Source organism: Pseudozobellia sp. WGM2, assembly GCF_017810075.1.
GTDB lineage: Bacteria > Bacteroidota > Bacteroidia > Flavobacteriales > Flavobacteriaceae > JADNYK01.
Genome location: NZ_JADNYK010000006.1, coordinates 115344 through 173014 on the forward strand (window position 1 = coordinate 115344; position 57671 = coordinate 173014).

Sequence of the window (57671 nt, forward strand, 5' to 3'; positions counted from 1 at the left end):
CTTCGGCAATGGTGAACATTATGGCTACCCTACCCTGTATACCTGTTTCTTGAGCATCTTGGGGGTACCTGAAATTTTTACCAATGTATTTTTGTATACTTTTTGTAAAACAATCCTTTGGATAAGCGGCATCTTCACAACCAGGATAAATAGGAGCTTCATCAACTGTGGCAAAAGGCACTATATTCAAATTATCCATTACGTCATCCATAGACATGCGCTGCGGGTTATTAGTTGACATTTCCACATTTGCCCCTAAGGCGTTGGTTTGAGACAATTTAAACTCAATTGGTATCGAAAAGGGCACCTTTGTGACTTTACCTTCATGCCTACCTGGTTCCATTTGTGGCAAACGAGCAATGATTCTTTCGGTCTCCTCTTCCAAAAGTGGGTGTGGACCTCGTTTTCTTATATTAGTAATACTTCCGTCTTCATTTATCGTGAACATCACAGATACTCGTCCCTGAATGCCCTGCTTTTGTGCTTCTTCCGGATACCTGAAATTTTTGCTTATATGCCTTTGTATTTTTTCTTGAAAACAAGCCCTAGGGTCCGCCGCATTTTCACAACCGGGAAATATAGGCACTTCATCTACCGAGGCAAAGGGAACATCTTCACCATAGCCAACAGCTACCATACTGTTTGAGCTATGGTCAAAAATATTAAAGTCACCATCTAAAACTTTAGACTCCAATTGCATTTGTGCCCTTATAGGCACTCCGTTGGGGCCAGAGATAAACGAACTCTCGTTCGGTGGGTTGGTAAATCTAATCGTGGTATGATTATCTTTCAAGACCAACTTCCAATCCCCTCCCTGCTTGGAGTTCTCCATTAGTCGAATGTAAAAATCTTGTTCTTCTTCCGCCGTAAGACTTTCCACATCGTTTACCGATATGGTATTCGTAGAAATCTCTTCCTGTAAATCTCGTTCACAAGAGGTATAGAACAAAATACCCAACAACATTGGCACCAAAGCCAAATATTTTAATTTCCAGATTTTTTTCGATTTTGATTTTTGTAACATGACTATTCGTTTTTTGATTAATGATGATTTAAAAAATTGATTGATGAAAGAGATGTCTTGGGTCTGAAAGACCTGCGACAACAGCAGCTCGTAATGCTCCTTTTTATTTGTCTTCGCAACTTCTGCATCGGCAATAAACTCGTGCAGTTCTGATACCCTGTTTTGATACACATAGACCAGCGGATTGAACCAGCCCACGATACGCATCAATTCAAAAAATAGAAGGTCGTAGGTATGTCTCTGACGAATATGAACCAGTTCGTGCTTGATAATATTTTCGTGTTCCGTCTCCAACACCTTGTCACCCAGAAAAATGGACTTGAAAAAAGAGAACGCCATATGGCTATTAGCAATGACAATGCGAGTAAAATCTTTAAAATAATAAATATTGGCACCCTTTCTCAGTCGATACAGACGCCACATCTTATGTGCGAACAAAAACATGGCTACCATTACCCCACAGATAAACAAACCTTCGCCCCAAGAGATATCGAAAGGTGAACTTTCAGTGGCAGCCACAACAACAGCATCACTAGCACCCCATAGGTATTCGGGGTACACGTAATACCTATCGGGCACGGTAGTTTTTAGGGCTTCAATTTTTACCCAGGGTAAAACCATCGATAGAACATAGGTGCCAATTAGGTAAAATCTATTCCATTGAAAGAAAGTCTCCCGCTTTAAAAAGAAATCATAGATGATCAAGAACACCAATTGAAAGGCAATGCATTCTAAAATGTACTGTACCATGGCCATAAATTTTATTTGTCCGATTTTTGATTTTGTTCCTCAGTTTCGTCCGGTTTTTTAATATCCTTAAGTATCGATTCTAGCTCTTTCAGACTCATGTCGTTCTTTTTCATAAAGAAAGAGACCATACTTTTAAAAGAACCCTGAAAATATCCATCTACCAATTTGTTGATACTCTGATTGCTGTAGTCCGATTTTTTCACCAGAGGAAAGTACAGATATCCCTTTCCTTCCTTTTCATGGTCAACAAAGCCTTTGCTTTCCAATATCCTTACAATGGTCGACACCGTATTATAGGCCGGCTTAGGTTCTGGAAGCTCTTCAATAATCGCCGCTACATTACATTTCTCGAGTTTCCACAACATCTGCATCACCTCTTCTTCTGCCTTTGTTAACTGTTTCATTTTATCATATTTTAAATATCCGCACAAACAAATATAACTAAATTTTTAGTTTAAACTAAATTTTTAGTTGTTAAATTTAAACCACTGTTCATTAGTCAGTTAAAACAACTTGAGATTTAAAATCAATGTTTAAGCACTGAAATAGCATCTACAAATGAAGAATTATGTAATAATTGAAAACTGTAACTTTTTCAGTTTATCTTAGTCAAACAAGAAAATTGAAATGATGGATATCGCTTTGCTTATCGTGGGCTTTGTTTTTATGATTATAGGTATTCTCGGTAGTTTTTTGCCCGTTCTACCCGGTCCGCCCTTAAGCTGGGTAGGTCTATTTTTATTGCATCTGACAATGGCGGTACCTAAAGATTGGTGGTTTCTTGGCATAACAGCAGCAATTGCACTGATAGTATTTGCGCTGGACTATGTTATACCCGCAATGGGCACCAAAAAATTTGGTGGCACTAAAGCTGGTATGATAGGCACCACTGTTGGTTTGGTGGTGGCCTTGATTTTCCCTTTTTTGGGTCCGTTCGGCATCATTATCTGGCCTTTTGTGGGAGCATTGGTAGGTGAACTCTTGAATAAGGCCGACAAAAAAACGGCGACTAAGGCCGCCTTTGGTTCGTTTTTAGGTTTTCTTACCGGCACCTTTATAAAGTTTCTAGTTGCCATTGTTTATCTCGGCCTATTCATATCTATTGCCTGGGGGCATCGTCATGCTCTTTTTTCTTTTTTCAACTGAATACCCTTAATTATGAAAAGAACAATCCTTAAAATTCTAATCGGCTTTCTATACATTATCTCCGTTGATGCTCAGGGTCTCGACACCCTCAAACTGGATGGCTTTTTCAATGCATTAGAAGTCAACGATAGGTACATGGGTAGTTTTGCCATGTCACACGAGGGAGAAATAATCTACTCAAAAGCAATCGGCTATGAGAATAGCGCTACTCAAAAGAAATCAAGTGAAGAGACTAAATATAGAATTGGTTCCATAACCAAGATGTTCACTTCTGCCCTCATTTTTATGGCCGTAGAAGAAAACAAACTTAATCTTGACCAGACCCTTGACACCTACTTTCCTAAAATAAAAAACGCTGAAAAAATAACAGTTTCCCATCTACTGAACCATCGCAGTGGAATTTTAAACTTCACCAGTGTAGATGACTACCTTGAGTGGAATACAAAGAAAAAAACTCAGGAAGAATTACTGAATATCATCATCGAATCACCAAGCGTTTTCGAGCCGGACAGCAAGGCGGAGTACAGTAACTCTAATTATGTTTTGCTCACTTTTATTTTAGAAGACGTTTTCGGCAAACCCTATGCTGAACTTGTAAAAACCAGAATTGCCCAGCCCCTTGAACTAACCCACACCAAGGTAGGCTCAAAAATAGATAGTACCAACCACGAGGCACATTCCTATTCTTATTCCCACACCAACTCTTGGAAAAAGCAACCTGAAACCGACATGTCGATTCCATCAGGTGCGGGAGCCATTATTTCAACCCCAACCGACTTGACCAAATTTGTTGAGGGCCTGTTCGCAGAAAAGCTTATATCAGTCAAAAGTCTAGACCAAATGAAGACCATTAAAGACAATTATGGTATGGGCATTTTTCAAATGCCATTCTACGGCAAAAAAGGGTTCGGACATAATGGAGGAATTGACGGGTTTTCATCTGCCTTGGGTTTTATTCCAGAAGATAACTTGGCGTTTGCACTTACCACTAATGGAAGCCGCTATTCTAACAACGATATACTAATTGCGGCCTTGAGCGCTTTCTATGGAAAACCCTTTGAAATTCCCACTTTTTCAAGCATTGAAGTAACTTCCGAAGAACTAGATACTTATTTAGGCATTTATGCGAGCGAGCAAATTCCGCTTAAAATCACCATCACCAAAAAAGACAATGTTCTCATCGGGCAGGCTACTGGGCAACCCTCTTTTACTTTGGAAGCCACAGAAAAAGATGTATTCGAATTCGCACAGGCAGGAGTACGTTTAGAATTTAATGCCGAAGAAAACACTATGCTTCTTAAACAAGGGGGAGGTGAATATAAATACACCAAAGAATACTAGCTCAGCTATCTGAACTACCTAATCTGCCCAAACTACCTTATCTTCTATAGGTCTACGTGTAGCATCTTCCAATTCGCCATCATAATGACCCATATAGAAAAAACCAAGACATTTCTCACCATCTTCCATCTCAAAAAACTCATCCATAAATTTGATGAGTGGCGGAGAACTCCAATATGAACCTATACCCATCTCTGCACAGCACAACCACATGTTCTGCACGGCCATTGCGGTTGCGGCGACTTCTTCCCATTCCGGTAGACTTTCATTTGGATCACGTTGCATACAAATAGCGATAATCGCCCCGGCCATCTTAGGGTTTTCTATAAGTTTCTTAGCCTTCATCTGCTTTGGGCTGGCCACATTCTCCATATACTTTAAAGAAAGAAATAGACCAAGCTTCTCTTTCGATTCACCCATCATTACCTTAAACCGCCAAGGTTCGGTCTTCTTATGGTTCGGTGCCCAATTGGCCGCTTGAAGAATTTTTTCAATATCGGCCTTGGCTATAGGTTTGTCGTTATATTGTGCAGGAAAGACAGAACGTCTTTTTTTAATTATATCAAATACCACAGTTGCTAATTTTACCCAAAAATACCGTTTTTCATTTGTTCCTATTGGGGCATTATGAAAAAGATAACAAAGCGGCACCCCCTACTCCAACCAACTTTTGTAATACTTGCCATCATCGATGTCTAAGGCCGTTTGGGTAAGCTTAAGCGGTTTGAAGGTATCGATCATCACCGCAAGTTCTTCAGTACCGGTTTTACCAATACTCGCTTCGTAGGTACCTGGGTGCGGACCATGGGGTATACCTGCCGGATGCAGGGAAATATAACCTTTATCGATACCTTTTCGACTCATAAAGTCACCGTCTACATAGTACAACACTTCATCGGAATCTATATTGGAATGATTGTAGGGAGCTGGAATCGCTTTCGGGTGATAATCGTACAACCTTGGGCAAAAAGAACACACCACAAATGCGTTGGTTTCAAAGGTCTGGTGTACCGGTGGCGGCTGGTGCACTCGCCCAGTAATAGGCTCAAAATCGTGAATAGAAAACCCGTAGGGAAAGTTATACCCATCCCAACCGACCACATCAAAAGGGTGTGTAGCATAAACCATATGATGCAATTGCCCTTGCTTCTTTACTTTGATTAAAAATTCCCCTTTCTCATCGTGGGCTTTCAGGTTTTGGGGCAATTTGAAATCACGCTCACAAAGTGGAGAGTGTTCTAAATGCTGACCGAACCAATTTCGATATCGTTTCGGAGTATATATGGGGTGATAGCTTTCGGTAACGAGCAACCTATTATCTTCGGTATCGAAATGAATCTGGTAAATCATCCCTCGGGGAATTACCAAATAATCTCCATATTCAAAGGGAATCTCGCCCAATAGAGTTTTTAGAACACCACTACCCTTATGAATGAAAAGTAATTCATCGGCGTCGGCATTCTTATAGAAATATTCGATCATCGATTTTTTCGGAGCGGCCAAGCCCACATGAACATCTGCATTAAAAAGTATGGTTTTTCTACTCTCTAAATAGTCGTCTTCGGGCTTAACGTCCAAACCTTTCAGAAGCCTTGATGTAATATTATATTCTACCGCAGCCCTCGGCGCAACATCCAATGTTTTACCAATCTCTTTGACTTGCGTAGGCCTGTGCAAATGATACAATAACGAAGACATACCATCAAAACCAATAGTTCCGAACAATTGCTCGTAATGAAGTGAGCCATCTTCTTTTCTGAACTGGGTATGTCGCTTATGCGGAATCTTTCCCAACTTGTGATATAAAGGCATATGTGCAGTTTTAAGTCGTTTCTTTAAAATTACAATAATTTTTATATCCTCCTTCTCACTTAAGTTCAAGTAGCAAACCTATTTATTGAATCAATAAAATTGTGATTACAGAACGTCGATTACATGTTATGATGCTAGCTTGTATCAACTAAAAAAAATGTATGAGTAACGAAAAAGAATCAAAACCGAAGTACAATTCCGAAATAACCGAAGAAGATAAAAATGTTTTGGGTGATAGAGGTGTTCGAAAAGACAATGGTGATGACCGTATGTTGCAAAATAGAAAACAACGTCTTGATTTTTCAGGAAAAGATTTAGACGTGCCAGGCAGGGCCAGTAACAACATTAAAAACTTAAAAGATGAAGAGAACAAACTGTACAGCCAAGGCAGCGAAAGCAAGAGAGGCCTGGAAGAGCCTGAAAGAGCAAATGCACCTAGAAACGAAAACGATTAAAAATCAGGTGCCGAACCATCAAGGTCCGATGAAAATAGGATAAAAAAATTGCTATGAAAAAAATGGATTCTCAAGACAGTTCTCCCGTTCATAATCCACATTCGGTTGATGAAGCGAGAAATCAGACAACGATGACCCCTAAAAATAGATTTCCTTGGGCTACCATAATTATCGTACTCATTCTTATTCTAATCGTGGGTACCATAATCTTATTGGCACAAGCATAAAAACAAATTATCATATGGAAGATAAAAAAGACAATTACATAGAGAAAAACGATAAGCAGAGCTTAAAAGAGCAAGCCATTGATGAATCAGCTACTTACGGTGAAAAAATAAATCATCAAGTGAAAGATAAAAAAGAGCATCACCAGCCCCGCGATACGGCATAAGATATTTTTTTAAGTCTTAAACAAAAAAAGCCTTCCAATTTTGGAAAGCCTTTCATTGGCCTTAACCTAAATTCAGGTCTTGGGTCACAACACAACGAGACAAATATAGTAAAGGTTTTTAATTAATGCGGCTTAGAATACTGAAACTATGCCCTCGTCTTGTAGGGTCTGACTATAAGGCGGGCGGCCTTATCGTAATTAATGTAGTTATAGGCCCAGTTAAAGAATACAACTACTCTATTTCTAAAACCTACCAACGCCATTAGGTGAACGAACATCCAAACGAACCAAGCAAAAAAGCCAGAGAACTTGAGCTTTTTTAAATCGACTACCGCTCGATTTCTACCCACCGTAGCCATAGTGCCTTTATCATTATACGAGAAAGGCTTCATAGGTTCACCCTTAATCAGATGAACGAGATTATCAGCCAAGTGCTCACCTTGCTGTATCGCCGGTTGTGCAACCTGAGGGTGCCCAGCCTTGTACTCTTCGGTTTCCATATATGCAATGTCTCCTATGGCAAAAATAGTGTCGTATCCTTCAATTCTATTGAACCTGTCGACCTTGAATCTATTTAATTTTTCAACCAAAGATTCAGCCTTGAGTCCTTCAATTTTTGCACCGGTCACACCTGCCGCCCAAACCAGATTCTTACTGCGCATGGTCGAATCATCGCTAAGTGTCACGGTATCCCCGTCATAATTACTGACCAATGTATTCAAATGTATTTGAACACCTAATTCTTCTAAAAAAGCAGTAGCCTTTTCTGAAGCATGTTCGCTCATGGGAGGCAGTAATCTATCAGCGCCTTCGAATAGATGAATTTCCATCTCGTCAATATTCAAATGCCTATAATCTTTAGGAAAAACATTTTGTTTCAATTCCGCTAGCGCACCTGACAGTTCTACGCCTGTCGGACCTCCCCCCACGACACAAAAGTTGAGAAGTGATTTTCGTTCATCATAATCTTCGGAATCATCTGCTTTCTCAAAATTCTGCAACATGTAACTTCGAATATTCAATGCCTGTGGTACATTTTTCATGGGCATGGCATTCTTGGCCACCTCTTCATTACCAAAAAAATTGGTTTCAGTACCGGTTGCAATTACCAAATAATCATAAGTAAGATTACCTATATTGGTAGTTATGTTGCGGTTTTCCGCATCAATATGTTCCACCGAAGCCAAACGAAAATGGAAGTTGTGCAAGCGCTTAAGCACTTTTCTAATAGGGTAAGCAATAGAATCAGGTTCTAACCCACTTGTCGATACTTGATATAATAAGGGCTGAAAAGTATGGTAATTATGTTTATCGATGAGCACTAGTTGAACATCAAGGTCTTTTAATTTTTTTGCCAAAGAAATTCCGGCAAAACCACCGCCTATAATGACTAATCTTTTTTTGTCGGTTCGGGGTAGATTCATATGTTTTTTACCTCAAATTTACGCATATTAGCCACCATAATATGGACTGATTTCGTGAAATAATAACTCGAAAAAATCAGATTCCACTCTAAAATCAAGTATTGACGAACTATTCTGGTTTTAACTCTATAATTTTACCCAACAAGGTTACTTTCATATATTTAAGGTCTCGATTTCAACAATCCAACCATGAAATGCACATTAACCGCGATTACCGCACTTGTTTATCTTACCTCATTTAGCATAACATCTCAAACACCTGTTTCAAATGAACCGACCGGTACAGAAAATATAGCCTACCAGTGGGGTAAGATAGCTTTAGATGCGACGGCCTCAGACACTGAACGTTTTAAACCACGACCTACCATTACCTCAAGATATCTCGGCTTAATATTCACTTCAATTTTTGATGCTTGGTCGCGATTCGACAACACTGCAGAACCGGTATATTTATCAGGTACCGACAGAGTGCCGTTAAAAAACAGAAGCTTAAAAAATAAAGAAATCGCCATAAGCTACGCGGCGTATGGGGCACTCAAAGAATATTACTATTCTGACTCTTTACTATTCAAAAAAAATATGCTAGACCTTGGGCTTGACCCAGAAAACGAATCGCTTGACCCTAGTACTCCAGAGGGTATTGGTAACCTAGCGGCGAAAGCGGTAATCGAGGCCAGAAAAAATGATGGCAGTAACCAATATGGCAAGGTTAGTGGTTCTAATGGCACACCTTACTTTGATTACACGAATTACGCACCTATTAATACGGCTGATGAAAATACTGATATCAATCGATGGCAACCCAAATATTTTTCCGATGGCAAGGGCGGTCAATATGCACCTAGCTGTCTTACACCTTATTGGCAGCTCGTAAAACCTATTACCCTAGAATCAGCGGACCAATTTCGTCCGGGTCCACCGCCAATGGTCGGTTCGAAACAGTTGGAAGAAGAGGTGAAAGAAGTCATAGAACTACAAGCAAATCTAACCGACGAAGACAAAGCTTTGGTAGAGTTTATGCGTGATGGGCCACAATCTGTTCAGCAAGCAGGTCATTGGCTAAAATTTGCTCAAGATGTTTCTAGACGTGATAACCATACGCTTGATCAAGATGTGAAAATGTACTTTTTGACCGAAATCACGGCCATGGATGCCTTCATTGCCTCATGGGATTCTAAGATGTTCTATGACTACGCTCGACCCTATGCTTTGGTTCACGACTATTACAAAGACAAAACTATAAAAGCTTGGGGCGGACCTGGGAAAGGTGTCGTTGAAATGAAAGGCCAGGAATGGCGCCCGTATTCACCCGATGTTTTTCTTTGCCCACCTTTCCCTAGTTACACTTCAGGCCACAGTACCATAAGTGGTGCGTGTGCAGAAGTACTGAGACTCTTCACCGGTGATGATTATTTCGGTGGAGAGGTTGAACTTACCCCTGGGGCTATGACCGAATTGGATGAGAAGCACTTTGGAAAACCGGTAACCCTGAAATTCCCCACCTTCACCGAAACCGCAAATATGGCCGGTATATCGCGGGTTATGGGTGGCTACCATATTCAAGCAGATAATATTGCAGGGTTGAAATTAGGTAGGGATGTAGCCTCGGCAGCTTGGAATTTTTATAAAATACACCTCGGCGAATAACCTGAAAACATCCCGAAAGGATAATTACAACCCTCAAGATGACAAGAATAGAGATTAAAGATAGAAGCCAAGTACGCTTGTTAATTACCACATTCTATGGTAAGATTAGGGAGCACGAAATTCTAGGTCCTATTTTTGAAAGTGTCATAGATGATTGGGAAGAGCATTTTGAAATACTTACCAATTTTTGGGAAACACAACTATTTTTAAAACGAAAATACCACGGTAATCCTATTAAAGCACATCTGGAAGTCGACCAAAAGATGGACAACAATATTACTTCAGAACATTTCGGACTATGGCTAAATTTGTGGTTCGAGACAATAGATGAATTGTTTGAAGGTGATACCGCCTTTATTGCGAAAAACAGGGCGCAAAAAATGAGTACAATGCTCTATCTCGAAATGTTTAAATCTAGACCAGAACAAAAGGATTAAAGTGAATAATCTTTTTTATGCCATTCGCATTGCATGACCTATGGTCTTTTTAATTTTGCCTAAATTCGGCTTCAAATTTCAATTGCATGAAAGTTCGTGAAAAGTTTATTCTGATAGCCCTCATTTCTATTGGTATTATTTTGGCAATTTCATTCGTTTGGCTGCCAATTTTATGGCTCTTTATAATTGTTGGCCCCTTGGTTTTGATGGGTCTGTTCGATATCGTTCAAAAGAAACATACCATTCGAAGAAACTATCCGGTAATAGGTCGTTTTCGCTATGTTCTAGAATCTATACGGCCCGAGATTATGCAATATTTTGTAGAAACCGACACCGAAGGCAGACCCTTGAACAGAATTCTCAGATCATTAATATATCGAAGGGCAAAAGGTGCTAATGACACTGAGCCTTTTGGCACTCAAATGGACCTCTACCGACCAGGCTATGAATGGATGGAACACTCCATGTATGCCAAGAACAATCCAAAAGATATTGGGGAATTTCCTCGAATTAATATTGGGGGTAAAGACTGCAAACAACCCTACTCTTCAAGCCTTTTGAACATTTCCGCCATGAGTTTTGGTTCCTTGAGCAAAAATGCGGTATTGGCCATGAATAAAGGGGCTAAAATGGGAAATTTTGCCCATAATACAGGCGAAGGTGGTATCAGTGATTATCATCTTGAAGGTGGTGGTGACCTCATCTGGCAAATTGGAACGGGTTATTTTGGTTGTCGAAATGACGATGGCACTTTTAATGAAAATACTTTTAAACAAAATGCCCTACGGCCTTCAGTCAAAATGATTGAAATCAAGCTGTCACAAGGTGCCAAACCTGGGCATGGTGGAATCTTGCCCGCCGTAAAGAACACCGAAGAAATTGCAAAAATAAGGCATATTAGACCCGGTGTTGCGGTTCACTCTCCCCCTTCCCATTCCGCTTTTGCCAACCCTATCCAGTTCATGCATTTTATCAAAAAACTACGGGACCTATCTGACGGAAAACCCATTGGCTTTAAATTGTGTATCGGCCGTAAACAAGAGTTTATGGATTTCTGTGAAGCGATGATCCATACCGGCATTACCCCTGATTTTATTACGGTCGATGGAGGTGAAGGTGGCACGGGGGCCGCACCCGTAGAGTTTTCAAACACCATGGGAATGCCTTCTCGTGAGGGATTGGTTTTCGTACATGACACTTTGGTCGGCTTTGGTTTGAGAAAGGAAATCAAAGTTATCATCGCCGGAAAGATAATTTCGGGTTTCCACATGGCGAGAGCCATTGCCCTAGGGGCAGATGGTTGTAACAGTGCTCGAGCTATGATGCTGGCCGTTGGTTGTATTCAGGCCTTACAATGCAACACCAATTCATGCCCGGTTGGTGTAGCTACACAGAATAAATCGTTAATGAAGGGCTTGGTCATAAGTGACAAAGCACCAAGAGTAAAGAATTATCACGAAGCGACTATCAAAAGCTTTCTAGAACTGGTCGCAGCAGCAGGTCTAAACACTCCCACCGAATTAGGGCGTGAGCATATTAGCAAAAGAGTGGGCATGTATAATGTAAAAACCTATGATGAGATTTACCCATATATGACCGAAGGCTGTTTGTTGCAAGCTTCGAATATACCGGAGAACTACCAACGTTATTTTAAACTAACACGTATTATGAGTTAGGTTTGATAGTACACCATAGCAATCTCTTGCGGGGTTAAACTTTTGGCATTCCTTTTGAAAAGATGTAAATTTCTTTGCTCTTACCAAACCAAACCGTTTAATCTAAAATTTATAATGAAAAAGAACCCTTCAAGAAGGTCATTTCTTAAAAAAGCCACCTTAGGCTCCGCAGTCCTTACCTCTGCTCCAATGATACTTGCAGCTGCGGGTGATGAGAAGTTAATACTAAATCGTGAATACGCCCAAACTGCTTATGTCGCTAACGACCAAATTAATTTAGCCGTAATAGGTGTCGGCATTCAAGGCATCTTCGATACCAGAGATGCTCTTACCGTCGATGGTTGCAAAGTAGTTGCTGCCTGTGACCTATACACAGGTCGTCTCGAAAGGGCCAAAGAACTCTGGGGTGATGACATCTTTACTACACGAGATTACCGAGAACTTCTGAATAGAAGAGATATCGATGCCGTTATCGTGGCCACACCAGACCATTGGCATAGAAAAATTACGGTAGATGCATTAAAGGCAGGTAAACATGTTTATTGTGAAAAACCCATGGTTCAAAAGTGGGAAGAAGGCCAAGACATTATAAACGCTCAAAAATCCTCAGGTAAAATTTGTCAAGTTGGTAGTCAAGGCATGGCATCCTTGGGCAATGAAAGAGCAAAGCAACTTTATGAAGAGGGCGCTATTGGAGATATTGTTATGCTCGATTTTTTCAACGACCGATATTCGGCCGAAGGGGCTTGGCAGTACCCGATACCACCAGATGCCAGTAAAGACACTGTTGATTTTGACACCTTTCTAGGCAAAGCTCCTCAAGTTCCTTTTGAGCCAAAACGTTTCTTTCGATGGAGAAATTATAGAGATTACGGCACGGGAGTAGCCGGCGATTTGTTCGTTCACGCTTTTTCTACGCTTAACCATGTTATAAACTCGCATGGCCCCAACCGCGCATTGGCTACGGGAGGATTGCGATATTGGAAAGATGGCCGTGACGTACCCGATGTAAGCATAACCCTATATGATTACCCCAAGACCGAAAACCATGCGGCATTTAATGCAGCTTTCAGAATAAATTTTATAGCTGGCAGTGGCGGTGGTGGCGGATTTAAGTTAATCGGTACCGAAGGCGAAATGGAAGTCGGTCAAAATTCCGTAACCTTAAAACGCTCTAAGCTAGGTATGGTTCCTGGCGGGTATTCTTTGGTATCTTTTACTGAAGAAATGCAAGAAAAAATCAAGAAGGGTTACGCCGATCAAAATCTGGAAACCAGGTCTGCAGCTTTGAGCACTGGAACCACCACTTGGGAGGCTCCCAGAGATTACAAAGGAGCGCGCCATGACCATTTCTATAATTTCTTTCAAGCGATTCGAAATAACGGTAAGGTAGTTCAAGACCCGACCTTTGGGTTAAGGGCTGCGGGTGCAGCACTTTTAGCCAATGAAAGTTACTATAAAAAACAACCAGTTAACTGGGACCCCACGACAATGAAAATGATATAAAACTCTCCCGAACTATAATTCACTCTAGAAACCTTAAACACTATACAGATGAAAACAATTTTTCAAAATTTCAATTGCGGATCGAGAAAGCTATTCCGTGGGCTTACGGTCGTGGCCACCCTTCTCATGTTCGGCAGTATGGGCTACGCGCAAATTCAATTTCCCGTCGATGTGGGCGTAAAACCCGAAAGTATCACGAAAGGGTTCAATGAAAATTACTATGTGACCCTCATGAACGGAAAAGAGGAGGGCGATGGACAAGTTGCGGAAATCTCTGAGCGAGGGGTGCGCGTATTTGCCACAGGTTCAGATGAACCCAAGGGCATTGTTTTTCTAAACGAACATCTCTATTTTTCAGATGTTACACGTGTTTGGAAGGTTGACAAAGATGGTAAGGCAACCGTCTTTGCCAAAAAAGAAGATTTTCCTGAAGAGGTACGATACTTAAATGATGTTTCGATAGATGCCGAAGGCAAAGGCATTTATGTTGCGGATATGGGAGATACGAGTTACATGCGAGATGAGAATAATGACCTCTGGCCGCTCGATAGCGAAGAAGCAAAAAAAGTACCGCAAACGGGCCGCATTTATCACATTGACCTCAACGGAAAAATATCGATTGCCCAAGATACCTCTCCGCTTCTTTTAAACCCTAACGGAGTTGGGGTCGACAATAACGGAGAAATAATGATTGGGGCGTTCTTTCTTGGTAATTTTCTAGTTAAAAAAGAGGGCGTTCTCACCCCGTTAAAAGGAAATTTTAGGGGTGCCGATGCCGTTGAACAAGATAGCAAAGGTGATTACTACATTAGCAGTTGGGCTTTGGCCAAAGTTTGGAAAATTGATGGTAAAACTGAAGAAGCCACTGTTCTAAAAGAAGGTTTAGAATCAGCTGCCGATTTTTACCTAGAAGAAGAAAAAGGCCGTTTGCTCTTGCCTGATATGATGGCCGGAAAAATTTATGCCGTAGACATCAATCCGTAAAACTCAGTATAAAAGAATAAAGGGGCAACTAACATTAGTTGCCCCTTTATTCTTTATCTATTTCAATCAGTTATTTTAAACGTCACCACAGGAATTTTCGAGTGGTTAGCAATATCTTCACCAATACTTCCCATAAAAAAATGTGCCAATCCTTTTCGACCATGAGTTGGTATACCGATGGCATCGGCACCATTTTTCTCACTATAGTTTAGAACTCCCTTCTCCACACTGTAATCGTTATGAATTACTACCTCATCAGAACTATTTGCCTTGTGTAAAAATTTATTAATCCGTTCATATGCATCTGAAGCACTTAAGAAATCGTCTCCCGGCGTGTTGATGTAAACTAGATTTAGTTCCGCCGAAAGCAACTCAGAAAAAGCCTTTGCCCGTATAAATGCAGATACACTCTCAAGCTTAAAATCACAAGCGAAAACAAATCGTTCAATTCTAAAGTCTGTCATTTCGCCTTTTACTACTATTACGGGTACCTCGGCATTTCTGACCACCTTTTCGGCATTCGAACCCACGAAAATTTCAGTTAACCCGTCTGCGCCATGAGAGCCCATTACGATCAATTCGGCCCCGTGATCTTTAGCCACTTCGTTTACTTCACTAAATACCTTGTAATGTTTAATTATAGGCGTTACCTCCACACCCTTCAAATAAGGCTTCTCTAAAAAATCTTTGAAGCGTTTCTCGGCCATCTTGATTAAAAAAACCGTTTGCTCAGGGTGTACCCCTTCATTAGAGGTAATCATAGCCTGGTTCAATTCTAGCATATGTAAAACCAGAATTTCTGAACCGTATCTCTTAGCCAAAGACACTGCCACTTGCAACGCATATTCCGATTGTTGCGAAAAATCTACTGGAACTACGATTTTCTTCATGATATTGTTCTTTAGATAGCTAATCACTTAGCTTGTTTATTCAAAACTAGCAAACATACCCCCTCGAAATTATGACAAACATCAGGTATTTTAACGCAATTGCGACATTTATAAAATTTTAACTTTTTGACCTTTTTCGCTCATTCTCTTCCACCCTAAAGGCAATTATCTTACTGATTAGCTCTAATGGAAGAGGTTCTTTAATTGAAAACTGCACAGACCCTTTACCTTGTTTGTAGCGAGAAAGGTCTTTCGCAAAAGCAGAATGACCACTTGGCGTAGCATAGAAACCTATATGATTCTTGTAAGCCGCAAAGTAAACCAAGGGTTTACCGCAGAATTTATAAGCGGGCATACCATAGCTCATAGATTCATTTGCCCCGGGAGCATAATCTTTAACAAGAACCCTAAGTTGCTGCAAAAGGGTTTGAACGTTATCAGGAAACGAAGCTATATACCCTTCTACTGAAGTTACATTTTTAGAATTCATCGAATCTTATAATTTACGAATGGGATTTGGTGTTTTTTGATTCAGCAACTTATCATTCAAAACTCATAGTATTAATGGCTCTCAGTTCATTACCATCACCATCCAGCACAAATGGCTCAAAATCACTATCGTTCACCCAACCGGCTTTCGGTCGCTCACCGTCCATGAAGTTCTTGTAAAAATCCTTTCCGTTCACGAAAGGTGCCTGTTCATAAATATGACCATAGCCAATCATACGCAAATCGCCCTGCTCTAGAAGTTTGGCTTCCATCTCTGCCTTAAGTTTTTGCTTTACAATCTGGTATGAAGGCTCATTGGCCAAATTACTCATACAGAAGGGGTCTTTCTCGATATCGTACAATTCTTCTTTCTCTCTCTTTCCGAAATTTAATCTCCAAAACTTGGTATCACCCTTCCTTCTTAAATTCAATATTTCGGTTTTCGTGGGGCTACCATCGGTATTCAGATAACCGGTTTCCGGGTTACCTTTCGGCCATCTATCAATTTCATAATTTTTCACATACAGCATGTTGTTCATATGTATACCACGAATGGGATAACCCACATCACCTGGTCTACCCGTATCATGTCTTTCTTTGCCAACGAGTACAAAGTTTCTTTCCTGCTCTATTTGCCCCGACTTTTCTGAAATTATTAAATTCATCAAACTCTTACCCGTGGCAGGATGCATTCCTGAAGAACGCCAATCAACCCCGGTCGCCTCTAAAAACGTCGGTGCCAAATCGATAAAACTGACATAGTCATCAACGGTTCTATTTTGGGTCTTCATTCTATCCTTCCATAACATGGCCATGGGCACATGATTTGCATTTTCATATTGGTCGCCTTTCACTCTCGGAAAAGGCATTCCGTGATCAGAGGTAACCACGATCAAGGTATTGTCTAACTGATTCTTTTCTTCTAAAGTTTGAAGAATTTTTTGAATATGTTTATCAAAATCTTCAATTTCATAAGCGTAATCCAGCAAATCGTTTCTGGTGACTTCATTATCGGGCCAATAAGGCGGAAAATTTTTGATATCATCCTCAGATTTACCTCCTAATTTTTTACCTGAACCATATTCATAGCCCCGATGTGGCTCTAAGCTGCCAACCCAAAAACTCCATGGTCGGTTTTCGGGCACCTGTTCCAAAAAACCTTTAAAGTTGGCACTATAATCATTATCTGAAATACTACTGGTCGCCGGTTTCAGTTTCTTATCGTTAAAGGCAGGCCCTAATACCTTGCGATTTGCTCCATCTGCAGTTTTGGTAACTGCCGGGGCATAGCCTTTACCGGTATGGCCCGTAACATAACCGTGCTCTAACAAAACTTCTTGATAGGTCTTGTATTTCGACGGAAAGTAAATCACATGGTTTGCCGCCGCATCGAGTTGCCAAGAGTTTCTTCCTGTAATCATCGACGCTCTTGAAGGCGCACATTTTGCATTAGGTGTGTAGGCCCTTTTCAAAAGCATACCGTCTCGCGCAATAGCGTCGAAACCAGGTGCTTTTACATAGGTACTGCCATAAACGCCCATATCGAGCCCTGCATCATCAAAAATGATCACTAAAATGTTAGGGCGACTGGCCTCCTGTGAAAAGGAAATTTGACAAAGGTGTAGACAAATAACAAAAACCGATAAAAGTCTCATTTTAAATGGATTTATAACATAGATTCGGAAGATATGGACGGAAGAAAATTAAAGAATAATTTTGAAGCTAAGTGCAATTAATGTGAATAAAATGTTAGGTATACAATGTAATTATGAAGATTCTATACATAAAATCATATTTTTGCGGCAACTTAACAAATTCAACAGAACATGATTTTACTTTTGATGGCAGCTGGAAGCGGTAGCCGATACGGAAAACTAAAACAATTCGACGATTTAGGTCCTGATGGTGAATTTCTAATGGAATTCGGCATTTCAGATGCACTTAAGAATGGATTCAACCATATTGTTTTGATTACGAAAAAAGACAATGTTTCGTTTTTAGATGACCATTTAAGAAACCGCCTGCCCGCCAATGTAAAATTAGATGTTCTGGCACAAGAAATTACCGACTTGCCCCAAGGCTGTTCTTTCGAAGGGGAGCGTACGAAACCCTGGGGTACCGCCCATGCCGTGTGGACAGCCAGAAATGTTGTTGACGGGCCTTTCGCAGTCTTGAATGCTGATGATTTTTATGGGCAGCCCGCCTATGAAAATGCAGCTAATTTCATGCGAGCCCATGCCGAAGATAATACCTATGCCCTAGTCGGTTATACCTTGAAGAATACTTTATCTGAACATGGTTCGGTTTCTCGTGGAGTATGCCAAGTAGATGGTGATAACCTCGTATCTGTAGATGAACGATTAAAGCTTGTAGCTAAAGATGGTAAAGTTGTAGACGAAGATTCGGGCAACGAATATACTGGAGAAGAACATGTAAGCATGAACTTTTGGGTCTGTAAACCTTCTATTTTTGAAAAAATAGAAAATGACTTTAGAACATTTTTAGACAGTAAAGACTTGGGTGCCAAAGCCGAACTTTATATTCCTAAAATAATTCAAGACATGCTTCAGGCCGGTGAAATCGAGGTGAAAGTAGTACCCTCGGGCGGTGATTGGTTTGGTGTAACTTATGCCAGTGACCGTGAAACTGCCGTTGCATACCTTAAAGAAAAAACCACTGCCGGAAAATACATATCGCCACTTTGGCCTAACGAATGAATAAATATACCGACCAAACACTCAATACCTTATTAAGCAATTTCTCTATAGAGGAAAAAAATTACAATTTTAAGCCACTTACCGATGGTTTTATCAACGATACTTTTTTAGTACTCGCCGATAATGTACCGCTGTATGTTCTGCAGCGTATCAACCACAATGTGTTTGATAATGTTGCCGGCCTAATGAACAACGTTCGCGATGCATTTGAGCACCTTATTGACACCGACTATCAAGACATTACTCTGGTCAAAACCCATAACGGACTTAGTTATTTAAGTACTAAGAACGGTGAAAAGGCTTATTGGAGGGTGATGACCTATATTAACGGCAGTACGGCCTATAATACGACCGAAAATGCAAAAATAGCATTTGAAGCCGGTAAGATTATCTCCAAATTTAACATTCTTCTACAAAAAGCAAATGTCGATGACTATGTCGATACTATACCTCGATTTCATGATTTAAGTCTACGAAAAAACCAATTCGAAGAAGCTTTAGAGAAATCAACACCTGAAAAAAGAAATACGGCAGAGAGCGCTATACTTTTTGCCCACAAAGTTTTGGCGCAATTGAGTCATATTGAACTTTCTGAATTACCGATTCGGGTTTGCCATAACGACACTAAGCTCAATAATATTCTTTTCTCAAAAGAAACTGAAAAAGCGCTTTGTCTTATCGATCTTGACACGTTAATGCGAGGCTATTTTCTGTACGATTTCGGTGATGCCATTCGTACCATAGTCAATACGGCTCCGGAAGACGAGAAGAACCACGACAAAATTACTTTCAACAAAGGTCTTTTAGATGCTTTTATCGATGGCCTTTCCGCCAATGAACCCTTTCTCTCAAAAAAAGAAGTAGAAACGTTAGCTTGGGGCGCGGTTTTAATGCCTTTCTTACATGGCATTCGGGCACTTACTGATTACCTTAACGGGAATATTTATTATAAAGTGGCTTACGAGAACCAAAATCTGGATAGAAGTTCGAGTCTTTTTGCCTTCACGCAAAAAGCACTTGACAACTTTACATACATGAAAAACACCATATCAGAAAAGCTAATACCAGTGGATATAGGATGAAATTTATTTGAAATAAGCTAGCTGTGACGATATCCAAATTTTCTTTAACTCAACAGCGTTTTTCTATCTTAAAGCTTCCTTAACACCTACCTAAGGTCTCAATAGCATGTTTAATTTTAGGTCTTAACCCAAAATATATGAACATGAAAAAACCTATCAAATTTTTGAGTATTATGCTTTTTATAACTGCATTGGTAGTATCGTGCAGTAAAGACAATGATCCTACAGACGATAATTTGTTCGTGGGCACTTACAATGGTTCGGTCAGTTATTCAAACCCTGAAAGTGAAACCGAAACTACTACTGACGATGGACGAGTCACAGTGGTAAAAGTGGGCAACAACTATAGGTTTGATTTCTCAAGCAGTATACCGAGCATTACTGGGATAGAAATGGAAAAAAATCAAAATGTATTGGTAAACAGTTCCGGAACCATAAAAATAGATGAAGGAGAACTTATAATAGCCTATGTGCAAGATGATGAAACATGGGGTGCAAATTGCACTCGTTAATCGATGAAACTTATTTTTATAAAAGCCGCTTAAAAGCGGCTTTTTTGGTATATCAATTTTACTAGTATTTAAACGGATAACGCTACAGCTTTCTCTTATTAGTGCGTAATTTTTAATTGTGAACGTTAAATGAAAAAAAATGGAAAGGACTACTAAGAGAAATTGGATAGATAAACTGGAACTTCTAATTAATGAGTTAATTGCTGCTAAAAAGGTTTATGGAACACTGGTGCAATCAGATAGGCATCCCCATAAAAGACCTTATTTTAAGCATCGACACTTTCAATATGGCACTTTTGCCAATATACTTAATGACGAATTTTTCGCAATCACTGAACGCAGACCAACAGATAATCGTACCGGCGAGGCTGATTTAATATTTCCACCTCTGGAGCATTCGTTGCTAACGCAGTCAAAGCCAAAAGAAGATATAGATGCGCAAATACTGCAAGTCGAAAGAATTATGATTTTAAGATATCAAGAGATTTTAACCCATGGTGATTTGTCCAATACCACAAACGCCATTTTACAATCTCAGGCTGAGGAACTCAATAATGAATGGCAAAAACTCAAATCAAATCTCCGCATCGATTTTCACGATAATCATAATTCAATCGAAGTTTGAATTATGAGGTTGGACAAACCAACTTCATTTTAATTTAAGTCACCCTTAACTTTTCATCAACTGATAGGGCATAATTATTGACTAATTTCGCCATAAATAGAATAGTTTATGCAATCAAATCAAACGGGTAAAATACCTTATTCCATCTTAGAATTAGCAACAATTGGCAAGGGCTTTACCACCACCGACGTTTACAACAACAGTTTGAAGTTAGCTCAAAAGGCAGAGGAGTTCGGTTATAATAGGTTTTGGTTGGCCGAGCATCATAATATGGTCAGTATAGCCAGTGTGGCGACCTCGGTACTCATGAGTCACATTGCTGGCGGCACCAATAGTATACGCGTTGGCTCAGGTGGTATTATGCTGCCGAACCACTCTTCAATGTTAATTGCCGAGCAATTCGCTACATTGGCTTCATTATATCCTGAACGTATTGATATGGGCCTCGGCAGGGCGCCCGGAACAGACCAAGTTACGGCGCAAGCCATTAGGCCTGATAGAATGCAGGCGGTATACAGATTTCCAGAGGAATTGCGCAATATTCAAAAGTACTTTTCGTCAGCCAATAAGCAAGCTAAAGTACGGGTTCCGATAGCAGAAGGAATAGATATGCCAATGTATATTCTAGGTTCAAGTACCGATAGTGCCCATTTGGCGGCCAAAGAAGGTTTGCCCTATGTTTTTGCAAGTCATTTTGCTCCGACCCATCTATTCGAAGCCCTATCCATCTACTATAATAATTTTCAACCCTCACAATTTTTAAAAGAGCCCTATACCATGGCCTGCATTAACGTTCTCGCTGCTGACACCGATGAAGAAGCCGAGCGCATGTCTACATCTACCATTCGTATGGTTGTCGGCGTTTTAACGGGTCAAATCGATTATTTACAAGCGCCAACGGAGATGACTCCAGAATTGAAACAGATTTCTCGTGACCCTGCTTTGCAGCGCATGATGAAGTATTCATTTATCGGAAGTAAGGCAACCGTTCAAAAGAAAACAGCGGACTTTCTAAAAGATACCGGAGTAGATGAGATAATGGTCGCATCACATATTTATGATCCGGAGGCAAGAATACATTCTTATCGCTTATTTTCTGAAATAATGATGGAACTGAACGGAAAACACAAAGTAACAGTATAGAAGATTTTCTGCACAAAATGAGGTTTATGTTAGGGTTTCTAAGCAGAATGAAGCTTTAGAAAGGATACCCAATAGCAAAATTGAAAATTAGGTTGTCGTCACCTCCCCCAAAAAAGGGAGTACGGCTTCGTTCACCTTCGGGAAGGTAGGGCACTCTTATCGGTGATGCCAAATCGAGCCGAATTACAAAGCTTTGAATATCTACACGCAAACCGAAGCCCACGCCAACGCCCAGTTCTTTTGCCCAGTCTTTACCAAATTTACCTTCTGTCTGCAAGCGTTCGTTGAAGGCTATGCCTTCTTCTGATTCCCCTTCGGGAATATCGGCTTCAGTAGTCAACCAGACGTTACCTGCATCGGCAAAAATAGCCCCTTTCAAATATGAAAATATAGGAAAACGATACTCAAGATTCGCTTCTAAACTTAAGTTACCCGATTGATCAAAAAAGGTCGTCGAATCATCACTTTCCGAAGTAAAGGTGCCAGGGCCAAGAGAACGAATCTTAAATGCCCTTACACTGTACGGCCCGCCAGAAAAAAACTGTTTTACGAAAGGTAAGGTACTCGAATTGCCATAGGGTATACCCCAACCAGCATACATTCGAGCTATCAATGTTTGCTCTTTTGCCCATCTGAAATAATAACGAAAGTCGACATCGGCTTTGGCATATTGCGCGTACTCCAACCCGAAAACCGTTTCATTGCCACCACTCAACAGGCCCAACATATTACCCGCTATATCTAGACTTGTAGAAACAAAAATTGGATGCGTCTTATCTTCATCAACCAACTCATTATAGGTAAAACCATAAGTGAGGCCCGCTATAAATTGTTGTTCGAAACTTCGCCGCAAAAAGGGGTTCTTATCTAGAATAGCCTCGAACTCTTCAGTAGTATTGGTCAAATTCACATAGTTGACGCTAATGGGGTTGAGCTCGTGATAGACATATTTATTGGCATTCCAAGTATAGCCAAATGATGTGTTGAAAGAGGTTAAACTATAGAGTTTGCTTCGGTTCAAGAAATCGGCCCCTAGGCTTATTTTGGTCTTCGGTACGGCATATTTAAAGCGGCTTGGCGAAAACGGAACTAGGCGAGGAATTGTTAAATCAGTCTTTAAACCACCGCCGATACTGCTCAAGTTTTGATTATCGCTACTTGAAAGTTGGGTCGCGTATTGAAAATTTCCGATGATACTCAAGGTTTCTCCACCCCGAAAAAGATTTCGATTGCTATAGGCAACTGTAATTCCCGGGCCCGCAAATCCGTTAGATTTAGTGACCGCCTGTAGTTCAGTTCTAATCGACCTTTTTGTCAATGGTGACAGGTATAGGTCTGCATTTAACGAACCCATGCCGTCATTGGTTGCGGTAGTATCGGTTTCTGCAAATTGTATGTTTACGAATTTGTAACTTCCGATAGCCGATAATCTATTACTGGTCAATCGCGCGGTTTGCGCATTGTACGCCTGTCCTTCCTCAAAAAGAATATAAGGTTCTAATTGTTCGGGCTTGAAGTACTCCTCGTTCTGAATAAAAGCGATGTCATTTACAACATTCGATTCTGCTAACTCTGTGGTATCGCCTACAGTATATTTCGGGTAGACCGTTATAGAATCAATGGCATAAGGTATTACATAACGTTGCGGCACCTGAGATTTCAAACGTAAAAAAAGGTCAAACTTGCGATTGTCGTATCGATTGGTATCGGCTTCAAAAATTAAAAAATCAGGATTAAAATTATAATACCCCTTTTGTTTCAGCTCATTATCGATACGCTGCCGTTCAAACTTCATCAAGCTCAGGTCGAACCGTTCTCCTTTTTTAAACGGACTTTCGGTCAATGTTTCTTCTATGGCGTCATATATCGGCAATGAATCCTTTTGCAGTTCAAAACGCTCCATCGTATAGGGTTTTGGTAATTCTGCGGAATACTTGATTTTGGCAAATTTTTGAGTACTATCAACTTCTGACTCCACTTTGCTATAGAAAAACCCCCGATTGTCCAATCGATTTAAAATAAGCTCTTCGACCCTTTCTGGGTTCGTCTGCGAAAGATAGACCGGTTCTTCACCGAATTTTTTATTCAGCCATTCATTCAAGAAACCAGGTTTTTCTTGCTGGGCCTTGTAATGGTAGTACAAACCCAAGCGCATGCCTAGTAATTGTGAATTGGGTTGAGGCTGTAATAAGGTATTCAGTTCTGTTTTCACACTCTTCAAACCATTAACCTCGGCATCATCTACCAATTTGGTCTGCAATTCTGCACCGGTATAGAGTGCTTCCCCTTCAGGAATAAATTTTTCGACACTACATGAACTCAGAACAATCAAAAGAGATAATGCTGAGACAGAAATCATGCTGGGCAATGATTCTAAAATTTTAAAATCGACCCGTTCTGCTTTACTCCCCAATATGTGATACAACAAGTTCTTAAATTTCGTCATTCACTAGCATTTTTAGTCTCGTCTTTCTCATCATTGTCTTTTAGCGGATTGAATAGCTGACTAAATTCATTAAACTCTCTATTAAAAATCAATGCGAGCCCGGTAATTATCAATTGACCGTCAATTACATTTTCATATTCATTTTTTCTAAAGCCCTTTAATCGATACCGTCCATCTTCGGTCAATAGATATTCTAGGCTTACATTGCCTATGATAGGCGTTTGACCTTGACCGCTCTGAGCACTGCCTTCAACATCTACCGCACTACCCGCCGTAACTACCAATCGATCATCAAACAACTTCTTTTTGGCATTGATATTAAGCTGTGTTCGGTCTTGCGGACTATCGCCTTGATAGTCGGTGAAGCTGTCCAAATCAAAATCGAGTTCAAAACCACTTTGCCCGAAAATCTTATCAGAAAAGGTATTCAACTGCCCCGACAGCACCTTGTTGACATTATTTCGAGCCAAAGCAGCCGCACCACCCGAGCTACCATCACTACCCGTATCGGGAAAAAATCGATTTAGTGCCAACAGCGAAAACACCTGTTTGTTCAGAGCAGCCTCTTGTTCGTTGAGTTGCTGCACCCTACCATAAACGGCACCCCCAAGAGAGCCTTGCTCATCTTCAGGCATGTCTAGGTCAAAAGAAAGCTCAGGCTGTAAAAGTTCACCTTCTACATTCAAATAGACCATAAAGGGCAAAACCTGTTGGTATTTGCCGGTCACGCTCACATCTTGCCCAGAAGTAACCGCTGCCATTAAAGGAGCTGCAGAAGTTTCTACCTCATAAATTGCAGTTACATCAAGTGCAGCATCGGTGGGGTCGCCCCGCCAAGTAATGGTTCCTCCCGGTTTTATCGAAAACCTACGTTTCACCAGATTGTAAAGGCTGGTTTCATAATGACCTGAGTTCAGTTCGTAACGCCCGGTCAAATTAATTCGACCGTTTGGCGACATATTCAAATTGAGTTCAGCATCACCGCTTACTTGAAGATTGTCTCCGGTTCGCTCATCGACTATCACATTAAAAACTGCATCATCGTCAATTTCTAAGATGGCACTTAGGTCAAAGCCGGTAAATACGGCCGGAGTATCTTCTTGATCATTGCGGGTGAGAATAGCATCAGGGTTTTCACGATTCACAAAAATCACGACCCCATCTCGCTCTTGAACATCGAGCTGTTCTTCTGGTACCACATAGGTGACCTCTGTTACCTTACGCACTTTAAGCCTTCCCTCGATTTCAGGCAACTCTAAGTCACCCTTAACGGATAGATCAGCATCTATACTCGCAATACCGTAATACAACTCATTATCGTCTTTCGTAGAATCTAGAACACGGAATTCCTCTGCCTCAAAGGTCAAATCAAAACTCGGATTGGTCAACTGCTCGGTTAGAATATCTCCATCCACAGTAAAAACTCCTCCATTAGAATCCTCTATCTTAAACGAGTCGAGGTATAAACCGGCATTATCGATTTTTATGGTTTCATTATTTATTTTGAAGACGGAGTTTAAAGTAGCCACGTTAAAATCGGTATCGTTAAATTGAAACAATCCGTTATATTGAGGTTCAACGGTTGTACCACTAACCTCAACGTTACCGGAAATAAAGCCATGTGAATCTTTCAACGCCCCTTCTGAAAGACCTTCTACCACCGTAAGTTCAAGTTTGTTCAAATCAAGATTTAAGTTGAGTTTGGCCCCTGTTTCCGCTGCTGCGAAATCTCCCGTCAGGTCTAAATCTACACCACCATCTTTTAACGACAGATCGAAATCGTAAGTACTTCTACCCTTTGATACGGCATCTAAAGATAGATTACCCAATGGATTCTGCATCAGTTCAAGCTTATTGATATCAAAATCGGCAACAATACCCGGAGCTTCAAAAGGGTTTTCTATTACCAAACGCCCCTTTACCATACCCGATGCCAAAGCTTCATCAGGGTTCAATAGGCTAACAATGGTCTGTAACTTGAAATTATCAAAGGTTAGGCCCACATGTTCTTTTTCTATACCCTCTACCGAATTGCTTAAAGTCAATTCTTGTGCATTTCGACTCAAGGTGATGTTACGAAGACCTAAATACTTATCTGCAATAACAATACGGTTATCTTGAGGTATAGACCATTCCTTTTTATTGAAAGTAAGGTCTTGAGGGTTAATATGAAGGTTGATGGAATCTTTCTCCAAAACCAATTCAGAACTTATGTGAGCCAATCGTTCTTGCTCATCATAAGAATCAAAATCGAGCAGCAGCTCTTTATTTTTCAAATTACCTTTAAAAAAAGTTCGTTTTACATTAATGGGGTCTGTCAATAATTCGGCAAAACCTGCGGAAAAATTCAAATCGGTCGCATCACCTTTTACCGTCACATCAAGACTATCGATTGAACTGCCGTTGTAAACCAATGTAGGCATATATACGCCGGCTTCCAGGTTTTTGGAACGTGCGTCAAAATTGGCCCGAACATGAACGGAATCAAGTCGCTCTACTCCTTTTAAAAACACATTTGTTAATATTGGCACGGGCGACAACGCCATTTCAACCTCCAACTCTACGGGTTCATTAAGGGTATTGGGTGCTACCGTATCGGAAAAGTAACCTTTAAACTGCCGCTGTAAGGCGGTCGTAATTTTATTGGGCGTGGCGTTCGATTTTAAAATACCGTTCAAGAAATTACTTGAAATGGAAAACTCGGTCTGGGTCTTACCCAACCGGGTCGACAGTTTGACATCGCCCATTTGATACTGCTCGTTCTCATGTACGGCTATACCTTCTGACAGTAATGCATCTACGGTAAAGTCTTCTGCATTCCCCTTAAACTGTGCATTTATATTGACTCCTGCTTTGATATCTTCGCGAGTTACACCCAACGCATATAAATCGGCACCTACCACATTTAGGTCAAGATTTACATTCGAATCAACCGAGTCTAGTTCTACGGTCGTATGCGCCTTAAAATTGAGATTGTCGTCTTTAAAATTCAGGTTCAAATCTCCATTACCGTCGACAATTTCACCTTCGAGAAAAAGGTTTGAAAAATCATACCCTTTCAGATTGAGCTGCGTGAAATCGGAAGTTAACGAAGCGTTCAACGTATTTAAATTTTCACCACTACCAGAGGCCTCAATTTGAAACGACAGTGCACCCAATTGTTCATTCTGTAGCAGCTTATTTACTTGAAGACTGTCCACTTTTAAGATACCGTCGAAAGCGATTTGATTACGGTTCGCATAACTGCCTTCTAAATGCACTCTCCCTTCAGGAATTTTCAATTTTACGTTCGCAGAAATATCATCGGGCATTCCACTTGCTTCTGCCAGTACTAGAACCGTTTCCGGCAGCGAAACACCCATGTCTTTTTCTGAAATAAGTTTCAACATATCGGAACGTACCGTTCGAATTTCCGCATTGTTGAAATCAAAATATAGCGAATCAGGTTGTGTAATTTGTAATACTTCCCCTTTTGCTGTGAGCGAGGTATTTTGCCCCCAGTGCACCCCCAAATCTTGAATCTCAATATCGGCCAAGGTGCCATTGGCTCTTAAATTTCCAGTGATTGGTTGCTGGGTGGCCATTTTCACATATTCGTTATTGGCCAAATCAGGTTGAAAGAAATATGCATCTTGTAGCCCCACCTTTAAATTCGGTATGGAGACATTGAGTTGAGAATTCTCGGGGTTTTCGAGCAAGTCGTCTAAAGAAGAAAAATCCAGTTCAAGATTACCCGTCATCGAACTGTACCCGGTTGCAACGTTCAATGCGGATATTGAAGCCGAGGTTTCATTCAAATCGGCATCAAAAGCCATCTTTTTAATCTCAAAACCACTTTTCTCTTTGAAGGAAAGCTCATTAAGTATAAAATTCACAAGCTTCGGCCGGTAGGTGATATTATCGGTTTGAAGTGTAAATTCAGAAAAAGCTACATTTTCAGGGTTAAATCCGCTTTCGGTTACGGTAGAATCACCCGTTCGAAAAGCAAAATCATTGTTTTCTATATCGATTTCAGCGACATCTACTATAAACTGTGGCCATTCAAAAGTCGAATCGGTTTTAGCCAACGTGTCAGATCTAACTTCTTCTTGCCCTCCCATTTGCACAGAGGCCTTCGAGTTTTTCAAGGCCAGTAAATCGACCTCAATTTCATTTTTAGCTAAATCCGCTTTGGGCAACTCCAACAAAAACTCCCGAAGAATTACCTCAGCAATCGTCTCATCTGGTTCTGAATTGTAATTTGCCGAAAGGTTTGAGATCTTAAAATTTTCTACTGACAAATATGGCAATTGAGTTGTAGTCGTATCTTGAACTTCAGGAAAAGGCTTGGTTTGCAGGTAGCTGACTTCTGTATCGTACAATTCAAGATCTTCGATTTCAAAACGCATCTTTTCAAGGTCGATTTGATCCGCTCCTAAGAATAATTTTCCTAAAATCAAGTTGCTTTCTATACCCATGAAGCCATCATCATAGGCCAAATCAAAGTTCTCAAAGTTGACATTGCCAATATCAATAGTCATCGGTTCGCTTGATTGATTGGATGTTGTGGTAGAATCAGTGGCAGCGAATGCGTCGATTAAAAAGGTAAAGTTGAAATCTTCAGAACCTTCATTTCTTGAGATCCTCGCTTTAAGACCATCCCAATCCAAAGATTTTAAATGAATTTCATTGTTGAAGATAATAGGCGTTATAGGTAGATTGGCTTCCAGAGCCTTCGAATACACCAAGGTATCACCCTTCTTGTCTTCAAGGTATAGGCCCTCAAGAAATATATTACCTGAAAAGGTCAGGAAAAGACGATCAATTTCGACCTCAGTACCTGTTTTGTCGGAAACATAGGCCGTAACCTTCGAAACAATAATATTTTGCCCCCAGGGGCTTCGAACAAAAAGAACCAACACTAAAAACAAAACTAAGAGCACCAGTAGAAAGCGACCTAGTCTGCGAAGCATACGATATGTTCTTTTCTTAGACAATTAAATACCGATTTTGGTTGAAGTTGTAAAAATAGGGGTTTGAACAAGGCTCTTTCACAATCTTATGTGAATTTGCCTCTGTGGTTGAAGATGGCAATAAAAGAAGTAATTACTGCCCCAAGTGATGCGAACAAATTTATTTTTGAGCTTATGCGTATAATTAGAAAGGATTAATCCTCTAAAATCTCATCTTTGTTTTTTGTAACTTATATTTTCATTAAAGATTCTTCAAAACAAGTTGCTCTACATGAGATGTCTCATACCAATTTTATGTTTAATTCTCTTCGCACCTCTCGGGCTATCAGGCCAAAACTTGTTACCCCCCATATACAACTACCGCGTATTTGAGTACAATGCAGCGGGACAAAATTGGGGACTGTCTGTCAATGATCAAGGTGAGCTCTTTGGGGCCAATGATAAAGGTCTTCTCCATTTTAATGGTGAAGAATGGGTATTGAATAAATTACCTAATGCTACTATAATACGATCAGTTGCTTGTGTCGACGATAAGATTTACACCGGATCTTATGAAGAATTTGGTTACTGGAAAAAGAACCGAATTGGAGAATTTGAGTATACCTCCCTAACCCAACTTATAACCGACCACACCTTTACTAACGAAGAATTCTGGCAAATTATACCCTACGGAGACAAGATAGCTTTTCGGTCATTTTCAACTCTCTACCTATACGAAGAGGATAGCATAAATATTATCAATCCGGAGTTTGTAGTAACCAACATTGCAGCTGTCGACAACAAAATCTTAGTAGCATCGAAGAGTGATGGACTTTATGAACTAGTAGAAAATAAATTACAACCTATCAATACGGGAAGTGCTCTTGAAAATTTTACAATCATTAGCATGGCGGCATTTCAAGATGGTTTTATGATAGGCACCCAGTTGAACGGATCTTTTCTATACCGCAATGGCGCGCTGGAGCCTTTTGACGAGGAAATAAATCAGCTTCTAAAACAACATCAGCTGAATAAAATCCTTACCATTTCATCTGACGAAATTGCATTCGGAACCATTAAAAACGGAATCTATCTCTATAATACCAAAGAGAAATCTATCAAAAATCTCAATAGGGCGACCGGTTTACAAAACAATACGGTGCTTTCTATGGCAAAGTTTGATAATCAAATATGGGCAGGTCTGGAAAATGGGTTAGACCGTATCGACATAGAATCGCCTATCTCTTATTTCACAGACTATTCAGGGTCATTAGGTACCACACACGACTTGGTGCATACCGATTCGATTACCTATTTGGGTAGTAATACCGGTATTTACTACTTAAATAACGACTTTCTAAACTTCATTAACGGTTCGCAAGGTCATGTGTGGGATCTTGAAATTATTGATGATGACATCATGGCCGGACACAATACGGCCACTTTTAGTTTAGACGAATCTCGCCTCAAAAAAATCTCGCAAATTGCTGGTGGATATCAATTTGTTAGGGTTCCTGAAAGTTCGGCCACTTTTCTACAGGGCACCTATACCGGGGTTGCTAAATATAAAAGGGATAATGATAACAATTGGTCAATCAGTGAAATCAACGGAATTGATTTTCCAGTGAAACAACTGTGCTTCGAAGACGCCCGTACACTTTGGGCCGCGCACCCCTATAAAGGTTTATTTCGTTTTAAACTAGATGAAAATCTAACTTCTGTAGTTGAAAAAAAAGAATTTGGCTCAGAGGTTATTCCGAATATTTATCAAGTAAAGCTGTATGAAATCAAAAACCAGATAATAATTCAAAGTAATGGTATCTGGTACAAGTACGACCCTATAATCGCAGAGCTGTCGACTTTTGATGAATTCAAACCCTACAATCAAAAATCGATTATGTATGCCGATGGGGAGCATTTTTGGTTTATTGACCATGGCCCTAGCAAAGAAATTACTTATACCGACCTTCAGGGCCAAACCATATCAATCAACGAAGGTCAGCTTGGTGAACGTCTCGTTCCGGATATGGAAAGGATCATAAGAAAGAATGATTCTATCTACCTCTTGACCTTAAGTGATGGCTTTGCGCAAATCAATCTTGCCAAGTTACAGCGTAAACTGGCGAATACCCAAATACCATCACCAAAATTATCTTTTTTTAAAGATGTGAAACAAGCTCATACCGTAAGAGATTCCGCTTTTGAAATTTCTTACCCCAACTCTAGCGTTATTGATATGCAGTTTTCGGTTCCAAGCTTAATCAAACCTCGATACTACTATATATTAGCGGGACCCATGAATAAGGAGAGCTATAGTGACCACGGCACCCTAAGCTTTCAGAACCTGGCCCATGGCGAATACACACTTAGCGTTTCATCGGTGAGTATGGACAATAAAAAATCACCTCCGACAAAATTGGTATTCGAGATAGCCCCCCCTTGGTATCTATCAACCTTAAGCCTAGTGGCCTATTTGCTCGCCCTTGTCGGCATAATTTTTCTTGTGCGCATGTATAACAAGCAAAAACTAAAGAAAAAGCATGAAACTTTAAAGATAAAACTGGAAAGGGAGCAAGACGAGCGTATGGCCAAGCTAGAAAAAGAAAAGCTGGAAAAAGAGATAAGAGGTAAACAAAATGAATTGGCACGCACCACAATGAGTGTAGCCAAAAAGAACGAACTTATTTTAGAGTTAAAAGATTTGATGTTGGTTAATAAAGATGCTTTCCCGAACAAGAGACGCTATCGTTCCCTCACAAAAAAATTGGACAGTTCAATTAATGAAGACGAAGATTGGAAACAATTCGAAATGAACTTTAAAGAACTTCACAATGATTATTTTGAAAATTTATTGAAACAATACCCCAAATTAACTCCGAAAGATTTAAAGTTATGTGCTTATTTAAAGATGAACCTATCTACCAAAGAGATAGCACCCTTAATGGCCATAACAGTTAGAGGAGTCGAAATACATCGCTACCGTCTTCGTAAAAAACTGGAAATTGACAGCTCTCAGAACCTTTCAAGCTTTTTAATAAAGTTCAAATAAGGACGTTATTTCAAAAATAATCTCACAAGTCTCATTTTCATACAATTAGAGACTACATCAAAACTACATCAATCTGTTAAAATTAATATTAAGTTAACGTATCAAACTACTGCAAACTCCTTGAAAAAAGGCGCTACGGCACCATAGCACTAGTGATGTAGTTTTTATGTATGCTCATTAAAATTTCTCACGTCATCCTTTTGATATCTTGCATTCAACTTAACAACTTGATAAAATTTCAACTCAATTATTAAACTATCATGAAAATAAGAAGCTATTTTTTGCCTGTTTTCCTGTTTATGTGTCAGCTGACACTATTTGCACAGGACGGTATTACGGTTTCCGGTACTATTAACGATGCAGAGGGAACGCCCTTACCGGGAGCCAGTATTGTAGTATCAGGAACCACAACAGGAACACAAACCGATTTCGATGGAAATTACATCTTGAACGATGTACCCTCAAACGGTACGTTATCCATCAGCTATATCGGTTTTACGTCAAAAGAACTTCCTGTTAACGGTCAGACGACTATTAATGTATCATTATCCGAAGACACCGAAACTCTAGAAGAAGTTGTCGTAGTCGGCTATGGAACGCAAAAGAAAGCGGACCTTACAGGATCGATTGCAACCGTAAAATCTGAAGATATTTCAAGAACCCCATCAGGTGCGGCCATGCAATCATTGCAAGGTAAGGTAGCGGGTTTACAGGTAGTGAGTAGCGGGGAGCCAGGTACGGGCCCGACTATTCGGGTGCGCGGTATTGGTTCATATGTTGATGGGGCATCTAACCCCTTATATGTGGTAGATGGTACTTTTTATGATGATATCGATTTTCTGAACAACGAAGACATTGAAACCATATCTGTTTTAAAAGATGCTTCAGCATCAGCTATTTATGGGGTTAGAGCGGCTAACGGTGTTGTACTCATAGAAACTAAATCGGGTAAAGCGAATCAAAAACCACAAGTAACCTACAATGGTTATCAAGGGGTGCAGATTGCACATAATGTCGTAAAACTATCAAATTCAGAACAGTTTGCCACTCTCGCAAGAGAATCTGGTTCAGCGGCCGAAGCGCAATCTATCGAAAATGCCATACAGCGATATGGTCGCAGTAGAATAAACCCCAATGTACCCAATGTAAATACAGATTGGTACGATTTGATTTTACGCCATGCCATGCAGCAAAACCACAGTTTAGGTGTTGCCGGTGGAACGGAATCTACGACCTACTCAGTAGGATTAAGCTACTTCGAACAAGAAGGACTTCTGAGAATGAAGAACGACTACGAACGCTTCAACATTCGAACGAAATTGAACTTTGATATAAGCGACCGATTGAACGTAGGTGTCTCTTCATTGTTCAGTAACGCGACCCGTTATCGCCCAGAAAATGGGGCTTTTGCCTCAGCTTATTTTGCGGTACCTACGATGCCCATCTTAGATCCTTCAAAAACAGATGCTTTTCCAAGAGCTTACGCTAACGCACAAGATTTGGGTTACCGAGGCACACAGAACCCTTTTCCGTTGATGGAAAACACCGAAAACAGAAACAAGACCCGTAATACTTTGATGACTTTCGACATCAATTATCAATTAGTACCTGATAAATTGACTTTGAAATCTGCATACTATCACAATTACGAAACGCTAGAGGTTCGGGAAATCAGACTTCCCTTCTTTTTTGGCAACGGAAATGCTTTTAGAGAGAACGCAGAACTTATCAAAAGAAACGAAACCTTCTCTGAACAAACTTGGGACAATACCCTAACCTATGACGATAGTTATGGCGACCACAATCTTACCGTTCTCGCAGGTACTTCTTTTAGAGATCGGTCGTTTGAATTGTTAGAGGCCAAAGGACTCAACTTCCCTAATGGTCCGGGTATCGGTGATGAATCTTACTATTTAGATTTAGCCAAGACAATTGACATAGAAAACGTAGGCGATGATGGTTCAAGACAATATTTCTTCTCTTATTTCAGTCGAATAGCCTACAATTTCAAAAACAAGTATCTCTTGTATGGTACGTTTCGTGCAGATGGCACGAGCAAGTATCAAGAGAAATGGGGCTACTTTCCCACGATTGGTGCGGGCTGGGTCTTATCTGAAGAGGCCTTTATGGAAAACAGCGGCTTCTTAGATTTTTTAAAGTTAAGAGCTAGTTGGGGCGAACTTGGTAATGCCAATGTTGCGGCCAGTACGGGTGGCATAACCTCAGAAGAGGTCAATGTAGCTTTCGGTGATGTTCGTTACCCGGGTTTGGTAACGAGTAGTGATTTTGAAGCGCTAAAATGGGAGGTAACCGCAGAGACCAATGCCGGTATTACGGCCAGAATGTTCCAAAATAAATTATCGTTAGAAGCTGATTACTTTACCAGGGAAACAAGGGATGCTGTAATTCCGGTATCAAGGCTCTTGGTTCCAGGCGAAACTAGACAGAACGTCGGTAAAATCAGAAATTCAGGTCTTGAATTCGTTCTCAACTGGAACCACCAAGTTTCTGAAGATTTCAGTTATACATTAGGAGCCAACTTCTCTACCCTTAAAAATGAAGTGTTGGATCTTGCGGGGCAAGAAAATTTAACCTCGGGTGGCGACCTTGCACAGCGTACCGTTGTTGGTGGTACCATTAACCCGTTTTTTGGCCTCGAGGTGGCCGGTGTTTATCAAACTCCAGAGGAAATAGCGGGTGATCCCGCTGCACAATCGGCTATTGCTGATGGACTTGTTGTCGAACCTGGTGATTTCAGATTTATAGACCATAATGGTGATTCGGTAATAGACGCTCAAGATCGAGTAGATTTAGGTTCATACCTACCCACATATAATTTTGGTTTCAACTTAGGGTTGAATTACAAGGCCTTTGATTTCAATTTGAATGTAATTGGCCAAGGAGGTAATGTGATAGCAAATCAAAAACGCTTTGCCATACGCCAAACGCCAGATCCGAATATCGATAGAGATTTCGCCATCAATCGTTGGAATGGTGCGGGAACTTCGAACACCTACCCTTCAGCTCGTGGTATCAGAAACCCATGGAGCAATCAATTCTTGAACAGTTTCTTCGTTGAAAAAGGCGATTTCTTACGATTGCAAAACGTAACCTTGGGCTATACCTTACCAGCTTTAACGGGTAAGTTCAGCCCTGATGTTAGATTTTACCTGACCGCCGAAAGGCCACTGACTTTCTTTAGCTACAACGGGTTTACCCCAGAGGTGCCCAATGGAAGAGACAATCAGACCTACCCCATTGCGGGCGTATATACTTTCGGTGTAAACATTAAAATTTAAAAAATTAGCTATGAAACATATTAATATAAAAGTGAACAAATTCGCCTTGCTCGTTGCCCTTATAGGTATTGGTTTGGTAGGATGTTCAGATGAACTAGATCAGCCAGAATTGAATAACAATTTTGCCGGTGGAACAGATTTCTCCAAAACCGATGATATGATTTTTTCGTTAACAGGTGCTTATCAGGCGATAGGTGACAGAGGTTGGGAACAACCGTTGGTGGTTTCTACCCGTGGTGACGACGTTAATGCCGCAGGAGATCAACAAGGCCTAAAAAACCAAGACCGCTACGTTTACGATAATTCATTTTTCGGATCTCGCACATTATGGGAAACCTATTATCGCGATATTATTCGTGCACATACGGCCATGGAACAGATCAATAGATATATGGAGTTTGCCGATGAGGAAGGTATAGCCCAAGGCAACCAATACATCGCTGAAATTAAGGTGCTTCGTTCGATTTTATTGTTTCAACTATCGCAAGTATATGGCGCTGTATTTATTCCTGAATCCTCTGACCTTGATGCCTTCTCCGATGTAACTTCGGTTCCTACAAAAAATGAAGTAATGCAGCATATTTCTAATCAGATGGATGAAGCTATTCCGCTTTTACCCAACTTAAGGCCCAACGAACGTACGGATCTACCAGGTGCCGTAACCCGTTATACCGCTTTGATGGTCAAGGCCGTTGCAAATCAAGAATTAAAAAACTATCAGGAAGTAGCCGATGCTACCGGTCAAATCATCAGTTCGGGTAAATTTAGTTTATACCCCGATTTTTATGAACTGTTCAAGACACCCGGAAAGTTAAGTGATGAAAGCTTGTTCGAGCTTCAATATTCCGATTTTGGAACTGGTGAAGGAGATAGGGTAAGTCACCTATATGCACCTTACGGACCAAATTCTTGGGACCCGAATGTAGACGGTTCTTCAAACGGCTGGGGCTTTTTCGAGCCTAGTTTAAAATTTGTAGAATTCATGCTCGACCGTGGTGAGACCGAACGTTTGGAAACTTCTGTATTTTTCTCTCAGACCGGCATCGATAGTCTTTTGGCATCTACCGATTATACCGCCGAAGAACTGCCCTCTTTTGTGTCACCAATAACCAGGGATGACGATGAGAATACTTCAGAGGTTCGTTCGATATTTTCAAGCGGCAAACATTATCTACCGACCAATCAATTGGTTCCTGGTCGAACTGACTATGGCAGCAACAAGAATTATATCGTCTTCAGATATTCAGAAACACTGCTAATGTATGCCGAAGCGCTACTTCAAGGAGCTTCAAATTCAGCCCTATCCGCAGATGAAGCCGTAAACTTGGTACGGCAAAGAGCCGGTTTAGCACCCCTTAGCGGGGTAACCTTAAATCAGGTCATTGATGAAAAATATGCTGAGCTGGCCATGGAATGGGGCAAGCGTTTCTTTGACATGGTTCGACTCGAACGTTACGACGAATTAAGTTATGATGGTAGAACTTTCACTGCTGACAAGGCCTTTGTCACCTATCATCAAGACCAAATAGACGAATTTCCTATTCTGGGTGAGATAGCAAACTAAAAAACAAACAAGATGAAAAACATATTCAAAATAGGGTTGGCCGCATTCTTTGGGGTTATACTGTACAGTTGTGATGAGGGTATAGACGCTCTTACTGAAATCGACCCAGGTACCGATGCATTGGCACCGACAATTACCATTAATTCACCTACGGAAGGTCTAGCCGTTAAGGTGAATGAAGAACTGGCCACTATTACGATAGATTTCGAGGCACAAGATGATATTGAACTTGGTTCAGTGAATGTATCTCTTAACGGGACTGAAATAAGAAGCTATACCAGTTTTAAAGATTACAGAAGATTAGTGGTCGATGATTTGACGTACAATCAATTGGGAGATGGCGACCATATCTTAACTGTTGTCGCCAATGACCTCGATGGTAAATCAACGACAGAAACCGTCAACTTCACCAAAGAACCGGCTTATATTTCTAAGTATCCCGGAGAAATTCTTTACATGCCATTTGAAGGAGGTTACGTCGATCTTTTGAGTTTTGAAGAAGCGAGTAAAAACGGAAGCCCTTCTATAAGTGAAGAAACTTTGGCGGGCAATGGCGCCTATGCCGGTGCTGAAGATGCTTATCTGACCTTGGACCCGGAACGATTTAAAAATTCAGAAATCAGTGCCATATTCTGGTTAAAATTGAATGCAGTACCCGATAGAGCCGGACTCTTGGCCATGAGCCCCCCACTAAATGAAACTGGAGGCAATGTATTGACAAGTGGTTTTCGATTTTTTAGAGAAGGTGCAGCTGACAAACAAAGATTCAAACTAAATGTAGGTACCGGTGCCGGAAATTCTTGGTTCGATGGTGGTGAAGCTGCGGACGTTGAGTCCAATACAAATGAGTGGATCAATCTGGCATTTACGATTTCAGGTACAGAAGCCGTTGTTTATATCGATGGGCAAGTAGTTTCACAAGGTACTCTTGACGGATTAGATTGGACCGATGTCAATGTGTTATCTATTATGTCCGGCGCCCCTAATTTCTCTGGCTGGAACCATCTTTCAGACCAAAGCCTAATGGACGAACTACGAATATTTGACCGCGCCATCACTCAAGAAGAAGTGCAACAAATCATACAAGATGATTCTGGCATTATAGTCTCCGATTATCCACCTACTTTCGATGGAGAGATGTTCTATATGCCCTTTGAAGGCGACTACACGAACCTTTTTACATCTACCGAGGCAGAAGTAGTTGGCGCTCCCAGTTTTGCCGGAGAAAGCGCTGCAGGCGATGATGCCTATGCAGGTGCTGCAGACTCTTACTTAACGTACCCCGCCAACGGGTTGACCACTGATGAGTTCAGTGCGACATTTTGGTACAAGGTCAACCCTGAACCTGGTAATGCCGGAATTCTGGTGATGAGTCCTGAAGATTCTGAAAATGCCGAGTTCCCAGAAATTCAAAATTTACGAACCAGTGGTTTCCGTTTCTTTAGAGAGGGTGATGCCACCCGACAGATATTTAAATTGAACGTAGGTACCGGTGAAGGTGAAACATGGGTTGACGGCGGTGACGCTGCAGCTTTCGACCCCACCGACGCTGGTTGGGTACATATGGCATTTACCATATCTAGTGATACGGCCATCATTTATTTTGATGGTGAACCGGTCGCGCAAAATGCCTTAGGCGCAAGCATCGATTGGTCTGGTTGTGATTTGTTATCGATAGCATCAGGGGCACCAAGATTTACGCAATGGAATCACTTAGCAGACTCTAGTTTTATCGATGAACTTCGATTCTATAATAAGGCGTTGTCTCAAGAAGAAATTATGGAAGTCCGTAATACGGACCTCTAAGATAGTTGATAGTTAGTTTTTTTAAGTTAATTCAATTTGAATAACATTCATATGAGGTTGTTTATTATGAAGGTGGCCATCGCATCGTTGTTAGTTGGTTGTGGTGGTCATTCTTCTAAAGAGAAGAAAGAAAAAGAGAATTCGGTAAAAACCGTAGAACTTTCCGATGACCAATTGTTAGACTCAGTACAAAAGCAGACTTTCGATTACTTTTGGGAAGGTGCAGAACCCCAATCAGGTTTGGCAAGAGAGCGTATCCACATGGATGATATCTATCCCACACATGACAAAGATATCATTACCATTGGGGGATCGGGCTTTGGTCTCATGGCTATTCTAGTTGGTGTCGAAAGAGGATTTATAACAAGGGAACAGGCTCTTGAACGTTACGAGAAGAGTGTCGATTTCTTGGAAAAAGCCGACCGTTTTCATGGGGTTTGGCCGCACTGGTTGCTCCCTAGCGGTAAAATGACACCCTTTAGTAAAAAGGATAACGGAGGAGATTTAGTGGAAACGGCCTTTTTAGTTCAAGGTCTTTTGACCGTCAAAGAATATTTTCAAGATGGTAATGAAAGAGAAAAACAGCTCGCCAATAAAATTCAAAAACTTTGGGAAGAAGTTGAGTGGGATTGGTACACCAAAGGTGGTGAGAACGTTCTGTACTGGCATTGGTCTCCTGAGTATGAATGGGATATGAATTTCCCGATTGGGGGGTACAATGAAGCATTGATCATGTACATTCTTGCTGCTGCATCTCCCACACATCCTATAAAAAAGGAAGTTTATGAACAGGGCTGGGCAAGAGAAGGTGAAATCGCCAATGATACGACCTACTACGGACTTGAAACCGAACTCGACCACTACGAGCATGACAAATCACCTGTCGGCCCTATGTTTTGGGCTCACTATTCGTACTTAGGGCTTAACCCTAAAGGGCTTCATGATCAATATGGAGACTACTGGAAGCTAAACGTTAACCATACCCTTATCCAGTATAGACACGCCCTTGAAAATCCCGGTAATTTTAAAGGTCATGGTGAAAATCTATGGGGCCTTACTTCTAGCTATTCGATGAAAGGGTATGCAGGGCACCGACCCGATAAAGATATCGGGGTAATTTCCCCGACCGCTGCATTATCGTCTATGCCTTACGCCCCCGATAAGAGTATAGACGTTTTGCGGCATCTCTATACCGAACAAGATTCTTTGATCGGCAAGTATGGCCCTTATGATGCATTCAGTCTTGAAAACGAATGGTACGTACCTCGATACTTGGCCATTGATCAAGGGCCCATTCCCGTAATGATAGAGAATTATAGAAGTGGTCTTTTTTGGAAGCTTTTCATGAAAAATGAAGAAGTTCAGAACGGGTTGAAAATATTGGGGTTTACAGTCAAAGAAAAAGCCGATGATTAGGTTTCTAACAATTTTTACTTTTATCGCCCTTCTTTTCTCATGTTCCGGGGATGATGTTTCTGCCCCTACAGGGCTATCAGAACTTCCGGAAACCCCTACTGAGAACACATCCGAAGAAGAAGAGGAAAATGAGGAAGAAGATGATGAGGAAGACGAAGCTTCTCAAATTTCGGACGAAGAGCTTTTAGACCTGACCCAAGAAGAAACCTTCAACTATTTTTGGGATTTTGCACAAGCTGAATCGGGTTGTGCCCGAGAAAGGTATCATCCGAAAGAACCTTCGAACGACGCCAATACGGTTACCACAGGTGGCACCGGTTTCGGACTCATGGGTATTTTGGTCGGCATAGAGAGAGGTTTTATTTCCCGTGAGCAAGGTGTCGAAAGAATCGACCAAATGCTGGGCTTTTTAGAATCTGCAGATCGCTTTCACGGGGCATGGCCGCATTGGCTCGACGGTACAAGTGGTACTACAAGACCATTCAGTGAAAAAGACAATGGGGGCGATTTGGTCGAAACCGCTTTTCTTGCTCAAGGCTTAATTTGTATAAAAGAATATTTCAAGAACGGTTCTGAAACTGAAAAATCTTTGGCCGAACAGGCCGATGTGCTCTGGAAGGGTATTGAATGGGATTGGTACACACAAGAAGAGAATACATTATACTGGCACTGGAGTCCTGATTTTGATTTTGAAATTGGCTTAGAGCTAAAAGGTTACAATGAGGTATTGATTTCTTATGTCATAGCGGCAGCTTCTCCCGAGCATTCCATCACCAAAGAAGTATATGCAAACGGCTGGGCTTCCAATGGTACTATTGCCAGTGCTGGTTTTGCTTATGACATTCCCCTACTGGTTGATCATGCAGGCAATGCACCCAAGGGCGGACCTTTATTTTGGGCCCATTATTCTTATTTAGGGTTAAACCCGAATGGGCTTGTAGATGACTATGTAAACTACTGGAATGTGAACGTGAACCATTCGAAAATCAATTACAGTTATTGTGTTGAAAATCCAAAGAATTTTACCGACTACGGTGAAAGTTGTTGGGGCCTTACCGCAAGTTATTCGCGAAACAATGATGGTAGTCTGGGTTACAATGCACATAGCCCCGCAAATGACATTGGGGTTATATCCCCTACTGCTGCCCTAAGTTCAATGCCCTACACTCCCGAAGAATCTATGCGGGCACTCCGGTATTTTTATGAGCATAGAGACCAACTTTTAGGGCCCGCAGGGTTCTACGATGCTTTTAGTCCTGAAAATGATTTCTGGATCGCCGAAGCCTATCTGGCCATAGATCAGGGGCCAATTCTGGTAATGATCGAAAATCACCGATCAGGTCTTCTTTGGAATCTCTTCATGCAGAATGAAGAGGTAAAAAATGGACTAGACCTCTTGGGGTTTAGTTATCAACAGTAATACTCTTTAGGTAAATAAAGCCTGTAATCTACCTATATCAGATTGCCAATTTATACCGAACAATAAAAAGATGATTCCAATGATGAATAGAATTGTTTTATACACTGTGCTACTACTACTAACCGGTAAAATCGCGGCACAAGACCGTATACCTAAAGTAGAAGCACTGTTAGAGAAAATGACTTTGGAGGAAAAAATAGGTCAACTTAATCTTTTGACTCCCGGAGGAGGCATCGCAACGGGCTCAGTGGTCAGTGAAAATGTTGAAAAGAAAATAAAGGCAGGCCAAGTTGGTGGACTTTTCGGTGTTGCCGGACCCGAAAAAGTACGTCAGGCACAAGAAATTGCCATCAAAAATTCACGGCTCAAGATACCGCTACTTATTGGTTCAGATATTATTCATGGATATAAAACCACTTTTCCAATTCCATTGGGCACATCTTCAAGTTGGGATATGGACCTTATTCAAAAAATGGCAGAAGTAGCGGCGAAAGAGGCCACGGCCGATGGTATAAACTGGAACTTCTCACCGATGGTCGATATTGCTCGCGACCCTCGCTGGGGCCGCATTTCGGAAGGTGCCGGGGAAGACCCTTATCTAGGTAGTGCTATTGCTTCGGCCATGGTTAGAGGATATCAGGGAAGCGACTTAATGGATGCCAGAACCATGATGGCCTGTGTTAAACATCTGGCTCTTTATGGTGCGGTTGAAGCTGGTCGAGATTATAATTCCGTAGACATGAGCAAGGTGAAAATGTACAATCAATATTTGCCCGTGTACAAAGCGGCCATTGATGCCGGTGTAGGTAGTGCCATGACATCCTTTAATGATATTGATGGGGTACCCGCCTCCGGTAATAAATGGTTGATTACAGACCTTTTGAGAAAACAATGGGGCTTTGAAGGTTTCGTAGTCTCGGACTATACCTCTATAAACGAAATGACCGCCCACGGCTTGGGCAACCTTCAAGACGTTTCCGCCTTGGCTCTAAAAGCAGGTTTGGATATGGATATGGTCGGGGAAGGTTTTTTGACCACCCTTAAAAAATCGGTAGAGGAGGGCAAAGTGACCGAAGAAGAAATCACCACGGCCTGTAGACGGGTATTGACCGCAAAACATCAACTCGGCCTTTTTAATGATCCCTACCGATATTCCGATAAATCAAGACCTGCAAAAGATATCTTAACTGCTGAAAATCGTAAATTGGCCAGGGAAGCCGCAAAGCGCTCATTTGTATTATTAAAGAATTACAACAATACATTACCACTTCAAAAGACCAGTACGATTGCACTTATTGGCCCCTTGGCGAATAATAAAAATAACATGCTTGGCACTTGGGCACCCACTGGTGACCCACAGTTGTCGGTTCCGGTACTAGAAGGTTTTAAGAATGTCGCGCCCAAAGCGCATGTTACTTATGCCAAGGGAGCGAATATCACCGATAATCCTGATTTGGCTGAACGAGCTAACGTATTCGGTACTCGTGTTGAAATAGACACCGACCCTGAAGCTTTACTCAACCAAGCTTTGAACGTAGCTAGCAAGGCTGATGTAATCGTTGCAGTAATCGGTGAAGCAAGCGAGTTTAGCGGAGAGGCTGCTAGTCGCACGAATCTGTCACTCCCTGCAAGTCAAAAAAAGCTTTTAAAAGTATTGGAAAAGACCGGCAAACCCATGGCAATTGTTCTTATGAGCGGCAGACCTTTGACGATAGAGGAAGAACTCGATCTTCCGGCTAGTATAGTACAGGTATGGCATCCGGGCATAGAAGCTGGTAATGCCATTGCAGATGTTATTTTCGGGGATTACAATCCGTCTGGAAAACTTACCGCTACCTGGCCCAGAAATGTGGGGCAAATACCTATTTATCACAGTTCAAAAATCACCGGGCGACCTGCTCCCAAGGACAATAACCATCAGAAATTCAAGTCGAATTATCTTGATGTTCACAATGACCCCTTGCTGGTCTTCGGCTATGGACTAAGTTATACCGATTTCGCCTACTCTAACCTGAGGTTGAACAAGACTGAGGTGAGTGACAGAGAATCAATCACCGTTTCCGTTGATGTTACCAATACAGGCGATTTCGATGGAGAAGAAACCGTACAATTATACCTAAAGGATGTAGTGCGAAGCATTACACCCCCGAAACGGCAACTCAAAGGTTTCAAAAAAGTATTTTTAAACAAGGGGGAAACGAAAACCGTATCGCTTACCCTAACCCCTGAACATCTTAAATTCTACAATAGCGAATTAAAATTTATCGCCGAGCCGGGAGATTTCGAGGTATTTGTAGGAACGGATTCCAATGCAGAGCATAAGGCGGAATTCACCCTCAATTAGGCTGTTTATAACTCTATCGGAATATTTCAACTTATCACTATGGGCACGTTTTCTTTATTTAAATCATACGGACCTTTACACTGCTTGTTTATAGCACTTCTCACATTAGGAAGCTGTAACGACCGGAAAACGGAAAATACTAAACCTACCGAGACACCGAATATCATATTTGTCATGGCCGATGACCATGCCATTCAAGCTATAAGCGCCTATGGCCACCCTATCAGCCAATTGGCACCAACCCCTAATATTGACAGGCTAGCTAAAAAGGGAGCACTTTTCACCCATAGTTATGTTACCAATTCTATTTGTGGGCCAAGCAGAGCCGTCATTCTTACCGGAAAGCACAGTCACATTAACGGATTTAGGCAGAACGGAGACCATTTTGATGGTAATCAACCGACCCTACCAAAGATGTTACAAGAGGTCGGTTATGAAACAGCGGTTGTTGGCAAATGGCATCTTCATGGCCATCCTCAAGGTTTCGACCATTGGAAAATTATTGTAGACCAGGGCAACTACTACAATCCTGATTTTATAGAAAACGGAGATACTACCAGAATAGCAGGGTACGCCACCGATATTATTACGAACGATGCATTAGATTGGTTGCAACACAAACGAAACGATTCTCAACCTTTTTTCTTAATGGTTCATCACAAAGCCCCTCATCGCAATTGGATGCCGGCCTTGAGACATGCCAATAGATATGATTCCATAAAATTTCCGTTGCCAGAAACCTATTTCCCAGAGTTCGAAAACCAACAAGCCGCAGAAGAACAATTACAGACCATTTATGACGATATGTACGAAGGCCACGATCTTAAAATGACCAAATCGTTGGGTTCTACCGAACTGGCCCATAACCCGTGGACTACAGATTTCGAAAGAATGTCAAAAGAACAACGTAACGAATGGGATGCCGCCTATTTACCAAAAAATAACGCTTTCCACAAGTCAGATATACAGGGCAAGGCATTGGCCGAATGGAAGGGTCAAAGGTATCTACAAGATTATATGGCAACCATTGCCGCAGTAGACGAGGGTGTGGGCGAGATACTTGATTATCTAGAGGAAAGTGGACTAGAGCAAAGCACTATGGTAGTTTACACCTCTGATCAGGGTTTTTATATGGGCGAAAAGGGCTGGTTCGACAAACGTTTTATGTACGAGGAATCTTTTAGAACCCCTCTTTTAATGAAATTGCCAGGTACAATTAAGCCCGGCACAAAAATAAATGCCTTAGTTCAGAATTTAGATTTTGCCCAAACCTTTCTTGATTTGGCCGGAGCCGAAGAAACGACTTCTGAAATGCAAGGCCAATCTTTAAAAGGTCTTCTAAATGGCAGCATTCAAGATGATGATTTTCGTGACCTTATTTATTATCACTATTACGATTATCCTGCCTTTCATATGGTCAAAAAGCATTATGGCATTAGAACAAAAAGCTACAAGCTAATACACTTTTATGATGATATCGATACATGGGAATTTTATGATCTTGATAACGATTCTTTGGAGCTCGACAATAAGATTAATGACCAAACTTATACCTCGGTAATCAAGACCATGCACCAAAAACTGGATAGCATTCAGAAAGTTTACAAGGTGAGCGATAAAGAATTTAAACGGGCACCTCAAGAAAAGGTCGACCGTGCTTACAAACAATTTAAAAGATTAAGGGGCCAAGCTGTCAACTAAGCCCCAATCAATCCTATTTTTCATTCGTAATGACCCCAACCTCACCAAAAGAAGCGGTATGGTCTTCGCCATCGACCATAATAGCCTTTAATTTGATATAACGACCCGTAGTCGGCTTGAAGTTTATAGTCTGTAATATTCGGTTGTTGACCACGTTACCAAATTCACCCTTAGAAACAGTTTTCCAACTTCTATTATTGCTGCTTACGGCAAACTCATAATCGGTAATAATACCAAAGGGGTATCTATCTTGAATAGGTAAATAAGTGAACCCCTTTAACTCATAACTCTCACCAAGGTCTATAATTATTTCTTGAGGTGTATTTACACCTTTATCGGTAGCCCAGGAAGTTGAAGGGTTCTCGTCAATAAGTTTTTCAGTTTCGTCGATATTTCCAGAAGAAACGCTAACGACCTTCCAGTCTTTCTTGGCAATATCAAGGTAGGTCATTTGGCTTTCAGATTGTTCTCCCGTTTCACTATCGTAACCAATCGCTTTGAGTGTTGTGGGCTTTTCTACCATAAATGGTTTTTCATATTTCTTACTGTTATTGGTAGGCTCGCTCCCATCTAAAGTATAATATACATCGACCTCATCATCCGGCACGGAAAGACTTACCATACCACTTCGTTCTCTGTCAACCTCAGGTGCAATCAATAAATTGGGCGCACGGTATAATTCTACATTACAGATGACAAGAGGTCCTTTAGACTCTAAAAAGTTTACTTTGATTTTTGTAGCTTCGACAGTGTCGAACCGGAGTATTCGCTTGTTACCGACAGTGGTCTGTTCATCGATAGTTTGCCACTCTCCGTTTACCTCAGCTTCCACCGAAAATTTGATGATCCTTTGACCTAAAGGAATATACTCTTGTAATAAAATACGGTTAACTTCCGTAGGTTTGTCAAATTCAAAAGTTAACGAAGCCGTTTCTACCCCATCGCTCGTTGCCCAATAGGTCTCATCATCGCCATCGTTCACATTCGATGCGTCGAAAGCACTATCATCACCTCTTACTTCAGTGGCCGTTACTTGAAGGCCTTGTGCCAGTTCGTTTGAAAAATCTTTATCAATTTGCTTTTTGAGTGCCATCAATTGCTTCACATCGGTTTCGTGAACCAAACCTCTGTCATCAACAGGCAGGTTCAATAAGAAGTTACCGTTTCTTCCTATGGATTCATAAAACGTCTGAACCAGGCGAGGTAAACTTTTCACTTGATGATCTTCTCTCGGGTGATAATACCAACCCGGGCGAATAGAGGTATTTACTTCGGCCGGAAGCCAATGTGTACCGTCTTGATGACCCGAACGAAGTTCTTTGTATCTCGGCCAACCCGGATAAATTTCATCACGTCTCATAATGCTCCAATTGGTTTCGTTCGCAAAACCTTCTTCAGTACCCACCCATCGAATGTCTGGTCCGCCATCACTGAATATAACCGCATTGGGCTGAAGTTCACGAACGATTTCGGTAACCTTGTCCCATTGATAGTACGTTTTGTTGTCTATTTTACGCTCTTCATTGGCTCCGCCATAATAACCTGTTCCACCATTGGCCCCATCGAACCAAACTTCGAATACTTCGCCATAATTGGTCAAGAGTTCTCGTAATTGTTCATGATAACTGGCGACATATTCGGGTTTTCCATAGTCTGCATCGTTACGGTCCCAAGGCGATAGGTAGACCCCGAATTTGAGTCCGAATTCTTCACAGGCTTCCGATAATTCTTTTATTAAATCACCCTTTCCATCTTTCCATGGAGAGTTCTTGACCGAATGCTCGGTAGTTTTGGTAGGCCAAAGACAAAACCCATCATGGTGTTTAGCGGTAATAATAATACCTTTCATACCGGCATCTTTAGCAACTTTGGCCCACTGTCTCACATCTAATTCCGATGGATTGAACATTTTGGGAGATTCTCCGCCCAAACCCCATTCCATATCGGTAAAAGTGTTCATATTAAAATGTACAAAAGCATAATATTCCATATCATGCCAAGCCAAATGGCGTTCAGAGGGTAATGGCCCAACGGGTTTTGGAGGCTCTACCGTTTTACACGAAGCCAGTGAAAAAATAATTGCGATTACAAGTAATTTGGTCATTTTCATTGTAGATAATTTAGCGAACGGTAAGCCACGTATAGCTTCCAGCAGGTATTTGTATAGGTAAATCAACAGTATAGTCTCGATTGAGATTATAGGTTTCGGTCAATTCGTCGTTTTCAGATATTTTAGCAGTAGTTTCCAATCCCGTATAGTACAAAGGAATATTTACAACCTCATCGATGTCTTCTGAAGTCGGATTGAACAGAAGGATCATCCCTTTTTCTTTCAATTTTGGGTCTACATGCATAAAACCATCCCAAGTTCGCCCATTGGCTCTTCTTAGGTGAATCAGATCTGCATTCAAAATTTGTCGATATTTTTTGTACCACTCAATTTGATTTTGAACCAAGGTTTTGGTCTCTTTACTATCGAATAATCGAGGACCTCGATAGCATGCCTGAACCCCTGCACCATAATTTTGCACCATATGCGCTTCATAAGCATTCAAATGCTCTTTTAAGGGTTCAAGTGTAGCAGCTTCTCCGCCACCATGGTATTCGGTTAGCGGAACAAATGTCCATGCCATGCTAGGGGCTTTCTCCCAAGTGCCGTCATAAATATTTTGCCTTCCCAACAGAATTTGCTGGTCTCGAGGTAGTGACCAGTTGACTTCTCGGTACCCTATACCACACTTATTAGACCCTTGTAAAAAATAGAAATCGGGCGCATTTAAGTAAATATCCTTTTCTCGAAGCGTATTATAAAAATCTACTGACATTTTCCATTGTACCCATTGTGAATCTTCATAACCTTTATGGTACCTGTGTGATGTAGAAGCACAGTAGTCACCGGGGTAAGGGCCATCATGTTCCAACAGATCAAAACCTGTTTCATCTAAAAAGTAAGCTATTTTTTGAATATACTCATACCCCCATTGCGATGCCAAACATGGTGCATTCAAGAATTTGGCACCTCCGGGTTTTCCGGTTTCCTTATCTATTACATCGACCGAGTCTGCAATTTTTCTACTACTAAATAGAGAATATCCGCCCAGTTGAATGCCTTTTTTATGAGCGTAATCGGCCAGTTTTTTAAACTTTGAAATATTTACCGCTGTTGTATCTTCCATATTCAGACCGCTTCCAAAACTAAGAATGACCATTTCATAATCGGTGGCAGCACATTGATCAATTGCCGTTTTCACAACCTTTTCATCAGTTGACGTCAAGTGCATAAATATGGGGTTCTCAGTTACCCAAGGTGCAAGTTTTCTATACATTTTTCGAACGCTCAAAGTATTTCGTTCACGCTCTGTACCGTCTAAAAGCAATTCGTAGATCTTAAAACTTTCAAAGGTATCACCATGCTTTAAAAGAGCATTCGGCCCAACCTCTAATTTGCTTTCCAAGAGACAGGGTGTCTCTAACAACCAGTTTACTTGTGAAGTATACTCTGGATCCGGAGACCAAAAGGTAGTAACATTTGACTCTCCGGTTGTAAACCCTCCAAAAGCATAATCGCTTTCGACATGAATATTAGGTCTTTTCCATTCCGATGGCGGTTCAACTGCATTTTCAACTTCAGGAAATGCCAAAATCTCGTTCTTAAATCCGGTGACGGTTACCACATTATCAGACTGGTTTTCTACTGTCACCCATTTCGATAGTACGGGCATTTCATCAAAAATCGCATAATGAACAGAAACTGTAATTCGCTCTAACTCTTTCGCTTTATGATGGAATCTTAAAATCAATTCTTTGCCCGAAGGAGCGATACGTTCGCTTGTGTTGTATCTTTTACTTCCTTTATAGTTAATATTCGGTTCAAGTTGCTTTATCCTATATTCACTGAACTGAAAAGCTAAGGAGTCTGATGAAAGATTTGGGAGCCAGTCTTCAAGAAAATAACCGTGCTCTTTAAGACCTACCAGACCACCCACAGCATAAGTACTATCATTTATAGCAATTTCAGCCTCTGGCTTAATACTGCGAAGCATTTGCTCACCAGTAACTAGATTTTCAAAAACCACTGTAGCGGCGTTAGCGCCTAAATAAATCTTTCGGTGAATTAAACCATTTGATAAACTAATGGCTTCATTGCTCTCAGATATCTGTGCCGAATAACTACTTGAATCGATTAGCCAATCTATTTTTGAAGTTGACTGAGCTACTAGCGAAGCGGTACTACAAACTAGAATTAAGAATAGAAATTGATTCAAGTGTCTGTTCATTTTAATTGAAATGGTTAGAACTTAATTACTTTCAATAACGGAACCATCTTCACGATAAAGATCAACCTCACCCTCTAACATAACAGCGAGCACCGTCATGTTTTTGTCAAGTACATGCTCTGGCAATTTAATATACTTAATACCGGGGTAATGACTCCAATAAACCTTGCCCACTTCTTGATGGTTCAGTTTTGTGCCTTCACCAACTACATAAATACGGTTGATGTTATTTTTTAAACCTCTCAGTACGACTTCTCCGTTTGAATCTCCCTTTACAAATAGATAAAGAACTTTTTTATCTTTTGACAAAGTTGACGGGCCATAAAAATGCTCTTTCGGCATACCTGATATAGTACCGTAAATCGCTTCTTTGTGTTTATTTGTCCAGCGCCCTAGACCTTCAAGAATTTCAATCTGTTCTTCAGGAATAGAACCATCACCCTTGGGGCCTATATCTAACAAAAGATTTCCGCCGTTGCTTATAACATCGGTGAAAATGCCAATTATCTGGTCCGTAGTCTTGTAATCATGGTCATTCTTTTGATAGCCCCAAGAGTTGTTCATGGTCATACACAACTCCCAAAATTTATTTTCAGGTCTAGTAATTGGCATGCCTTGTTCCGGTGTCGCATAGTCACCTTCATTCTTAAGTCTAGAATTGAGAATGACATTTGGATTTTTCTCTTGCAACATGGCCCTTACTTTTGGAGCTTCCCATTCTTCTGAACTATGTTCCCAATCTCCATCGAACCAATATAAATCAGGATTATATTTTTCTGATAATTCTTTAAGTTGACCTTGGTATAACTTCAAGAATTTTTGCCATCGTTGTGGTTCTTCTTGTGCCTTATATCTTAGTGAATCGCGGGTGAAGTGCGTGTACCCATCATGCGACCAATCTGGTAGAGAATAATATATGCCAAGTTTTAAACCTTCTTTCTTTACAGCATCAGCAAATGGGGTAAGCACATCTTTTTTCGCAGACGCACTTTCGATAGCGTTGAAATTACCAAATTTGGTATCCCACAAGGCAAAACCCTCATGATGCTTAGAGGTAATGACCGTATATTTGGCCCCGGCATTTTTAATCAATCGAACCCATTCTTGGGGATTATAATTTTTTGCTGAAAAACCCTTGGTCTGCTTAAGGTAATCTTTATGTGAAATATAGCCGTTATAGAAAGACCAAGATTCATCGATCCCGTTCACAGAATACAACCCCCAATGGATAAAGACACCTAATTTAGCATCTTTAAACCATTGCATTTTCTCTTCATTTATAGGTGCTTCGCCGGTTTGCGCTTGAACCGATAGAACTATAAAAGATAAAAAACCATATATAAACTTTCGCATGTATCCTAAACTTTAATCTATGTGTTGTTTAATGTATTTGGCCCAAACTTTATACCCTTTTGGTTTAAGGTGGATGCCATCATCTGAAAACAAATCTTTCTTCAATTCACCGTGGTTATCTATAAAAAAACGGCTGATTTCATGATAAGTTACCTGAGGCTCCCCTTTGAGATTTTTTAAGCCGTCGTGCACCTTCCAATATTTATTTCTCTGTGATGATTCTTGTAACGTTCCGGTAACCAAGGGACCAAACAAGTGTATTTTAGCACTCGGAAATTTATATTTTGCCAATTCTACGGTATTTCGAATACCTTCTATGATTTCATCTGCACTATCGAAAGGAAAATTATTGACCCCAATGGTCAATACCACATTTTTTGGGTTGGCGTTTTCATAATTATTGTTATCTAGCCTCCAAAGAATATTTTGAGTTCGGTCACCTGAAATTCCCGCATTAATCCAGTGAAATTCTGTAAAATATTTCTCCGTTGCTTTTTCTCCCGGTCTGTGGGTTACCAGTTTTCTACTGCCACCAAAACCTTGTGTTATAGAGTTACCTATCAATAACAAATCTACATTTGATGAATTGGAACAAATTTCGTTAATATCGTTCGCTTGCGCCCACCAATCTTTACCCTCTACCCAACCGGCTGCGGAACGATACTCTGCCGATGGGGCGGGTACAATAGCTGAATTTATCTTCGTTTGGGTAGCCCTCAGAATAAAGTCTACAATGGGAGATGGATTTATTAGACTATGCGGATGATGGCCGACCTCCGACTTATAAACGGTTTCGATTGAGGCTCTGCTCTCTTTTAAAGCTTTGACAAAAGGAGCGGTATTTTCCGCTACAGGAACAACCTTATCAACCTCACCACAAATATGTAAAATTGGAAAGCCTCCCTTGGCTATTTGCCCAACTTTATTCAAAGGATTAATATGTTCATTTTTAGAACTTTCATCATCAAGAAAATCATGGGCCAACTTATACTTTTCCCAATCTTGGGCACTGCCCTCGCCAGCCCCAAACCCACCGGGCCAACTTTTACCACTTAAAACAGGTGCATCGGCATAAACACAGGCTACTTTATCGGGGTTTTCAGCTGCCCAATTATAAGCGATGAGTCCGCCCCTGCTCATGGCTTCCAATACCACTTTTTTCGCAAAACCTGCACTGGCCATTATATCATAAAAATTGTTCCATCTGCTGACCGCTTCAGAATTTCCGTATAGATCCGCAACGTCACAGTAAGCTATGTGAAAACCACGTTCCAGCAAAGCAATATCAGTTTGTGGTTCATGCCCCCAAAATCTAGCGCGCAACACCCAAGGTTTACTTGATATGGCCTTTTTAGGAAGGGCTATTTTCACGTTGTTTCCGTTCAGACTATATTCCTTTAGAGGAAAACCGTGAAAATTGCTGACCGATACCGCCTTCATCTCTTGAGATAAATTGACTTCGATTTCGGTCGGCACCGTTTTTCGAACCAAATGTTCGTGCAGTCTATTGGCTATCACTGTAGCTCCCAAATCAGAAGGGTGAATTTTATCCGGTAGCAAATCTTCACGATCAATGAACAGATGATATAAATCTATGATTTCAGATTCCGTTTCATAAGCAACCTTTTTTAAGGCAGGAATAATCGATTCTTTGATAATGGGGTTATAAATGCTTGTAGAGTCTTTTGTGAAAGCAGGTACCGGTAATAATAAAATGATACGGGCATTCTCATTTTTGACTTTAAAACTTTGAATCAACGCTTTAGCGTCTTCTTCTAGAAAATTATAATAGGGTCTATTTTGCGACTTACTATCGTTGGTACCCAACTTTATAAAAACCACATCTGGTTCAAAGTCTAAAGCTTTTTTATATTCATCGGTTTCCCAATAAGGGTAATCCCCTTTTTTCAATAATGTAGTACCACTTACTCCGAAGTTTTGAACCGAATAGTCGCTACCCAATAAATTCTGGAGTTGCGCAGGATATGCATTTTTTAATCTATTGTGAAGTCTGGCCCCATAGGTAATACTGTTTCCGACACAGGCAACCTTAATCGGCTCAACAGTATTATTTTGACCTTGTACCGTCTGATAAAACGATAGCAAAATCACAAAACTAACGACACGTTTTAGCACGCTCTGAGATTTATTGGTTTACTTGAATTTAAAGGTAAAAGCTTCCGTTTTCAATAGGGTTGATTTTAATTCATCAGGTATTTCAATTACAAACCCCTTATCCTTTTTCTTCCATCTAAGTCGCTTGTTGTAACCGAGCAATTGAGCTTTACCACCTTTTGGCACCAAGCCTTCAAAATAAATTTCAGATGGAATCTCGGTTTGCTCCTCCTCCACCAAATAAACCAAGAACAGTTCACCGGAAGGTTTAGAAGTAACACAAATGTTCTCAAACTTATATGGCGCTTTTGCTTCGGTACCGTAGATGGCTTCGTCATTAGCATCCATCCACGTTCCAATTTCTTCAAGTAATTTGTAAGCGCCAGCATCCCATTCCCCTTCAGGGCTAGGGGCAATATTCAAGAGTAAATTTCCTCCCTTAGCTACAATATCTACCAAGGTATGTACGGCCTCTCTGCCCGACATGTAATTCGCATTGGGTGAGTATGACCAGCCACCACCCGCAATGATACAAGACTCCCACGGGTAAGGAAGCGGTTTTTCAGGAATGCGGTTTTCCGGTGTCAAGTAATTTTGATTTTTACCGTGAACGGCTCGATCCACCACAATGAGTCCCGGTTGTTCTTTACGGGCTTTTTCCACTAACTCGTCCATTTTAATGTCTTGGTTGACAATTCGATTTTTGAGATAACCACTTTCGTTGTCTTTCAGTTGAGCATCGTACCAACTGGTTATTTCTGACTTCGGAGTTTCTGCTACCCAACCTCCATCAAGCCAAAGAATATCAACCTTGCCATAATCAGTGAGCAACTCTAGAATTTGGTTATGGGTAAAATCAGTAAACTCTTGCCACTTTTCAGGATTCTCTTCCGGACTATAATTTACATTTCGATCTCTTGGTGGATAGTAGGGATCCCAATAAGAATCTACATTCCAATCGGGCTTTGAAAAATAAGCCCCGGCCCAAAGCCCTTCGTTTCTGAAAGCTTCAAAAACCTCTTTTGTAATATTGGATTTCGGATTGGTACTGAACGGAGTTTTAGAATCCGTTATTTTATAATCTGTGTATTTACTATCAAACATAGAGAAGCCATCGTGATGCTTGGTGGTGAAAACGACATATTTCATTCCGGCATTTTTGGCTGCCTTGGCCCATTTCTCAGGATTGAATTTGACCGGATTAAAAGTGGTCTGCAATTCTTCATATTCCTTTTTATAAGCGAAGTAATTTTCAGGATTCGAGCCTTTTTTACGTTCGCACCAACCATATTCCTCTGGGCAGATAGACCATGATTCTACCACGCCCCATTGGCTATACGGCCCCCAATGCATGAGCAATCCAAACTTTACATCTTGCCATTGGTCTAATTTTTCAAGTACCAAAGGGTCGGTTTCAGGCACATAACGTTCATCTTCATAGATGGCCTGTGCATTCAACAATTGAAGAAAAAATAAGCAAATAAGATTGGTAAAGGTTGGTTTCATATAGATTTTGGTTTGTTACGATGCAGAATAGGCTTTCGCCACTTGTTTCGAGCTGCCCAATCCTTCAATACCCAATTCTACCACATCACCTGGCTTAAGGTATTTAGGAGGGTTAAAGCCTAGCCCTACACCAGCTGGCGTACCGGTAGAAATAATATCACCCGGCAATAAGGTCATAAATTCACTGATATAACTGACCACTTCTTGAACATTAAAAATAAAATCGGAAGTAGAGCTATCCTGAATTTTTTCGCCGTTGAGCTCGAGCCAAAGATTCAAGTTGTTAGGGTCTTCGATCTCATCTTTGGTGGCTATAAAAGGCCCGATAGGTGCGAACGTATCAGAACCTTTACCTTTACACCACTGCCCTTCTTTTTCTAATTGATAGGCGCGTTCACTATAATCGTTGTGCAACACGTAACCTGCAACATGGTTCAATGCATTTTCTTTGGTCACATAAGACGCTTTTTCACCGATTACGATAGCCAGCTCTACCTCCCAATCAGTTTTCTCACTTCCCCTTGGAATAATTATATCGTCATTAGGGCCGACAATGGCCGAAGTAGCTTTAAAAAACAACACAGGTTCTTTAGGTATGGTCATACCGCCTTCGGCAGCATGTTTAGCATAATTCAAGCCTACACAGACAATTTTTGAAGGTCTAACCAATGGTGGACCCAATCGTACGTCATCAGGAATATTTTTACAATATGATTGGTTTTCTTTTAACCATTCCGCTAATCTCTCAACACCTTCTGTACCGAAAAAATTCTCATCAAAATCTTCTCCGAATGAAGAAATATCAATGCGCGAGCCATCGGTTAATTGAACACCTGGTTTTTCTTTACCTGAAATTCCGTATCGAATCAGTTTCATAGTATCGTAATATTTTAGATTGAAGTTGAATTAAATTTCATTAAGGTCATGCATTAAGGGCCATCCCATTGATTTCTTGCCAAACCGAACCTGTCGGAAACAGGTAGTTTTCAATAGATTCAGTCTTCATCGAAATACTGAAACCCGGTAACTTGGGTGGCATATAAGCCCCATTTTTTATGACTACTGGGTCATGAAAATGCTCATGTAGATGGTCTACATATTCAATAATCCGGTTTTCCATAGACCCACTGACCGCAATATAATCAATCATTGAAAGATGCTGAACATATTCACATAAACCTACCCCACCTGCATGGGGGCAAACCGGAATATCAAATTTTGCCGCCATGAGCAAGATGGCCAAAATTTCGTTGACGCCGCCAACCCTGCAGCTATCAATTTGGCAAATACCGATGGCCTCGGCCTGCAAAAGCTGTTTGAACATAACCCTATTCTGACAATGCTCACCGGTCGCAACATGAATGGGAGCTATTGCCTTTGCAATTTTAGCATGGCCCAATATATCATCAGGGCTAGTGGGTTCTTCTATCCAGTAAGGGTTATATTTGGCTAATTCCTTCATATTGGAAATGGCCTCATCAACATCCCACTTTTGATTGGCATCCATCATCAACCTTAAATCGGGTCCAATCTCTTCACGAATGATATTGGCTCGACGCATATCATCTTTTAAATCGGAGCCTACTTTAATTTTTATATGGTCAAAACCTAATTCTCTCGCTTCTTGACAGAGTCTGCGCATTTTATCATCAGAATAGCCCAACCAACCGGCAGAAGTAGTATAAGCGCGATATCCCTTTTCTTCAAGTATAGCTATTCGCTCTTTTTTTGTCGACTCTTGTTTCATCAGAATTTCAAGAGCTTCATCTGGTGTAACCGCATCAGTGATATACGTAAAGTCAACACATGAAACAAACTCTTCTGGAGACATATCTGTAATTAACTTCCATAAGGGTTTACTTTCTACTTTTGCATATAAATCCCAAACGGCATTTACAAGTGCACCTGTAGCTAAGTGAATCACCCCCTTCTCAGGACCAAGCCATCTCAACTGGCTATCACCGGTAATCATTTTATAAAAATCGCCCATGTTCGAAGTAAAACTTTCAAGTGTCTTACCAACGACCAATGGAGCTAACGACTTGATTGCCGCCACACAAAGCTCATTGCCCCTACCGATGGTAAAAGTGAGTCCGTGACCTTCTATATTTTTTGGGTGATCCGTCTTTAAAATCACGTATGCCGCAGAATAGTCTGGATCCGGATTCATGGCGTCAGACCCATCAAGAGATTTACTGGTAGGAAAGCGTACATCTCTCACCTCAATGTCAGAAATAGTTATGGTTGGTGTCATTAAAAAGAATATTTAGAGCAAAACTAATTTAAGAGGTTAAACATTTCTACCTCAAAAATGATAATCAATAATACTTTTTTTGCCCTAAATAATAATTTTTCACCTTTTAAGTATGCAATCTGATATAATCACTAGGTGA

41 protein-coding genes (2 of these 41 cut by a window edge) are annotated in these 57671 nt (G+C 40.8%); 23 read left to right on the forward strand and 18 right to left on the reverse strand.

Annotated features, from left to right (window positions below; all coding sequences use genetic code 11):
• On the reverse strand, nucleotides 1-1774 hold the 5' portion of the coding sequence (locus IV512_RS15025; RefSeq protein WP_209404795.1) for a M56 family metallopeptidase. It extends 161 nt beyond the left edge of the window; 1774 of the gene's 1935 nt are visible here — the first part of the coding sequence; its start codon is at nucleotides 1772-1774; its stop codon lies off the left edge, out of view.
• An 11-nt stretch (nucleotides 1775-1785) separates the two neighbouring features.
• A complete protein-coding gene (locus IV512_RS15030) occupies nucleotides 1786-2178 on the reverse strand; it encodes a BlaI/MecI/CopY family transcriptional regulator (protein WP_100869766.1) in 393 nt (130 codons plus the stop codon).
• 226 nt (nucleotides 2179-2404) lie between these two features.
• On the opposite strand from IV512_RS15030, the gene IV512_RS15035 reads away from it, so the two are divergent.
• Nucleotides 2405-2920: a DUF456 domain-containing protein gene (locus IV512_RS15035; RefSeq protein ID WP_209404944.1), complete on the forward strand. Its 516-nt coding sequence runs from the start codon at nucleotides 2405-2407 to the stop codon at nucleotides 2918-2920.
• Between the two features lie 12 nt (nucleotides 2921-2932).
• Nucleotides 2933-4261, forward strand: coding sequence for a serine hydrolase (locus IV512_RS15040; RefSeq protein WP_209404797.1), 1329 nt, complete (start codon nucleotides 2933-2935; stop codon nucleotides 4259-4261).
• Between the two features lie 18 nt (nucleotides 4262-4279).
• Here IV512_RS15040 and IV512_RS15045 read toward each other — a convergent pair whose 3' ends face one another.
• On the reverse strand, nucleotides 4280-4834 hold the full coding sequence (locus IV512_RS15045; protein WP_209404799.1) for a nitroreductase: 555 nt from the start codon (nucleotides 4832-4834) through the stop codon (nucleotides 4280-4282).
• An 81-nt stretch (nucleotides 4835-4915) separates the two neighbouring features.
• Nucleotides 4916-6073: a homogentisate 1,2-dioxygenase gene (locus tag IV512_RS15050; RefSeq protein WP_209404801.1), complete on the reverse strand. Its 1158-nt coding sequence runs from the start codon at nucleotides 6071-6073 to the stop codon at nucleotides 4916-4918.
• A gap of 161 nt (nucleotides 6074-6234) precedes the next feature.
• Between IV512_RS15050 and IV512_RS15055 the strand changes: the two genes are divergently transcribed.
• From IV512_RS15055 to IV512_RS15065, 3 genes are read left to right on the forward strand one after another with little or no spacing between them, the layout of a single operon-like run.
• The gene (locus IV512_RS15055) at nucleotides 6235-6528 is read left to right on the forward strand and encodes a hypothetical protein (RefSeq protein WP_209404803.1); all 294 of its coding nucleotides are present in this window, start codon (nucleotides 6235-6237) and stop codon (nucleotides 6526-6528) included.
• A gap of 53 nt (nucleotides 6529-6581) precedes the next feature.
• Nucleotides 6582-6755, forward strand: a complete 174-nt coding sequence (locus tag IV512_RS15060) for a hypothetical protein (protein WP_157813162.1) — start codon at nucleotides 6582-6584, stop codon at nucleotides 6753-6755.
• A gap of 14 nt (nucleotides 6756-6769) precedes the next feature.
• Nucleotides 6770-6919, forward strand: a complete 150-nt coding sequence (locus IV512_RS15065; RefSeq protein WP_209404805.1) for a hypothetical protein — start codon at nucleotides 6770-6772, stop codon at nucleotides 6917-6919.
• Between the two features lie 146 nt (nucleotides 6920-7065).
• Here the strand turns inward: IV512_RS15065 and IV512_RS15070 are convergent, their stop codons facing one another.
• Nucleotides 7066-8343: an NAD(P)/FAD-dependent oxidoreductase gene (locus IV512_RS15070; protein WP_209404807.1), complete on the reverse strand. Its 1278-nt coding sequence runs from the start codon at nucleotides 8341-8343 to the stop codon at nucleotides 7066-7068.
• 189 nt (nucleotides 8344-8532) lie between these two features.
• Here IV512_RS15070 and IV512_RS15075 point away from each other — a divergent pair, with 189 nt between their 5' ends.
• The 5 genes from IV512_RS15075 to IV512_RS15095 all read left to right on the forward strand — a co-directional run bounded on the left by IV512_RS15075 (nucleotide 8533) and on the right by IV512_RS15095 (nucleotide 14593).
• On the forward strand, nucleotides 8533-9990 hold the full coding sequence (locus IV512_RS15075; protein WP_209404809.1) for a vanadium-dependent haloperoxidase: 1458 nt from the start codon (nucleotides 8533-8535) through the stop codon (nucleotides 9988-9990).
• Nucleotides 9991-10028: 38 nt separating this feature from the next.
• Nucleotides 10029-10427: a group III truncated hemoglobin gene (locus IV512_RS15080; RefSeq protein WP_209404811.1), complete on the forward strand. Its 399-nt coding sequence runs from the start codon at nucleotides 10029-10031 to the stop codon at nucleotides 10425-10427.
• A gap of 86 nt (nucleotides 10428-10513) precedes the next feature.
• A complete protein-coding gene (locus tag IV512_RS15085; RefSeq protein WP_209404813.1) occupies nucleotides 10514-12103 on the forward strand; it encodes an FMN-binding glutamate synthase family protein in 1590 nt (529 codons plus the stop codon).
• A gap of 114 nt (nucleotides 12104-12217) precedes the next feature.
• Complete coding sequence (locus IV512_RS15090) at nucleotides 12218-13609, forward strand: Gfo/Idh/MocA family protein (protein WP_209404815.1); 1392 nt, start codon at nucleotides 12218-12220, stop codon at nucleotides 13607-13609.
• 48 nt (nucleotides 13610-13657) lie between these two features.
• Complete coding sequence (locus IV512_RS15095; RefSeq protein WP_209404817.1) at nucleotides 13658-14593, forward strand: SMP-30/gluconolactonase/LRE family protein; 936 nt, start codon at nucleotides 13658-13660, stop codon at nucleotides 14591-14593.
• Nucleotides 14594-14655: 62 nt separating this feature from the next.
• Here the strand turns inward: IV512_RS15095 and IV512_RS15100 are convergent, their stop codons facing one another.
• The 3 genes from IV512_RS15100 to IV512_RS15110 form a co-directional block, all read right to left on the reverse strand.
• Nucleotides 14656-15483, reverse strand: a complete 828-nt coding sequence (locus IV512_RS15100; protein ID WP_209404819.1) for a universal stress protein — start codon at nucleotides 15481-15483, stop codon at nucleotides 14656-14658.
• A 118-nt stretch (nucleotides 15484-15601) separates the two neighbouring features.
• Nucleotides 15602-15973 (reverse strand): iron chaperone, encoded by a 372-nt coding sequence (locus tag IV512_RS15105; protein WP_209404821.1) that lies wholly within the window; start codon nucleotides 15971-15973, stop codon nucleotides 15602-15604.
• A gap of 52 nt (nucleotides 15974-16025) precedes the next feature.
• Nucleotides 16026-17627 (reverse strand): sulfatase, encoded by a 1602-nt coding sequence (locus IV512_RS15110; protein WP_209404822.1) that lies wholly within the window; start codon nucleotides 17625-17627, stop codon nucleotides 16026-16028.
• 171 nt (nucleotides 17628-17798) lie between these two features.
• Between IV512_RS15110 and IV512_RS15115 the strand changes: the two genes are divergently transcribed.
• From IV512_RS15115 to IV512_RS15135, 5 genes are all read left to right on the forward strand, one after another.
• Nucleotides 17799-18689, forward strand: a complete 891-nt coding sequence (locus IV512_RS15115) for a sugar phosphate nucleotidyltransferase (protein ID WP_209404824.1) — start codon at nucleotides 17799-17801, stop codon at nucleotides 18687-18689.
• Entirely contained in the window at nucleotides 18686-19771 is a 1086-nt protein-coding gene (locus IV512_RS15120; protein WP_209404826.1) for a phosphotransferase enzyme family protein, read from the forward strand. The genes IV512_RS15115 and IV512_RS15120 overlap by 4 nt, the downstream gene beginning before the upstream one ends.
• 143 nt (nucleotides 19772-19914) lie before the next feature.
• Complete coding sequence (locus tag IV512_RS15125; RefSeq protein ID WP_209404828.1) at nucleotides 19915-20283, forward strand: hypothetical protein; 369 nt, start codon at nucleotides 19915-19917, stop codon at nucleotides 20281-20283.
• Nucleotides 20284-20422: 139 nt separating this feature from the next.
• On the forward strand, nucleotides 20423-20908 hold the full coding sequence (locus tag IV512_RS15130) for a hypothetical protein (protein WP_209404830.1): 486 nt from the start codon (nucleotides 20423-20425) through the stop codon (nucleotides 20906-20908).
• 108 nt (nucleotides 20909-21016) lie between these two features.
• A complete protein-coding gene (locus IV512_RS15135; protein WP_209404832.1) occupies nucleotides 21017-22051 on the forward strand; it encodes an LLM class flavin-dependent oxidoreductase in 1035 nt (344 codons plus the stop codon).
• A 55-nt stretch (nucleotides 22052-22106) separates the two neighbouring features.
• Here the strand turns inward: IV512_RS15135 and IV512_RS15140 are convergent, their stop codons facing one another.
• Nucleotides 22107-24497, reverse strand: coding sequence for a BamA/TamA family outer membrane protein (locus IV512_RS15140; protein WP_245224848.1), 2391 nt, complete (start codon nucleotides 24495-24497; stop codon nucleotides 22107-22109).
• A complete protein-coding gene (locus IV512_RS15145; RefSeq protein WP_209404834.1) occupies nucleotides 24494-29473 on the reverse strand; it encodes a translocation/assembly module TamB in 4980 nt (1659 codons plus the stop codon). Before IV512_RS15145 ends, IV512_RS15140 begins: the two co-directional genes overlap by 4 nt.
• Nucleotides 29474-29786: 313 nt before the next feature.
• Here IV512_RS15145 and IV512_RS15150 point away from each other — a divergent pair, with 313 nt between their 5' ends.
• From IV512_RS15150 to IV512_RS15185, 8 genes are all read left to right on the forward strand, one after another.
• Nucleotides 29787-32477 carry a Two component regulator three Y domain-containing protein gene (locus tag IV512_RS15150; RefSeq protein WP_245224849.1) on the forward strand — a complete coding sequence of 897 codons (2691 nt, stop codon included), beginning with the start codon at nucleotides 29787-29789 and terminating at the stop codon, nucleotides 32475-32477.
• A 260-nt stretch (nucleotides 32478-32737) separates the two neighbouring features.
• Nucleotides 32738-35776, forward strand: a complete 3039-nt coding sequence (locus IV512_RS15155) for a TonB-dependent receptor (protein WP_209404838.1) — start codon at nucleotides 32738-32740, stop codon at nucleotides 35774-35776.
• Between the two features lie 10 nt (nucleotides 35777-35786).
• On the forward strand, nucleotides 35787-37340 hold the full coding sequence (locus IV512_RS15160; protein ID WP_209404840.1) for a RagB/SusD family nutrient uptake outer membrane protein: 1554 nt from the start codon (nucleotides 35787-35789) through the stop codon (nucleotides 37338-37340).
• 12 nt (nucleotides 37341-37352) lie between these two features.
• Nucleotides 37353-39146 carry a LamG-like jellyroll fold domain-containing protein gene (locus IV512_RS15165; protein ID WP_209404842.1) on the forward strand — a complete coding sequence of 598 codons (1794 nt, stop codon included), beginning with the start codon at nucleotides 37353-37355 and terminating at the stop codon, nucleotides 39144-39146.
• Between the two features lie 51 nt (nucleotides 39147-39197).
• Nucleotides 39198-40562: a glucoamylase family protein gene (locus IV512_RS15170; RefSeq protein WP_209404844.1), complete on the forward strand. Its 1365-nt coding sequence runs from the start codon at nucleotides 39198-39200 to the stop codon at nucleotides 40560-40562.
• Complete coding sequence (locus IV512_RS15175) at nucleotides 40555-41982, forward strand: glucoamylase family protein (protein WP_209404846.1); 1428 nt, start codon at nucleotides 40555-40557, stop codon at nucleotides 41980-41982. The genes IV512_RS15170 and IV512_RS15175 overlap by 8 nt, the downstream gene beginning before the upstream one ends.
• A gap of 82 nt (nucleotides 41983-42064) precedes the next feature.
• Entirely contained in the window at nucleotides 42065-44326 is a 2262-nt protein-coding gene (gene bglX, locus IV512_RS15180) for a beta-glucosidase BglX (RefSeq protein ID WP_256439326.1), read from the forward strand.
• Nucleotides 44327-44365: 39 nt separating this feature from the next.
• Nucleotides 44366-46027, forward strand: coding sequence for a sulfatase (locus IV512_RS15185; protein WP_209404849.1), 1662 nt, complete (start codon nucleotides 44366-44368; stop codon nucleotides 46025-46027).
• A 13-nt stretch (nucleotides 46028-46040) separates the two neighbouring features.
• Here IV512_RS15185 and IV512_RS15190 read toward each other — a convergent pair whose 3' ends face one another.
• From IV512_RS15190 to IV512_RS15225, 8 genes are all read right to left on the reverse strand, one after another.
• Nucleotides 46041-48131 (reverse strand): alpha-L-fucosidase, encoded by a 2091-nt coding sequence (locus tag IV512_RS15190; protein ID WP_209404851.1) that lies wholly within the window; start codon nucleotides 48129-48131, stop codon nucleotides 46041-46043.
• 16 nt (nucleotides 48132-48147) lie between these two features.
• Nucleotides 48148-50304, reverse strand: a complete 2157-nt coding sequence (locus IV512_RS15195) for an alpha-galactosidase (RefSeq protein ID WP_209404853.1) — start codon at nucleotides 50302-50304, stop codon at nucleotides 48148-48150.
• A gap of 21 nt (nucleotides 50305-50325) precedes the next feature.
• On the reverse strand, nucleotides 50326-51657 hold the full coding sequence (locus IV512_RS15200) for an alpha-L-fucosidase (protein WP_209404855.1): 1332 nt from the start codon (nucleotides 51655-51657) through the stop codon (nucleotides 50326-50328).
• Between the two features lie 12 nt (nucleotides 51658-51669).
• Complete coding sequence (locus tag IV512_RS15205) at nucleotides 51670-53769, reverse strand: GDSL-type esterase/lipase family protein (RefSeq protein ID WP_209404857.1); 2100 nt, start codon at nucleotides 53767-53769, stop codon at nucleotides 51670-51672.
• Between the two features lie 42 nt (nucleotides 53770-53811).
• Nucleotides 53812-55278: an alpha-L-fucosidase gene (locus tag IV512_RS15210; protein WP_209404859.1), complete on the reverse strand. Its 1467-nt coding sequence runs from the start codon at nucleotides 55276-55278 to the stop codon at nucleotides 53812-53814.
• Nucleotides 55279-55293: 15 nt separating this feature from the next.
• The gene (locus IV512_RS15215) at nucleotides 55294-56154 is read right to left on the reverse strand and encodes a fumarylacetoacetate hydrolase family protein (protein ID WP_209404861.1); all 861 of its coding nucleotides are present in this window, start codon (nucleotides 56152-56154) and stop codon (nucleotides 55294-55296) included.
• A 46-nt stretch (nucleotides 56155-56200) separates the two neighbouring features.
• Nucleotides 56201-57532: an L-fuconate dehydratase gene (locus IV512_RS15220; RefSeq protein WP_209404863.1), complete on the reverse strand. Its 1332-nt coding sequence runs from the start codon at nucleotides 57530-57532 to the stop codon at nucleotides 56201-56203.
• Between the two features lie 106 nt (nucleotides 57533-57638).
• Nucleotides 57639-57671: the final stretch of an AraC family transcriptional regulator gene (locus IV512_RS15225; RefSeq protein ID WP_209404865.1), read on the reverse strand. 828 nt of this gene lie beyond the right edge of the window; the window shows 33 of its 861 coding nt (coding positions 829-861); its start codon lies off the right edge, out of view — the gene reads right to left on this strand; its stop codon occupies nucleotides 57639-57641.

Excerpts from the sequence above, each read along its gene's own strand:
- IV512_RS15130 (WP_209404830.1), top strand. The coding sequence starts at position 20,423 with ATGGAAAGGACTACTAAGAGAAATTGGATAGATAAACTGGAACTTCTA.
- IV512_RS15085 (WP_209404813.1), top strand. The coding sequence starts at position 10,514 with ATGAAAGTTCGTGAAAAGTTTATTCTGATAGCCCTCATTTCTATTGGT.
- IV512_RS15175 (WP_209404846.1), top strand. The coding sequence starts at position 40,555 with ATGATTAGGTTTCTAACAATTTTTACTTTTATCGCCCTTCTTTTCTCA.
- bglX (WP_256439326.1), top strand. The coding sequence starts at position 42,065 with ATGAATAGAATTGTTTTATACACTGTGCTACTACTACTAACCGGTAAA.
- IV512_RS15160 (WP_209404840.1), top strand. The coding sequence starts at position 35,787 with ATGAAACATATTAATATAAAAGTGAACAAATTCGCCTTGCTCGTTGCC.
- IV512_RS15220 (WP_209404863.1), bottom strand. The coding sequence starts at position 57,532 with ATGACACCAACCATAACTATTTCTGACATTGAGGTGAGAGATGTACGC.
- IV512_RS15190 (WP_209404851.1), bottom strand. The coding sequence starts at position 48,131 with ATGACCAAATTACTTGTAATCGCAATTATTTTTTCACTGGCTTCGTGT.
- IV512_RS15165 (WP_209404842.1), top strand. The coding sequence starts at position 37,353 with ATGAAAAACATATTCAAAATAGGGTTGGCCGCATTCTTTGGGGTTATA.
- IV512_RS15095 (WP_209404817.1), top strand. The coding sequence starts at position 13,658 with ATGAAAACAATTTTTCAAAATTTCAATTGCGGATCGAGAAAGCTATTC.
- IV512_RS15140 (WP_245224848.1), bottom strand. The coding sequence starts at position 24,497 with ATGACGAAATTTAAGAACTTGTTGTATCACATATTGGGGAGTAAAGCA.
- IV512_RS15110 (WP_209404822.1), bottom strand. The coding sequence starts at position 17,627 with ATGAGACTTTTATCGGTTTTTGTTATTTGTCTACACCTTTGTCAAATT.
- IV512_RS15050 (WP_209404801.1), bottom strand. The coding sequence starts at position 6,073 with ATGCCTTTATATCACAAGTTGGGAAAGATTCCGCATAAGCGACATACC.
- IV512_RS15155 (WP_209404838.1), top strand. The coding sequence starts at position 32,738 with ATGAAAATAAGAAGCTATTTTTTGCCTGTTTTCCTGTTTATGTGTCAG.
- IV512_RS15055 (WP_209404803.1), top strand. The coding sequence starts at position 6,235 with ATGAGTAACGAAAAAGAATCAAAACCGAAGTACAATTCCGAAATAACC.
- IV512_RS15100 (WP_209404819.1), bottom strand. The coding sequence starts at position 15,483 with ATGAAGAAAATCGTAGTTCCAGTAGATTTTTCGCAACAATCGGAATAT.
- IV512_RS15200 (WP_209404855.1), bottom strand. The coding sequence starts at position 51,657 with ATGCGAAAGTTTATATATGGTTTTTTATCTTTTATAGTTCTATCGGTT.
- IV512_RS15135 (WP_209404832.1), top strand. The coding sequence starts at position 21,017 with ATGCAATCAAATCAAACGGGTAAAATACCTTATTCCATCTTAGAATTA.
- IV512_RS15195 (WP_209404853.1), bottom strand. The coding sequence starts at position 50,304 with ATGAACAGACACTTGAATCAATTTCTATTCTTAATTCTAGTTTGTAGT.
- IV512_RS15060 (WP_157813162.1), top strand. The coding sequence starts at position 6,582 with ATGAAAAAAATGGATTCTCAAGACAGTTCTCCCGTTCATAATCCACAT.
- IV512_RS15080 (WP_209404811.1), top strand. The coding sequence starts at position 10,029 with ATGACAAGAATAGAGATTAAAGATAGAAGCCAAGTACGCTTGTTAATT.
- IV512_RS15065 (WP_209404805.1), top strand. The coding sequence starts at position 6,770 with ATGGAAGATAAAAAAGACAATTACATAGAGAAAAACGATAAGCAGAGC.
- IV512_RS15215 (WP_209404861.1), bottom strand. The coding sequence starts at position 56,154 with ATGAAACTGATTCGATACGGAATTTCAGGTAAAGAAAAACCAGGTGTT.
- IV512_RS15030 (WP_100869766.1), bottom strand. The coding sequence starts at position 2,178 with ATGAAACAGTTAACAAAGGCAGAAGAAGAGGTGATGCAGATGTTGTGG.
- IV512_RS15125 (WP_209404828.1), top strand. The coding sequence starts at position 19,915 with ATGAAAAAACCTATCAAATTTTTGAGTATTATGCTTTTTATAACTGCA.
- IV512_RS15070 (WP_209404807.1), bottom strand. The coding sequence starts at position 8,343 with ATGAATCTACCCCGAACCGACAAAAAAAGATTAGTCATTATAGGCGGT.
- IV512_RS15210 (WP_209404859.1), bottom strand. The coding sequence starts at position 55,278 with ATGAAACCAACCTTTACCAATCTTATTTGCTTATTTTTTCTTCAATTG.
- IV512_RS15115 (WP_209404824.1), top strand. The coding sequence starts at position 17,799 with ATGATTTTACTTTTGATGGCAGCTGGAAGCGGTAGCCGATACGGAAAA.
- IV512_RS15105 (WP_209404821.1), bottom strand. The coding sequence starts at position 15,973 with ATGAATTCTAAAAATGTAACTTCAGTAGAAGGGTATATAGCTTCGTTT.
- IV512_RS15090 (WP_209404815.1), top strand. The coding sequence starts at position 12,218 with ATGAAAAAGAACCCTTCAAGAAGGTCATTTCTTAAAAAAGCCACCTTA.
- IV512_RS15075 (WP_209404809.1), top strand. The coding sequence starts at position 8,533 with ATGAAATGCACATTAACCGCGATTACCGCACTTGTTTATCTTACCTCA.
- IV512_RS15170 (WP_209404844.1), top strand. The coding sequence starts at position 39,198 with ATGAGGTTGTTTATTATGAAGGTGGCCATCGCATCGTTGTTAGTTGGT.
- IV512_RS15035 (WP_209404944.1), top strand. The coding sequence starts at position 2,405 with ATGGATATCGCTTTGCTTATCGTGGGCTTTGTTTTTATGATTATAGGT.
- IV512_RS15120 (WP_209404826.1), top strand. The coding sequence starts at position 18,686 with ATGAATAAATATACCGACCAAACACTCAATACCTTATTAAGCAATTTC.
- IV512_RS15040 (WP_209404797.1), top strand. The coding sequence starts at position 2,933 with ATGAAAAGAACAATCCTTAAAATTCTAATCGGCTTTCTATACATTATC.
- IV512_RS15185 (WP_209404849.1), top strand. The coding sequence starts at position 44,366 with ATGGGCACGTTTTCTTTATTTAAATCATACGGACCTTTACACTGCTTG.